Annotated in this window: 51 protein-coding genes and 3 tRNA genes (1 of these 54 running past the window's edge); 24 read left to right on the top strand and 30 right to left on the bottom strand. The window is 44.8% G+C overall.

Annotation, left to right across the window (positions count from 1 at the left end):
• The 6 genes from B5G04_RS18010 to B5G04_RS17985 all read left to right on the top strand — a co-directional run.
• Positions 1–667, top strand: partial view of an amidohydrolase gene (locus B5G04_RS18010; protein WP_087246937.1) — the 3' portion only. It extends 110 nt beyond the left edge of the window; 667 of the gene's 777 nt are visible here — the last part of the coding sequence; its start codon lies off the left edge, out of view; its stop codon occupies positions 665–667.
• Between the two features lie 163 nt (positions 668–830).
• Complete coding sequence (locus B5G04_RS18005) at positions 831–2,450, top strand: indolepyruvate ferredoxin oxidoreductase subunit alpha (RefSeq protein WP_087398246.1); 1,620 nt, start codon at positions 831–833, stop codon at positions 2,448–2,450.
• On the top strand, positions 2,447–3,043 hold the full coding sequence (locus B5G04_RS18000; protein ID WP_022039889.1) for an indolepyruvate oxidoreductase subunit beta: 597 nt from the start codon (positions 2,447–2,449) through the stop codon (positions 3,041–3,043). Before B5G04_RS18005 ends, B5G04_RS18000 begins: the two co-directional genes overlap by 4 nt.
• A 138-nt stretch (positions 3,044–3,181) precedes the next feature.
• The gene (locus tag B5G04_RS17995; protein WP_087246933.1) at positions 3,182–4,510 is read left to right on the top strand and encodes a pyridoxal phosphate-dependent aminotransferase; all 1,329 of its coding nucleotides are present in this window, start codon (positions 3,182–3,184) and stop codon (positions 4,508–4,510) included.
• Between the two features lie 69 nt (positions 4,511–4,579).
• Positions 4,580–5,881, top strand: a complete 1,302-nt coding sequence (locus B5G04_RS17990; RefSeq protein ID WP_022039891.1) for a phenylacetate--CoA ligase — start codon at positions 4,580–4,582, stop codon at positions 5,879–5,881.
• A 64-nt stretch (positions 5,882–5,945) separates the two neighbouring features.
• On the top strand, positions 5,946–6,353 hold the full coding sequence (locus B5G04_RS17985; RefSeq protein WP_022039892.1) for an amino acid-binding ACT domain protein: 408 nt from the start codon (positions 5,946–5,948) through the stop codon (positions 6,351–6,353).
• A gap of 194 nt (positions 6,354–6,547) precedes the next feature.
• Here B5G04_RS17985 and B5G04_RS17980 read toward each other — a convergent pair whose 3' ends face one another.
• Both B5G04_RS17980 and B5G04_RS17975 read right to left on the bottom strand, forming a co-directional pair.
• Positions 6,548–6,844 (bottom strand): chaperone modulator CbpM, encoded by a 297-nt coding sequence (locus tag B5G04_RS17980; protein WP_022039893.1) that lies wholly within the window; start codon positions 6,842–6,844, stop codon positions 6,548–6,550.
• Positions 6,845–6,969: 125 nt separating this feature from the next.
• On the bottom strand, positions 6,970–7,902 hold the full coding sequence (locus tag B5G04_RS17975) for a J domain-containing protein (RefSeq protein ID WP_087398245.1): 933 nt from the start codon (positions 7,900–7,902) through the stop codon (positions 6,970–6,972).
• A 131-nt stretch (positions 7,903–8,033) separates the two neighbouring features.
• On the opposite strand from B5G04_RS17975, the gene B5G04_RS17970 reads away from it, so the two are divergent.
• The 9 genes from B5G04_RS17970 to B5G04_RS17930 all read left to right on the top strand — a co-directional run bounded on the left by B5G04_RS17970 (position 8,034) and on the right by B5G04_RS17930 (position 17,684).
• Positions 8,034–9,740 (top strand): bifunctional metallophosphatase/5'-nucleotidase, encoded by a 1,707-nt coding sequence (locus B5G04_RS17970; RefSeq protein ID WP_239414151.1) that lies wholly within the window; start codon positions 8,034–8,036, stop codon positions 9,738–9,740.
• A gap of 201 nt (positions 9,741–9,941) precedes the next feature.
• Complete coding sequence (locus B5G04_RS17960; protein WP_239414150.1) at positions 9,942–11,324, top strand: AAA family ATPase; 1,383 nt, start codon at positions 9,942–9,944, stop codon at positions 11,322–11,324.
• A complete protein-coding gene (locus B5G04_RS17955; RefSeq protein WP_087398242.1) occupies positions 11,321–12,649 on the top strand; it encodes a hypothetical protein in 1,329 nt (442 codons plus the stop codon). Before B5G04_RS17960 ends, B5G04_RS17955 begins: the two co-directional genes overlap by 4 nt.
• A gap of 119 nt (positions 12,650–12,768) precedes the next feature.
• Positions 12,769–13,614, top strand: a complete 846-nt coding sequence (locus B5G04_RS17950) for a metallophosphoesterase (protein ID WP_087398241.1) — start codon at positions 12,769–12,771, stop codon at positions 13,612–13,614.
• Positions 13,615–13,871: 257 nt separating this feature from the next.
• Positions 13,872–14,048 carry a hypothetical protein gene (locus tag B5G04_RS20075; RefSeq protein WP_158100137.1) on the top strand — a complete coding sequence of 59 codons (177 nt, stop codon included), beginning with the start codon at positions 13,872–13,874 and terminating at the stop codon, positions 14,046–14,048.
• Positions 14,049–14,091: 43 nt separating this feature from the next.
• Positions 14,092–14,493, top strand: coding sequence for a hypothetical protein (locus B5G04_RS17945; RefSeq protein ID WP_087246929.1), 402 nt, complete (start codon positions 14,092–14,094; stop codon positions 14,491–14,493).
• Positions 14,490–15,785, top strand: coding sequence for a DUF3440 domain-containing protein (locus tag B5G04_RS17940; RefSeq protein WP_087213046.1), 1,296 nt, complete (start codon positions 14,490–14,492; stop codon positions 15,783–15,785). The genes B5G04_RS17945 and B5G04_RS17940 overlap by 4 nt, the downstream gene beginning before the upstream one ends.
• Positions 15,782–16,393, top strand: a complete 612-nt coding sequence (locus B5G04_RS17935; protein WP_022039899.1) for a ParB/RepB/Spo0J family partition protein — start codon at positions 15,782–15,784, stop codon at positions 16,391–16,393. Before B5G04_RS17940 ends, B5G04_RS17935 begins: the two co-directional genes overlap by 4 nt.
• Before the next feature lie 208 nt (positions 16,394–16,601).
• Entirely contained in the window at positions 16,602–17,684 is a 1,083-nt protein-coding gene (locus B5G04_RS17930) for an IS110 family transposase (RefSeq protein WP_087398240.1), read from the top strand.
• A 378-nt stretch (positions 17,685–18,062) separates the two neighbouring features.
• Here the strand turns inward: B5G04_RS17930 and B5G04_RS20070 are convergent, their stop codons facing one another.
• From B5G04_RS20070 to B5G04_RS17915, 4 genes are all read right to left on the bottom strand, one after another.
• A complete protein-coding gene (locus tag B5G04_RS20070) occupies positions 18,063–18,242 on the bottom strand; it encodes a hypothetical protein (RefSeq protein ID WP_158100136.1) in 180 nt (59 codons plus the stop codon).
• Between the two features lie 30 nt (positions 18,243–18,272).
• Entirely contained in the window at positions 18,273–19,049 is a 777-nt protein-coding gene (locus B5G04_RS17925) for an MBL fold metallo-hydrolase (RefSeq protein ID WP_022039900.1), read from the bottom strand.
• Positions 19,050–19,155: 106 nt separating this feature from the next.
• The gene (gene murB / locus B5G04_RS17920) at positions 19,156–20,166 is read right to left on the bottom strand and encodes a UDP-N-acetylmuramate dehydrogenase (protein ID WP_087246925.1); all 1,011 of its coding nucleotides are present in this window, start codon (positions 20,164–20,166) and stop codon (positions 19,156–19,158) included.
• A 26-nt stretch (positions 20,167–20,192) separates the two neighbouring features.
• Positions 20,193–21,056, bottom strand: a complete 864-nt coding sequence (locus B5G04_RS17915) for a DUF4348 domain-containing protein (RefSeq protein ID WP_022039903.1) — start codon at positions 21,054–21,056, stop codon at positions 20,193–20,195.
• Between the two features lie 156 nt (positions 21,057–21,212).
• Here B5G04_RS17915 and pheS point away from each other — a divergent pair, with 156 nt between their 5' ends.
• Together pheS and B5G04_RS17905 are read left to right on the top strand one after the other, a co-directional pair.
• Positions 21,213–22,247 carry a phenylalanine--tRNA ligase subunit alpha gene (gene pheS / locus B5G04_RS17910; RefSeq protein WP_022039904.1) on the top strand — a complete coding sequence of 345 codons (1,035 nt, stop codon included), beginning with the start codon at positions 21,213–21,215 and terminating at the stop codon, positions 22,245–22,247.
• 116 nt (positions 22,248–22,363) lie between these two features.
• Positions 22,364–23,563 (top strand): MFS transporter, encoded by a 1,200-nt coding sequence (locus tag B5G04_RS17905; protein ID WP_087398239.1) that lies wholly within the window; start codon positions 22,364–22,366, stop codon positions 23,561–23,563.
• 290 nt (positions 23,564–23,853) lie between these two features.
• Here the strand turns inward: B5G04_RS17905 and B5G04_RS17900 are convergent, their stop codons facing one another.
• From B5G04_RS17900 to B5G04_RS17890, 3 genes are all read right to left on the bottom strand, one after another.
• Positions 23,854–24,987: a hypothetical protein gene (locus tag B5G04_RS17900; RefSeq protein ID WP_239414149.1), complete on the bottom strand. Its 1,134-nt coding sequence runs from the start codon at positions 24,985–24,987 to the stop codon at positions 23,854–23,856.
• 116 nt (positions 24,988–25,103) lie between these two features.
• A tRNA-His gene (locus B5G04_RS17895) sits at positions 25,104–25,177 on the bottom strand.
• A gap of 50 nt (positions 25,178–25,227) precedes the next feature.
• Positions 25,228–25,301 (bottom strand) — tRNA-His (locus tag B5G04_RS17890).
• 364 nt (positions 25,302–25,665) lie between these two features.
• On the opposite strand from B5G04_RS17890, the gene folD reads away from it, so the two are divergent.
• Positions 25,666–26,547: a bifunctional methylenetetrahydrofolate dehydrogenase/methenyltetrahydrofolate cyclohydrolase FolD gene (gene folD, locus B5G04_RS17885; protein ID WP_022039908.1), complete on the top strand. Its 882-nt coding sequence runs from the start codon at positions 25,666–25,668 to the stop codon at positions 26,545–26,547.
• Between the two features lie 97 nt (positions 26,548–26,644).
• Here folD and B5G04_RS17880 read toward each other — a convergent pair whose 3' ends face one another.
• Together B5G04_RS17880 and mtaB are read right to left on the bottom strand one after the other, a co-directional pair.
• On the bottom strand, positions 26,645–27,664 hold the full coding sequence (locus tag B5G04_RS17880; RefSeq protein WP_204247035.1) for a glycosyltransferase family 2 protein: 1,020 nt from the start codon (positions 27,662–27,664) through the stop codon (positions 26,645–26,647).
• Positions 27,665–27,985: 321 nt separating this feature from the next.
• Positions 27,986–29,314 carry a tRNA (N(6)-L-threonylcarbamoyladenosine(37)-C(2))-methylthiotransferase MtaB gene (gene mtaB / locus B5G04_RS17875; protein ID WP_087398252.1) on the bottom strand — a complete coding sequence of 443 codons (1,329 nt, stop codon included), beginning with the start codon at positions 29,312–29,314 and terminating at the stop codon, positions 27,986–27,988.
• A gap of 245 nt (positions 29,315–29,559) precedes the next feature.
• Between mtaB and B5G04_RS17870 the strand changes: the two genes are divergently transcribed.
• The 4 genes from B5G04_RS17870 to B5G04_RS17855 all read left to right on the top strand — a co-directional run bounded on the left by B5G04_RS17870 (position 29,560) and on the right by B5G04_RS17855 (position 33,234).
• A complete protein-coding gene (locus B5G04_RS17870) occupies positions 29,560–29,757 on the top strand; it encodes a hypothetical protein (RefSeq protein ID WP_022039911.1) in 198 nt (65 codons plus the stop codon).
• Between the two features lie 293 nt (positions 29,758–30,050).
• Positions 30,051–30,944 (top strand): 4-hydroxy-tetrahydrodipicolinate synthase, encoded by an 894-nt coding sequence (gene dapA, locus B5G04_RS17865; RefSeq protein ID WP_087212173.1) that lies wholly within the window; start codon positions 30,051–30,053, stop codon positions 30,942–30,944.
• 449 nt (positions 30,945–31,393) lie between these two features.
• The gene (locus B5G04_RS17860; protein WP_087247090.1) at positions 31,394–32,692 is read left to right on the top strand and encodes a phenylacetate--CoA ligase; all 1,299 of its coding nucleotides are present in this window, start codon (positions 31,394–31,396) and stop codon (positions 32,690–32,692) included.
• Between the two features lie 113 nt (positions 32,693–32,805).
• On the top strand, positions 32,806–33,234 hold the full coding sequence (locus tag B5G04_RS17855) for an acetohydroxyacid synthase small subunit (protein ID WP_022039915.1): 429 nt from the start codon (positions 32,806–32,808) through the stop codon (positions 33,232–33,234).
• 80 nt (positions 33,235–33,314) lie between these two features.
• Here the strand turns inward: B5G04_RS17855 and B5G04_RS17850 are convergent, their stop codons facing one another.
• Positions 33,315–33,704, bottom strand: a complete 390-nt coding sequence (locus B5G04_RS17850) for a GtrA family protein (RefSeq protein WP_022039916.1) — start codon at positions 33,702–33,704, stop codon at positions 33,315–33,317.
• A gap of 43 nt (positions 33,705–33,747) precedes the next feature.
• Positions 33,748–35,505 carry an aspartate--tRNA ligase gene (gene aspS, locus B5G04_RS17845; protein WP_022039917.1) on the bottom strand — a complete coding sequence of 586 codons (1,758 nt, stop codon included), beginning with the start codon at positions 35,503–35,505 and terminating at the stop codon, positions 33,748–33,750.
• 107 nt (positions 35,506–35,612) lie between these two features.
• On the opposite strand from aspS, the gene B5G04_RS17840 reads away from it, so the two are divergent.
• Positions 35,613–36,983 carry an MATE family efflux transporter gene (locus tag B5G04_RS17840; protein ID WP_087398251.1) on the top strand — a complete coding sequence of 457 codons (1,371 nt, stop codon included), beginning with the start codon at positions 35,613–35,615 and terminating at the stop codon, positions 36,981–36,983.
• On the opposite strand, the gene B5G04_RS17835 is transcribed toward B5G04_RS17840, so the two are convergent.
• From B5G04_RS17835 to B5G04_RS17785, 12 genes are all read right to left on the bottom strand, one after another.
• On the bottom strand, positions 36,935–37,672 hold the full coding sequence (locus tag B5G04_RS17835; protein ID WP_087212170.1) for a murein L,D-transpeptidase catalytic domain family protein: 738 nt from the start codon (positions 37,670–37,672) through the stop codon (positions 36,935–36,937). The two genes, B5G04_RS17840 and B5G04_RS17835, sit on opposite strands and share 49 nt — an antisense overlap.
• A 108-nt stretch (positions 37,673–37,780) precedes the next feature.
• Complete coding sequence (locus tag B5G04_RS17830; protein ID WP_087398250.1) at positions 37,781–38,806, bottom strand: L,D-transpeptidase family protein; 1,026 nt, start codon at positions 38,804–38,806, stop codon at positions 37,781–37,783.
• Positions 38,807–38,961: 155 nt separating this feature from the next.
• Positions 38,962–39,132: a hypothetical protein gene (locus B5G04_RS20065; protein WP_158100135.1), complete on the bottom strand. Its 171-nt coding sequence runs from the start codon at positions 39,130–39,132 to the stop codon at positions 38,962–38,964.
• Positions 39,133–39,233: 101 nt separating this feature from the next.
• Entirely contained in the window at positions 39,234–40,250 is a 1,017-nt protein-coding gene (locus B5G04_RS17825) for a porin (RefSeq protein WP_087398237.1), read from the bottom strand.
• 331 nt (positions 40,251–40,581) lie between these two features.
• Entirely contained in the window at positions 40,582–40,836 is a 255-nt protein-coding gene (locus tag B5G04_RS17820; protein ID WP_204247034.1) for a hypothetical protein, read from the bottom strand.
• 163 nt (positions 40,837–40,999) lie between these two features.
• Positions 41,000–43,330 carry a TonB-dependent receptor gene (locus B5G04_RS17815; RefSeq protein ID WP_087398236.1) on the bottom strand — a complete coding sequence of 777 codons (2,331 nt, stop codon included), beginning with the start codon at positions 43,328–43,330 and terminating at the stop codon, positions 41,000–41,002.
• Between the two features lie 317 nt (positions 43,331–43,647).
• Positions 43,648–44,865 (bottom strand): transglutaminase-like domain-containing protein, encoded by a 1,218-nt coding sequence (locus tag B5G04_RS17810; RefSeq protein ID WP_235300635.1) that lies wholly within the window; start codon positions 44,863–44,865, stop codon positions 43,648–43,650.
• 86 nt (positions 44,866–44,951) lie between these two features.
• A complete protein-coding gene (locus B5G04_RS17805) occupies positions 44,952–46,163 on the bottom strand; it encodes a hypothetical protein (protein WP_239414148.1) in 1,212 nt (403 codons plus the stop codon).
• Between the two features lie 170 nt (positions 46,164–46,333).
• Positions 46,334–47,392 (bottom strand): hypothetical protein, encoded by a 1,059-nt coding sequence (locus tag B5G04_RS17800; protein ID WP_143270488.1) that lies wholly within the window; start codon positions 47,390–47,392, stop codon positions 46,334–46,336.
• Positions 47,393–47,706: 314 nt separating this feature from the next.
• A complete protein-coding gene (locus tag B5G04_RS17795) occupies positions 47,707–49,467 on the bottom strand; it encodes a hypothetical protein (RefSeq protein ID WP_087398235.1) in 1,761 nt (586 codons plus the stop codon).
• Positions 49,468–49,753: 286 nt separating this feature from the next.
• The gene (locus B5G04_RS17790; protein ID WP_087213434.1) at positions 49,754–50,347 is read right to left on the bottom strand and encodes a YigZ family protein; all 594 of its coding nucleotides are present in this window, start codon (positions 50,345–50,347) and stop codon (positions 49,754–49,756) included.
• Between the two features lie 21 nt (positions 50,348–50,368).
• On the bottom strand, positions 50,369–51,298 hold the full coding sequence (locus B5G04_RS17785; protein WP_087398234.1) for an EamA family transporter: 930 nt from the start codon (positions 51,296–51,298) through the stop codon (positions 50,369–50,371).
• Positions 51,299–51,538: 240 nt separating this feature from the next.
• Here B5G04_RS17785 and B5G04_RS20060 point away from each other — a divergent pair, with 240 nt between their 5' ends.
• Positions 51,539–51,709 (top strand): hypothetical protein, encoded by a 171-nt coding sequence (locus tag B5G04_RS20060; RefSeq protein ID WP_158100134.1) that lies wholly within the window; start codon positions 51,539–51,541, stop codon positions 51,707–51,709.
• Between the two features lie 153 nt (positions 51,710–51,862).
• Here B5G04_RS20060 and B5G04_RS17780 read toward each other — a convergent pair whose 3' ends face one another.
• From B5G04_RS17780 to B5G04_RS17760, 5 genes are all read right to left on the bottom strand, one after another.
• Complete coding sequence (locus B5G04_RS17780) at positions 51,863–53,110, bottom strand: DUF1015 domain-containing protein (protein WP_013616293.1); 1,248 nt, start codon at positions 53,108–53,110, stop codon at positions 51,863–51,865.
• Between the two features lie 153 nt (positions 53,111–53,263).
• On the bottom strand, positions 53,264–54,184 hold the full coding sequence (locus B5G04_RS17775) for an NAD(P)-dependent oxidoreductase (RefSeq protein WP_013616292.1): 921 nt from the start codon (positions 54,182–54,184) through the stop codon (positions 53,264–53,266).
• Between the two features lie 178 nt (positions 54,185–54,362).
• On the bottom strand, positions 54,363–55,433 hold the full coding sequence (gene serC, locus B5G04_RS17770) for a 3-phosphoserine/phosphohydroxythreonine transaminase (RefSeq protein WP_022039085.1): 1,071 nt from the start codon (positions 55,431–55,433) through the stop codon (positions 54,363–54,365).
• Between the two features lie 254 nt (positions 55,434–55,687).
• Entirely contained in the window at positions 55,688–57,004 is a 1,317-nt protein-coding gene (locus B5G04_RS17765; RefSeq protein WP_087398233.1) for a DEAD/DEAH box helicase, read from the bottom strand.
• Positions 57,005–57,238: 234 nt separating this feature from the next.
• Positions 57,239–57,311: transfer RNA gene (locus tag B5G04_RS17760), tRNA-Gly, on the bottom strand.
• Positions 57,312–57,671 lie beyond the last annotated feature (360 nt).

The following is a 57,671-nucleotide window of genomic DNA, read 5'->3' as shown; positions in this document are numbered from 1 at the left end:
GCCCGAAATGTTTTCGACCGGTTTTTGTACGCAGCCTGAGGGAGTGGCAGAGACGGAATGCGAATCACTTCGATGGATGGAGCAACAAGCAAGGAAACGCGAATGCGCTATTGCCGGAAGCATAGCAACCGAAGAAGACGGTAAATATTACAATCGTTTTTATTTTGTATACCCTGATGGGCAGGTATGCTGGTACGACAAAAAGCATTTGTTCACATACGGGGGCGAAGATAAGCATTATACGCCTGGCAATAAACGTGTGATTGTTCCGTTTCGGGGCGTACGCTTCCTGTTGGAAGTCTGCTATGACCTGCGTTTTCCTGTCTGGTCGCGCAATCGGGGCGATTACGATGCCATCCTTTATGTGGCAAGCTGGCCGACACCACGCGTGGAAGCATGGAAAATGTTGCTCCGTGCCCGTGCCATTGAGAATCAGTGCTATGTAATAGCCGTGAACCGTGTGGGTAAGGACCCTACATGTGAATATTGTGGGGGAAGTGCTGTAATAGACCCTTACGGACACACACTAGCTGCCTGCAAGGACGAGTGTGAGGAAGGAACTGAAGCCATCGTGGATATGGACAGTTTGGAAGTTTTCCGCAAAAAGTTTCCCGTACTGGACGATGCCGACGGATTTTCTTTGTCTTTTTCCACTACAGATTATTAATTGATTAAAATGAAAAAATTCATCACGAAAACACGAAATCCAGTTAATGATTAATGTCAATGTGTGGATAACTAATCACAGAGAATAGCCTCATTGCTGTTATCATTTTTTATTATTACATTTTGGATTCATGTTATTCGATGGTGAACCAATAAACACATTTATGGAAAATAGCGAAAAATTTTTATTATTGGGTGACCAGGCAATAGCTTTGGGAGCCATCCATGCAGGGATTTCAGGGGTATATGCCTATCCGGGAACTCCCTCAACCGAGATTACGGAATACATACAAGATTCGTCTCTGGCAAAAGCCAGAGGATTACACAGTACCTGGTGTACTAACGAGAAGACTGCAATGGAAGCGGCTTTAGGAGTTTCGTATGTGGGCAAGCGTGCATTGGTATGCATGAAACACGTGGGCATGAACGTATGTGCCGATGCTTTTGTTAATTCTGCCATCACGGGAGTGAACGGCGGTATCGTAGTTGTAGCGGCAGACGATCCTTCAATGCACTCATCGCAGAACGAACAAGACTCTCGTTTTTATGGCAAGTTTGCAATGGTACCTGTCTTAGAACCTTCATCGCAACAAGAGGCATACGATATGATGGCATATGCCTACGAACTTTCGGAACGGGAAAAACTTCCTGTACTGATGCGTATTGTAACTCGTTTGGCACACTCACGTGCAGCGGTGCAAGTGAAAAGTTCATTTCTTGATGTGACTTGTACGGGAAGGGAATCAGTACCTTCCGATTGGGTATTGCTGCCAGGTAATGCTCGCCGGCGCTATCTGGAAGTAATTGCCGCCCAACCCCAACTGCTTCAGTTAGCGGAAACTTCTCCTTTCAATAAAACCGTATCACGCGAAGGAAAGGCTGAACGGGGCATTGTAGCATGCGGCATCGGTTATAACTATGTGATGGAAAATTATCCCGAAGGATGTCCGTTCCCGATGGTAAAGGTATCGCAATACCCGCTCCCGATGAAACAGATAGCCGACCTGGCAGAGTCGTGTAAGGAAATACTAGTGGTGGAAGACGGCCAGCCTTTTGTAGAAGAACAATTGAAAGGTTTGCTTCCTTCTCCCTACGTAGTGAAAGGACGTCTGAGCGGAGACTTGCCACGCACCGGAGAATTAACCCCTGATAGTGTGAAGATAGCATTAGGCATTGCCAGCATAGAGGTGTATGCTCCTGCGCAACATTTAGTACCGCGTCCACCTGCCTTGTGTGTTGGATGCGGCCATCGTGACGTATATGATGCATTAAACCGTGTGGCTGCCGAATATCCAGGTGCGAAAATCTTTGGTGACATCGGATGCTATACGCTGGGAGCGCTTCCTCCGTTCCGTGCATTAAATAGTTGCGTGGATATGGGTGCGTCCATCACAATGGCGAAAGGTGCGGCAGATGCCGGACAATTCCCTGCCATTGCGATTATCGGAGACTCTACATTTACTCATTCAGGAATGACCGGTCTGTTAGATGCAGTGAACGACAAAGCAAACATCACCGTAGTGATTTCGGATAATCTTACCACAGCCATGACCGGCGGACAGGACTCGGCAGGCACCAACAAATTTGAAGCCATCTGCCTGGGGCTGGGCGTAGAGCCAGAGCACGTACGCGTGGTAGTTCCTCTGCCTAAGAATATGGATGAAATTACCCGCATCATCCGCGAAGAAATCGAGTATCGGGGTGTATCGGTTATTATTCCGCGACGTGAGTGCATACAGACATTAAACCGTAAGTTGAAAAAGAAAAGAGCAGAAAAGAAATGAAAACAGACATTATACTTTCAGGAGTTGGTGGACAAGGTATCTTGTCCATTGCTACCATCATTGGAGAAGCCGCCACCCGTATGGGGTTGGCATTAAAACAAGCCGAAGTACACGGGATGAGTCAGCGTGGGGGCGATGTGCAGTCGAACCTCCGTCTCTCGGACAAACCTATTGCGTCCGATCTTATCCCTTTAGGAACAGCAGATATGATTCTTTCGCTTGAGCCGATGGAAGCGTTGCGTTATCTACCTTTTTTGGCTAAAGACGGATGGATTATTACTTCGTCTGCTCCGTTCAAGAACATCTCTAACTATCCAGATGAGCAAGCCTTGACAGATGAACTGAAAGCACAGCCCCACGTAGTGTCACTCGATGTGGAACAATTGGCGAAAGAAAACCAAATGCCAAAGTCTGCAAATGTAATTTTACTGGGAGCTGCATCGGCATTCCTCAAGATTCTCGACCCTGCCACGTTACGCGAAAGCGTGGGACGGATATTCGCCTCGAAAGGAGAAGAAGTCGTGCAAATGAATTACCGTGCTTTCGACATCGGTCACAACTATGTGAAAAAGCTTGGATTTGTGAAGGAATAATAATGCAGGTCCATACTGATTTTCGCAGATTATTGCGATTCATTTATATTACTGTTTCAAGTGTCCATCGTCAATTGAAATAATCGATTAATCTGCGAAAATCAATATTTTCAAATTGTAAATTATTATATATATTATATGAGCAGTATATTTAATAAGGAATTGGTTGCAGAAGTGGCACGCGAGTTGAAAGTCGCCGACTTGCAAAATGCCACTATCGGCGATGTGTTGCTTGTAGCATCCCGTTTAGAAGAACTGACGGGCATTCCGTTTATCCGTATGGATCAAGGTTCTCCCGGACTCCCGGCAAACAAGGTAGGTATTGAGGCTGAGAAGAAAGCTCTTGATGCGGGATTGGGAGCACAATATCCTGCAGCAGCCGGTGTTCCCGAACTGAAGGAAGCAGCATCCCGTTTCGTAAAAGCATTTATTGATATTGATATCTCTCCTCGCGCATGCATACCTACTACAGGCTCGGTAGCAGCATCATTTGGAGCATTCATTGCTTGTACCCAGCGTATTCCAGGTAAAGATAAAGTGCTTTTCATCGACCCTGGTTTCCCTATCCAGAAGTCGCAACTCCGCATACTGGGCGTAAAATGGGAATATTTTGACATCCACGATTTTCGGGGAAATCCGCTTCGGACCAAACTGGAGAGTTATCTAGAGAAAGGAGATATAGCGGCGATAGTTTATTCTAATCCGAATAACCCTGCATGGATATGTCTGGAGGAAGAGGAATTGAAAATCATCGGCGAACTTGCCACCCGCTATGATGCTGTGGTAATGGAGGACCAGGCTTATTTCTGTATGGATTTCCGCCACCCGTATGGTCATCCGTACCAAGCTCCGTTCGTGCCTACCGTGGCACGCTATACCGACAATTACATCCTGATGCTTTCTGCCTCGAAAATATTCAGCTATGCCGGTCAGCGTATAGCCTTGGCTTGCATATCCGACAAGCTTTTCGACCGTCAGTATCCAGCGTTGGCAGAGCGGTATGAAAACTTGGGAGTATTTGGTCCCACTTTAATCGCTTCCATTCTTTATATGATTACTTCGGGATGTACTGCTACTACCCAATACGGAATGGCAGAGATGCTTAACCGCTCGGTTTCGGGTGAAATCAATTTCGTAGAAGATGTACGCGAATACGAGCGTCGTGCCCGTCGGATGAAGCAGATATTCACAGAAAACGGTTTTACCATTGTGTACGATAGAGATGTGACCCAACAAGTGGGCGACGGTTTTTTCTTCACATTAGGTTATCCGGGTATGACTGGAGGAGAACTTCTTTTAGAATTGATGTATTACGGAGTGAGTAGCATTTCACTCTCTACTACCGGAAGCGAGCAGCAAGGTGTTCGTGCTTGTACCTCGCGGATGTGCGAAGAACTTTATCCGGTGTTGGAAGAACGGATGAAAGCGTTTCATGAGGACCATAACATAATGAATAATAAACAATGAAAATTGTAATTGATAGCAATGAGCCATGCTCAGCCTTAAATTATTAACCATTAATTATTAACAGATTAAATGATTTGGAATCCCAATAAAGAATGTATGCCTCGCGAACAGTTACGTGAGCTGCAAGGCAAACGGTTGCAAAAGCTTGTTGCCTACGTTTATCATAATGTGCCGTTCTATCGGCATAAGATGCAAGAAATGGATTTGATGCCTGAAGACATCAGGAGTATTGATGATATCGTGAAGCTTCCCTTCACCACTAAGCAAGACCTGCGTGACAACTATCCTTATGGACTGATGGCAGCACCGAAATCGGAAGTAGTGCGAGTACATGCCTCATCGGGAACAACTGGAAATCCAACCATCGTGGGCTACACACGCAAAGACCTTGCGATATGGTCGGAGGTGATGTCGCGTTGCCTTTCGGCATATGGCGTGACACGTGAAGATACTTTCTCTGTGAGTTATGGGTATGGATTATTTACAGGAGGTTTAGGAGCGCACTACGGAGTAGAAAACCTAGGTGCCACAGTAATACCAGCTTCGACTGGCAACACAGAAAAACACGTGCGACTTATTCGAGATTTAAAAATTACGGGCATTGCCTGTACCCCATCGTATGCTCTCTACCTAGCAGAAACAGTAGACAAGATGGGCATTAATAAAAATGATTTAAGCCTGCGTATCGGAGCATTCGGAGCTGAACCGTGGACAGAGCATATGCGGCAGGAAATACAGGAACGACTAGGGCTGAAAGGATATAACCTGTATGGCTTGAGCGAGATTATGGGACCGGGTGTGTCATGCGAGTGCGAGGCACAGCATGGATCGCATATCCACGAAGACCATTTTTATCCTGAAATCATTGACCCTGTTACCTTGGAGCCTCTCCCTATTGGAGAACAAGGTGAATTGGTATTCACCACACTTACCAAAGAGGGGATGCCTTTACTACGTTACCGCACCAAAGACCTTACTTCGCTGATGCCCGGCGAATGCGCTTGTGGGCGTACCAGCGTACGTATGACTCCCATTATGGGGCGGAGCGATGACATGCTGATTATCCGTGGTATCAATGTCTTTCCTTCACAAGTGGAAAGTGTGATATTGAGCATGAAGGAGTTCGAACCACGATATATGCTTGTAGTAGACCGGGTAAACAATCTCGACACCTTACAAGTACAGGTGGAAGTTCGACGTGATTACTTTAACGACGATATCGGCGGTATGCTAGCTTTGAGAAAACAGTTGGCAGACAAGTTGAAGAGTGTGCTTTCCATCAGTGCTGACGTGAAATTAATGGAACCAAACAGCATTCAACGCAGCCAGGGCAAATCACAACGTGTAATAGATAAACGGGTATTGGTGTAAAAATTTGTTCCAGATAGTTTTACAGGACATATTTAGAGTTTAGTCAACTTAAAATAAAAAACTTATGACAATTAAACAATTATCAGTCTTCTTAGAAAACAAAACCGGACGAATCAACGAAGTAGTACGTATCTTGGGGACGAACGGTATCAATATGCATGCTTTCAGTATGGCGGAGACAACAGATTTCGGCATTCTCCGCTTAATAGTGTCTGATGTAGACAAAGCAGTAGAAGTACTTCGCTCACATGATTTTGCCGTGATTTCCACAGATGTCGTTTGTTTAAGTTGTGTCAATGAACCAGGTGCATTGGCAGTCATTTTGGAATACCTGGCACAAGAACAGATTTTTATCGAGTACATGTATGCCTTCGCCCAAAACGACCGGGCGAACGTGGTCATCAAGCCTAACGACCTGAAGCATTGCCTGGAAGTGCTTCAAGCCCACCAATGCGATGTATTGACCTTTTGACAATTTATTCACTAATTTTCTGTTTTACAGTGATGACTTTTACATTCCACCATCTGTAGGAACAAGGTCTTGCCCACTTATACGTTATTCACGTTTATGCTTCCAAGCAGGCAACTCCTGTTCTTACAGAAGGTTGGTGAAAAGAGCCTTACAAACAAAAAATTGCTTTCAACCGGAAACTTGTATCCGATTTGTCAATTGCCTATTGTATAGAAATGCAATTCATTTTCCAGTTTGCGCACGCGCTCTTGCAGGTCTTCTATCCGCCGGAGCAGGTGTCGGATGGCATCAATGCCTTCGATGTTAATCGACAAGTCGTAATACAGATGGGTGTAACGCTCCAGTTCGCCCAATTGGGAAGCCGGGAAATAACCGGTATTTCCGATAATTTCTACATCTATCAGTCCGCCTTCGCCTAACATCAGTACGAAATCCGGCTCGATGTCGCACCGTTCGCAATAATCGTTTATGATAATCAAATCGTTTTGCATAATCTTTGAGTTTTTAAGTTGTTGAGTTTGAAACACAGATTTTCGTGGATTAACGCGGATTAAAACAAATGATTAAGAACAATAATCTGCGATAATCCGCATTAATCTGCGTTTCAATAAAAGCATCACGCTCCTTTTTGCAACTCCCGGAAGAGGTCTTTCTGATGTTCCGTGAGCGAAGTCGGGATAGTTATATGATACGTTACCAGCAGGTCGCCAAAACTGCCTTCTTGCTTGTAGACCGGAAAGCCTTTGCCCTTCAGGCGCACCATCGCGCCGTTTTGCGTGCCGGGACGCACCTTCAGTTTCACTTGCCCGTCGAGCGTGTTCACCGTGACCTCGCCGCCCAACACAGCCGTGTAAAGGTCGATGGTGACATCGGTATACAGGTCGTTGTCTTTCCGCTTGAATACAGGGTCATCGCCCACTACGAACGTGATGTACAAGTCGCCGTCCGGACCTCCGTTGGCACCTTTCCCGCCATGGCCTTTCAGCTTGATGACCTGCCCGTCCGCCACGCCTGCAGGCACCGTGATACGCAAGGTTTCTCCGCCCACGGTAAAAGTCTGCTTATGCGTCGCCGCCGCCTCACGCAACGTAAGGTGCAGCTCCGCTTCGATATCCTGCCCTCGGAAGGCTCCTCTTCCCCGCCGGCCACTTGTACCTCCACGGTGCCCGAACAGTTCTTCGAAGAAATCGGAGAAGCCTCCGGCATTTCCGCCAAATCCGCCGGTAAAATGCTGCCCGTCGGTAGAATACCAGTATTCCGTTCCGCCGGCGGCATCTCCCTGACGTGCCTGATAAGCCCTCTGCTGTGCTTCGAACTCATCGGCATGCTTCCAGTTCTCCCCGTAAGCGTCGTATTTCTTTCGCTTCTCGGGGTCGCTCAATACCTCGTTGGCCTCGTTTATCGCCTGAAACTTTTCCTTCGCGCTCGGGTCGTTCGGGTTCAGGTCCGGGTGATACTTGCGTGCCAGCTTACGGTATGCTTTCTTGATGTCGTCTTGAGTTGCCGTTTTGTCAACTCCCAAAATGCTGTAATAGTCTATGTAAGCCATATAGTCAGTTGTTTTTTTACGCGAAAAGGAACAAAATATATGCCAATGACATTATTTTAACTATCTTTGCACTAACCGACAATTTGTCACATCACATAAAAACCAAACTTATGCATATCCGAAACTATCTTATGGCGTTGCTCGGCGCCGGAAGCATGCTGGGCGTACAGGCATCGAACACCGAAGAAATTACCATCAAACTGCTGGAGACAAGCGACGTACATGGGGCTTATTTCCCCTACGACTTTATCAACCGGCGCCCACAGAAGGGCAGTCTGGCACGGATTTCCACCTTCGTGGACGCCCAGCGCAAGCAATACGGCGACAACGTACTGCTTTTCGATAACGGAGACATCCTGCAAGGACAGCCCGTAGCCTATTACTACAACTACATTGACACGACCTCGACCCACGTATGCGCCGCAATGCTCAACTACCTGAAATACGACGCAGGCAATATGGGGAACCACGACATCGAGACAGGACATGCTGTATACGACCGCTGGGCGAAGCAATGCCGCTTTCCGATGCTGGGCGCCAACATCATCGACCGGCACACGGGCGAGCCTTACTTCCCTCCATACCGCGTGTTCGAACGCAACGGCGTGCGCATCGCCGTGCTGGGGCTTATCACACCCGCCATCCCCTCGTGGCTGCCCGAAACGATGTGGAGCGGACTGCGCTTCGAGGATATGGAAACATGCGCGCGCCGATGGGCAGGCATTATCGCCGCCAAAGAGCATCCCGATGTACTGGTAGGGCTGTTTCATGCCGGACCGGAAGGGAACCTGCTGGATAATGTAGTAGAAAACGGCTCGGAAGCGGTGGCACGCAACGTGCCGGGCTTCGACATTGTATTCATGGGGCACGACCACCGCCGCCTGTGCAAGAAGATATGCAACGCGGAAGGCGACTCGGTATTGCTCATCAATCCTGCCAATGCCGCCCGCACCATAGCCGACGTAACCCTGAAAGTGACGCGCCAAGACGGCCGCATCCTGAAGAAAACGGTTGAAGGCAAGCTGAGCGATGTGTCCTCCCTTCCCGTCGACGAAGACTTCATGCAGGCGTTCGACCCGCAATACCAAGCCACGCTCGGTTTCGTGTCGCGCAAGATAGGAAGCATCCGGCAAACCATCTCCACGAAAGACGCCTATTTCGGCTCTTCGGCATTCATCGACCTGCTCCACCAGCTCCAGCTCGACATTACAGGAGCCGACATCTCGTTCTGCGCCCCGCTCTCGTTTGATGCTGAAATCAAGGCGGGCGACATCTACATGAGCGACATGTTCAACCTCTACAAGTACGAAAACCTGCTCTACACGATGCGCCTTACCGGACGCGAAATCAAAGGTTTCCTCGAGATGTCGTATGCCATTTGGACCAACCGGATGCAATCACCCGACGACCACCTGCTCCTGCTCAACGACAAAGACGAAGGCTTCGGCCGCCTGAAGAACCCAAGCTTCAACTTCGATTCGGCGGCAGGCATCCTTTACACGGTAGATGTCACCAAGCCCGAAGGCGAGAAAATCACCATCACGAGCTTAGCAGACGGCACACCGTTCGACCTTGACCGCACCTACACCGTAGCCGTCAACTCGTACCGAGGCAACGGAGGAGGTGACTTGCTGACCCGAGGGGCAGGCATCCCAAAAGAAGAACTCCCCCGGCGCATCGTCTTTTCTACCGACAAAGACCTGCGCTATTACCTGATGAAACGCATCGAAGAGGTCGGGACACTCGACCCGCATCCCTTGAACCACTGGCGTTTCATCCCCGATGAGTGGGCAAAACCTGCCGCCGAACGCGACAGGCAGCTGCTCTTCAACAAATGATTGACAACTATTAAAAATATATGTTGTTTTTTGCTCCAAGCCGTTTTGTTGGATACAAAAATAGCAATATGACCAAGCATACAGAAAATCATGGAATTGGTACACAAACTAATGAATATTTTCGTAGGAACAGATTATATAAAGTATCAGAGGATGAGTTTTTGAGAAAGCAATTCAAGAATTTCAGCAAATCATACAAATATGGGGACAACAGATAAATACAGTGAATACATTGCTTTATTGGAAGCAAACAAAAATCTTATTCTAACCGGTGCGCCGGGCACAGGGAAAACTTACTTGTCACGTGAGATTGCTACAGCTATGGGAGCGGAATGGGAATTCGTGCAGTTTCATCCGTCGTATGACTATACTGATTTTGTGGAAGGGTTAAGGCCTACTCCTCCCGATAGCAAAGGCAATATAGGATTTGAACGGAAAGACGGGGTGTTTAAGGAGTTTTGCAAGAGGGCGATGTATAAATATTCTCAACCAATCAACCAAGTGGAGGTATTTAAAGTAAACGACCAGACCTATGAAAAAGAAGAATTTAAAACCTCATATGCTCAGAATTTATCCCCGACTATGATTGAAAAGGTAATGGAATGGGTAAAAACACAAAATGGTGCAACTTTTACTTCTAACAGAAGCAATACCACTTTTACACTTGTTATATTAGATGATAAACTAAATGTAAGAATACCCAAAGGTGGAATTAAGTATGTGAATCCTGAAGGCGTAAAACGGTATCTGGCAACAGGGGAATATAATAAGCAACATCAAACGTATGAGCCTTCAGTTGGAGAATACATAAAAAAGAATTGTCCTTTCTTAAGCAACAATAAAGTATTGAATGATACTCGTGAAGTTCAAACTTTAAAAACAGAACATTTTAATCATCCCGATGTTTTACCGCTAACTCAAACTGTACAACCTCAACCAATAGCTTCCTCTCAACCGACCAATGATACTAAAGAAGCCTCAAAGCCTTTCGTTTTCATCATCGATGAAATAAACCGAGGCGAAATCTCCAAGATATTCGGAGAACTATTCTTTAGCATAGACCCTGGCTATCGAGGCGAAAGCGGACGGGTAAAGACCCAATATCAAAACATGATAACCGACAAGAATGACCCGTTCTATGAAGGCTTTTATGTTCCGGAAAACGTCTATATCATCGGAACGATGAACGATATTGACCGAAGCGTGGAAAGTATGGACTTCGCCATGCGCCGCCGCTTTGCATGGAAAGAAATAAAAGCAAACGAGAATACCGGTATGCTGGATAGTTTTGGAGGATTGAAAAATGAAATTATAAGCAAGATGAATCGGCTGAACAATGCCATTTGGAACGAAGAAACCAACGAAGGCATTGAAGGACTTAGTGCGGCTTATCACATCGGAGGTGCCTACTTCAAGAAATTGGAACTATATGACTATGAAAATAATCTGCCGGAAGCCTATCGGCAATTATGGGAAAACCATTTGCGAGGCGTGCTTTTCGAATACCTGAGAGGTTCATTCAATGCGGCTGATAACCTGAAAAAGTTGGAAGAGGTTTATTATTCGAAAGGCAGATACGAATGATGGAGTGGAAAGACAATAGCGAACATCTTCTGACGGAGAATGTGGAAAGGCTGTTGCCTTTTGCCAACACTCCGATTTCTTCCTTGGTGGATGACAAAGGAAAGCCTTTGCTCGTTTTTCCTTTATCCTTTCAGGAGTGTGAAGACTGTATAGGCAAGCAACACCTGTTTGACATTGCGCCCAAAGGGAAGAGTTATGTGGTGAAAACAGGAAACTTAGCTGGATTCATAGGTCTGAATGATATGTACATAACCATCCGTTCACGGTTCGGGACGGAGAACGGTGATGACTATTTCCTGCATTATATGTTGAAAAAAGTCTTATCCGTCAATCTGTTTAATCTGAAGCATACGGCTACAGACGAACAGGTATTTGATTTCCTGCTACATCTGTTTCCTTATTTCCTGAATAAAGCGTTGGTGCAAGGTCTTTATAAGGAATATCGGCGAAACGAATACAACGACTGCAACCTGAGAGGCACGATTGACATCAGCCGGCATATCAGGTGCAACATGCCCTTTAACGGACGTGTGGCATATCGCACGAGGGAGTTCAGTTATGACAATCATGTGACCCAACTGATACGCCATACGGTGGAATATATCCGTACCAAACGGTTGGGCGAAATGGTTTTGCACACAAACGTAGATACGCAAGAGAATGTTTCCCAAATCGTTTCGGCCACCTCAACGTATCAGAGGCAAGACAGGCTACAGGTTATCAAAAGCAATTTGAGACCTGTTGTCCACCCCTACTATACACAATATGTACCTTTACAGGAACTTTGCTTGAAAATACTAAGCCATGAGCGATTAAGATACGGACAAGACAAGGATGAAATTTATGGCATTTTGTTCGATGTGTCATGGCTTTGGGAAGAATATTTAAACACATTGCTCACTCCTTTAGGGTTCAAGCATCCTGATAACAGGCAGAATGCCGGAGGTGTCTGGTTGGGATATAGTCTGATAGAGAATAAAAAAAGAAACGCTTTTTTGCGTTATCCTGATTTTTATGACAAAGAAAGAAGCATCATCTTGGATGCCAAATACAAGAGCCAGATTGATTATGTTGCCGATGTAAACCAAGTCATTACCTACCTGTATCGGATGAAAGGGCGTATCGGTATGTTTGTCCAGCCAACACCTGATGAAAATGAACCAAAATCATATAGCTTGCGAGGATATGGTGAAGATGGCGATGCCCGTCTGATTGAATACCCGTTTCAGATTCCGGCAAGCGTTTCAAGCTTCGAGGATTTTGAAAGAAAGATAAGGCTTTCTGAAACAGCGTTAAAAGAGCAAATAGAAATTTTGCATCCATAAGAGTCACCCGAACAAGCCAAGCGATGCAGATTGCGACTATTAGAATGAATTCCAACCATAAAAAGACTCCGGCATCCAATCTTTTACTACCTTTACACACGCAAAAACAATAAACCGATATGTACAAATACAAACTGATATGGATAATCACCGCTTGTCTGGCTCTCACCTCGTGCGCCACCGCTTCCTTCTCGAAATACAAAGGAGTGGGGCGCATCAAGCGGTATGAGATTTACAGCGAGCAAGTGCCCGACTCTTTCAACGGGTTCCGCATCGCTTTTGCTTCCGACTTCCATTACGAAAGCCGGTTTGACGCCAAGCGCCTGCATGGAGCCATCCGTGCCTTGCAAGCGGCAGATGCAGATGTCCTCTTATTGGGAGGAGACTATCGCGGACGGGAAGGAGGAGATATGGAAGAACTGTTCTCGGCACTGGCACAGGTAAAGACACGTTTCGGCACATACGCCGTCATGGGCAACCACGAACGGGGAGAAAGCGATACGTTGGTGCGCCGCGCCATGGCACATACGGGAGTGCGTCTGCTGGAACATAAAACGGATACCTTATGGAAAGGAAACGAATACATCCTGATATGCGGTATCCGCAATCCGTTCGACCTGAAACGGAACGGCGTATCGCCTACCCTTGCGCTTCGTGCGGAAGACTTTGTGGTAATGCTGGTACATACCCCCGATTATGTGGAAGACACGGACGTATCGAACACCGACCTTGCCTTGGCAGGACATACGCATGGCGGACAAGTCAGCCTGTTCCGCCGGTGGAGTCCTGCACACTTCTCCAAATACGGGAACCGCTTCCTCACGGGACTGAAGCACAACAGCCAGGGCATCCCCCTCATCATCACCAACGGGCTGGGCACCTCGCGGAAAGACATTCGCCTCTTCACGCCCAGCGAAGTGGTAGTAGTAGAACTCAAACAACAATTCCCCAAGCCATCAAAATAATTGGAGTTTCTGATTGGGTCATATTATCAATCCAGATAGCATCTTTTTATAGTTTCCATATCAAAACCGTACGTTCTCCATATCGAAAACATACGGTTTCCATATGGAGAACGTACGGTTTTGATATGGAGAACGTAAAAAGAAGACAGTCAGAAACAGAAACTGAATCTTTCAATCATACATTTATTCGTATCTGCTGAACAAACGTAGAAACAGTTTCTTCCAGGTTTTAGAAGCTGTTTTGAATTTATCGTGCGATGATTTGGGATGAGTTTTTGAGGCATTTTCGCTTCTGTGATGAGGAAGATAGCGGGCTATCTGACGAAGAACAGGAGCGAAAAGGACCAAAAAATCGCCCAAAGCACACACGGAAACGGATACATCAAGCCAAGAAAAACTTTTTGGAGAAATTCAAAACAGCTTCTTATTTTTAACCGATGATTTCGTATATTTGCAGAACATTCAAAACATTCACGTATGACACACATCATTCAATTAGAAGGAACTGATAAACAATTATACCCATTGATCGGACCGCTTGTAATGAATCCTGATGTACTCCGATACAACAACCGATACCCTTTCAAAACCGGGAAAAAATTCCGTTGGTACATTGCCGTCAACAAACAAAATGAAGCCATCGGTTTTATTCCGATTGAAAATAAAGCGAGCGAATGCCTCATTAATAATTATTACGCACAAAAGGAAGGGCATGATAAAATCCTGACCGACTTATTACAAACCGTATGTGCCGACTATACAGGCGATACACCCCATCTGACCGCACTGGTACAGACTGTGCATAAAGAATTGTTCATCAGACTAGGTTTCAGCACCATCAAGGAATGGAAGCTTTACATAAAAATGGAAAGAAAATGAAAGAGACAACAGCTAAAAATGTCTACCAGCTGGCACAAGAACGGCTTGACATTATTTTCAAGGAATTTGACAATGTATATGTATCCTTTTCGGGTGGAAAAGACAGTGGGGTCTTGCTGAACATGTGTATCGATTATATCCGAAGTCATAAGCTGAACCGCAAGCTGGGAGTTTACTTCATGGACTATGAAGTGCAATACAAAATGACTATCGACTATGTAGAACGTATCTTTGAAGCAAATAAAGACATTCTAGATGTATACCGCATCTGCGTCCCATTCCGGGTAGCTACCAGCACATCAATGTACCAATCCTACTGGCGCCCTTGGGAAGAAGACAAAAAAGACATCTGGGTACGCCCCATGCCCAATGATGCCACTACCGCAGACAATTTTCCAGGATTCAAGCCAGAAATGTGGGATTACGACTTTCAACTTTACTTTGCCAGTTGGCTTCATGAAAAAAAGAAAGCCATACGCACCTGTTGCCTGGTAGGAATCCGCACACAAGAGAGTTTCAACCGCTGGCGATGCATCTACCAGACTCCTAAAATGTTATTATACCACCGCTATATCTGGACTTGCAAAATTAACAATGACATCTACAACGCTTATCCACTCTATGATTGGCGCACCTCCGATGTATGGGTAGCCAATGCAAAATTCGGCTGGGACTACAATCATCTGTATGATTTATACTACAAAGCAGGAGTCAGTATCGAACGTATGCGCGTAGCCAGTCCGTTTATCGGAGAAGCCATCGAAAGCCTGTCTCTTTATAAAGCAATCGACCCCGACATGTGGGGACGTATGATAGGCCGTGTGAACGGAGTCAATTTTGCCGGTATCTATGGTTCTACCCATGCTACCGCCCGCAACAAAATCAAACTTCCCAAAGGCTACACATGGAAATCATTTATGTTTTTCCTCCTATCCACCCTTCCCGAAGAAACAAGGAACGGCTACCTGCGCCGCTTAGATGTCAGCATTAAATTCTGGCGGAACAAAGGAGGATGTTTGAGCGATGAAGTCATCCAAAAACTGATTGATGCCAAAATACCTATAGAAATCGTGGACAAAAGCAACTACAAAACCCATAAACATCCTGTACGTATGGAATATCAGGAAGATATCGACATTCCCGAGTTCCGCGAAATCCCTACTTACAAACGAATGTGTATTTGCATCTTACGAAATGACCATGCCTGCAAATACATGGGATTCTCGCCCAACAAGGAAGAAATCAGCAAGAAAAACCAAATAATGGAAAATTACAAACATATCTGGAGATGAGAAAGAAAAAAGAACAACTTGAGGAACCTATCCCCCAAAACTATAAAAGTCCGGTATACAATGTCATTGCCGTACCAGTAGAAAAAGTACATGCCAACGATTACAATCCGAACAAAGTGGCACCGCCTGAAATGAAATTGCTCGAATTGTCTATTTGGGAAGATGGCTTTACCATGCCTTGTGTGTGTTACTACGACCATGAAAAAGATGAGTATATACTGGTAGACGGTTTTCACCGATATAGTGTATTAAAAAAATCAAAACGCATATACGAACGTGAGAAAGGTATGCTTCCGGTAGTAATAATCGATAAAGACCTGTCAAACCGTATCGGTTCTACCATCCGACACAACCGCGCACGGGGAACACACGATGTAGACCTTATGTCGCACATCGTATCCGAATTGGACAAAGCTGGCATGAGCGACCAATGGATAATGAAAAACATCGGGATGGACCGCGATGAACTGCTCCGCCTGAAACAGATATCCGGACTTGCCGAACTTTTTATCGATAAAAACTTTACGATTCCACCAGCTAAGCCCACTTATCTGCCCGACCCTGAAAATACAGAAGAAAATGCTGTAAAGAGCGAAATCGAAAAATAAATGCCAAGAAGAGGAATAGAGGAAAGTCTAGGAAAAAACGTTCCACGTATAGGAAACTGCCTTATAAAGCTATTAAGCAGCTTGTGATTTTCTTTGACTTTCTCTTCCTTAGTTCCTATGTTTGTAATGTGCTAGCAAAATAGCATAAAGCCAAGAGAATTATTAAATTTGTAAATGAAAGAAATAACTTAATAAAACCTATGACTTTATGCGTAAACAAAGTAACACATTAAATTTTGAAGGACAAAATATTTATGTAGGAATTGATGTGCATCTGAAGAGTTGGACAGTAAGTATTCTGAGCGGGCATCTCCACCACAAGACATTCGTTCAGCCCCCGAGTCCGGAAGCCCTGTCCTCTTATCTTCACGCGCATTTTCCCAACGGGAATTATCTGTCAGCCTATGAAGCGGGTTTCAGTGGCTTTTGGGCGCATTATAAATTGGTTGAAATGGGAATACAGAATATAGTGGTTAATCCGGCGGATGTCTCCACCAGCCAGAAGGAACGTCTTCAGAAGACGGATGCGGTGGACAGCAGGAAAATAGCCAGGTCTCTGCGTAACAATGAACTGACAGCCATCCATGTCCCTTGCAGGGAGACATTGGAGGTCCGTACCCTTTTGCGCAGCCGTGACGCCCTTGTCCGTGACCTGGCAAGAATGAAACAGCGCGTCAAGGCATTCCTGTATTATTATGGGATTGACTATCCTGAAGAATTCCAGCACAGCGGCACCCACTGGTCACGCGCTTTCATGAACTGGCTGCGTAACGGCATCCGCATGGATACGGAGGAAGGGGGTGCCGGTCTTTCCCTTTTGCTGGATTCCGTAGAGTCACAGCGCAGGCTTCTTCTGGAAGCGACACGGAAGCTGAGGGCGCTTTCCCGTTCAGACGGATATGCCACCGACTACGGACTGCTGCGTTCCGTCCCGGGCATAGGCATGATAACGGCTTTGTCTTTACTCGCCGAACTGGAAGATATACGGCGTTTCGCCAATTCGGACAGGCTTGCGGGGTATATCGGCCTTGTCCCCACTTCCCACTCCACGGGTGAGAAAGACAATAAGGGGGAGATGACCTTCCGGGGGCAAATGCAGTTAAGAAGCAAACTGATAGAATGCGCATGGTTCGCAGCCCGGATTGACCCGGCCTTGAACATGGCTTTTTCAAAGCTGACACGGCGGATGGAGCCTAACAAGGCCATTGTGCGGATAGCCCGAAAACTGTTGAACCGGATCTTTTATGTCTTGAAATATAAAAGGAGATATAAGAATGAGACAGTTGAATGACACGATGGACAACAACTATATGAATGACCGCTGACAGTTTCTTGCAGCCATCAGGTCTGCTTTCTTTAGAATGCGGCATTTTACTTTAATAGGACTGAAAAGGAACATGTGACCGGGAACTTCCCGGTTCACTGATAGAAGGTTGTCCATATAATAAGTTCCGGCAAGGAAAACGGCAGGTTTTCTTAGCCATGTAGCGATATCCGTAACACAAAGGGACAGGACCGATGTCCCATCCCTCAACAATGTTACGGCGTAACGCAGGGAGTCTATTGCTGGCAAGTTGCTCCTCAGCAGAGCTTGCGTCCTCTTCAACTCCTTGATTACAAAGCTAATGAAAACCTTTAATAAAATAAAAAAATTCTCTGGATATTTGGATTACAACATAGAAGAAGCTGTTTTGAATTTCTCCAAAAAGTTTTTCTTGGCTTGATGTATCCGTTTTCGTGTGTGCTTTGGGCGATTTTTTGGTCCTTTCCGCTCCTGTTCTTTGTCAGATAGCCCGCTATCTTCCTCATCACAGAAGCGAAAATGCCTCAAAAACTCATCCCAAATCATCGCACGATAAATTCAAAACAGCTTCTTATTTTATAATCGGACTACTTCACCATCGAAAGCCAGATGCACACAAGGCGGAAGTTTTCTCTCAACCTCGGCATGCAGGCCTAACTGATGGCTGATGTGGATAAAATAGGTTTCACGCGCCTGTATACGTCCTGCCTGGTTCAACGCCTCTGCCAAAGACTGGTGTGTAGGATGAGGCTGGATGCGCAAGGCATTCATAAACAGACAATCCACCCCATTCACGTATGCATACGACTCATCAGGCAAATAAGACATATCAGTAATCCATGCCATTTTGCCAATACGAAAACCCAATATAGGAAGCCGGCCGTGCATCACACGAAAAGGCACAACCTCGACCGAATGACCTGCATCGTTTGTGACCTGAAAAGGCACGTATGGCTCGATTTTCGTCAGTGGAATACGGGGAACACCCGGATAAGGATGCTCGTCGAAACAATAAGGAATACGTTTTACCAAACGGTCTGCCGTATAAGCCTCGGCATATACCGGCACATCCCGAAACTTGCAAAACGGACGTAAATCGTCCAGTCCGCCCACGTGATCGTAATGTTCGTGAGTAATCAATACACCATCTATGGGATGAAAATCAGGCAAACGAAGGGCTTGCTCCCGAAAGTCAGGTCCACAATCTATTAAGATACGAACCCCTTCTGTTTCTACCAGTGCCGAACAGCGCAATCGGTTATCACGCGAGTCTGCACTCGTACAGACCGGGCACGTACACCCAACCTGCGGCACACCTGTGGAAGTACCGCTTCCCAATACCGTTATCTTCATATACTAATGAGTTTGTGAGTTTGTAAGTTTGTGAGTTTGTGAGTCAAAACGTTTAAGAGTTTAAAACTTAAAAACTTAAGAACTTAAAAACTTAAGAACTTAAGAACTAAATATAATTCACTTCGGGCACAATCACGATGCCGAACTTTTCTTTTACCGAATCCGCCACATCCTCTGCCAAGCGGCGGACCTCTTCACCCGTAGCTCCCCCTAAATTCACCAATACCAATGCCTGCTTATCGTGCACGCCTACTTTCCCTCGCTTTTTACCTTTCCATCCACACCTGTCTATCAGCCATCCGGCAGGCACTTTCACCTTCCCTTCTCCAGCCGGATAATGAGGCATATCAGGATATGACACACGCAACGCTTCGTACTGAGCCAACGGAATCACCGGATTCATAAAGAAACTTCCCGCATTCCCCACCTCCACCGGGTCGGGCAATTTGGCTTTCCGGATGCGGATTATCACGGCACGCAACGTCTCGAGCGTAAGCTCCTCATGGGCTTTCTCCAGTTCGGCACGGATATTCCCGTAATCCAAATGCCACACCGGCTTCTTGCTTAACCTGAAAAAGACCTTAGTCACGATATAGCATCCTTTCATCTCTCGCTTAAAAACGCTTTGGCGATAGGCATAACGGCATTCGGCATTCGAGAAGCGGCGATGTTCACCCGTGGCTATGCATAATGTATCCACCTTTGTTATCAAGTCCTTCACTTCGACTCCGTATGCGCCGATATTCTGCACAGCCGAAGCCCCCACTTCTCCAGGTATTAACGAAAGGTTTTCGGCTCCATACCAGCCATGGGAAACGGCATATGCCACAAATTCGTCCCACACGACACCCGAACCGACACACACTTCTACCTCCTCCTCATTCTCACGTACCACACGGATACCTTGAATGGCAGAATGAAGTACCGTACCGGAGAAATCATCCAAAAAGAGCAGGTTACTCCCGCTTCCGACAGGCAAAAGTGGCAAAGGAGTATTCTTTTGCCTCAGAAACGCACAAAGTTCTTCTTCCGATTCGTATTCTACAAACCGTTTGGCATGTACATCCATACCAAACGTATTATGAGACAACAAGGAATAATTTCGTAAATCTTTCATTCTCTTTGTTTTTATTGAAGAAGCTGTCAATCGCTCAAATCCTCAAACTGTTTCAACCTCCATTCTCCACCCCGACGCTTGAAGTACAATGTATTGCTGAATCCATTTCCGAACCCTTTAAATTCAATGATTTTCGTATCTGTATCAGGCAATGACTCTTGTCCATAATGCACATTGGTCAACCGTTCCTTCAACAAAGGCGGACGAAACGAGAACCATTGCCCTTCATCAAGTGTAGTTTCCAGAATCTGAAATTCATCTTCCGGATCAACCGTCACAAACGACAACGGATTGGCAAGTCTTTCAGCCTGAAAAACCGAATCGTTGGCAAAACGATAATAAAAATCGAAGAAGTCTTCCTTTCCCTCTTCCGCCTGTGCCAGTTTCTCCTGATTGATTGCTTCCAGAAACCAAGTCTCACTGACACGCTGGAAGTAATAACGTTTCACCTTCCGTTCTTTCAAATAAATCCAATCCACTTGCACACTCCGTACAGCCGTATCTTTCTCCAATTCCATTTCCTCTTCCTTATCAAAAAGTACGGTATACACCAAATCACGGCTGAACAAAGGATCATACTTCCACTCATCTTTCGCTATACGTGCCACATTCTTCCCTTTGTAAAAAGAAAGAGGAAACATCACACGCGAATGTTGGAAACGTTCATTCGAAGCAAAGTTGTAGAAAAAGTCAGCAAAACTCTCATCGGCTGTAGCCGGAATCACTTCCGGACGGACAGGAGCCGTGTCAATCACCATCGTGTCGGGCGCAGCAGACAACGAATCTATCTCACTCGTCAGCGTCTCAAAAGGATCTATCTTTTTCTTTCCACCTCCGCAGGAGGTTGTTGCCAATACAAGCAAACAACATCCGAATACAATTTTTTTCATATTTAGTGCTTCTGAAAAATCAAGCGCAAAATTACTTCTTTTTTTCTTTTATCGGATAAAAGACCTGTAGTTTTCTTTTTTGTCGGAAGAAAAAGACAATAATTCAGTTTAAATCCTTACCTTTGCGCTAAAAATAAGAAAACTAAAGAATAGGTTATGATAACGAAAATAGAAGAATTACTTCAAGAAGTAGATCAGCTGAACGCCCAGAACACAGAAGAACTGGAAGCGCTCCGCATCAAGTACCTGAGCAAAAAGGGAATCATCAATGCCTTGATGGCAGACTTCCGGAATGTGCCCGCCGAACAGAAGAAACAAGTGGGCATGAAACTGAACGAACTGAAAACCCGTACACAAGAACGCATAGCCGCCCTGAAAGAGACATTCGAGAACCAGGATGCCGACATGTCGGGCATTGACCTGACCCGTACGGCCTATCCCATCGGACTGGGCACACGCCATCCGCTGAACATCGTGCGCAACCAGATCATTGATATCTTCAGCCGTCTGGGATTCACCATTGCCGACGGTCCGGAAGTGGAAGACGACCTACACGTATTCACAAAGATGAATTTCGCTCCCGACCATCCGGCACGCGACATGCAGGATACCTTCTTCGTAGAGACCAATCCGGACGATGTGACCAAGAACATCATCCTGCGCACGCATACCAGTAGCGTACAGGCACGCACCATGGAAGTGACCCAACCTCCTATCCGTGTCATCTGCCCGGGACGTGTGTACCGCAACGAAGCCATCAGCTACCGTGCCCATTGCTTCTTCCATCAGGTAGAAGGACTGTATGTAGACAAGAACGTATCGTTCACCGATCTGAAACAGGTCTTGCTGCAATTTGCCCAAGAAATGTTCGGACCTGAAACCAAAATCCGTCTGCGTCCTTCCTACTTCCCGTTCACCGAACCCAGTGCCGAAATGGATATCAGTTGCCACATCTGTGGTGGAGAAGGATGCCCGTTCTGCAAATATACCGGCTGGGTGGAAATTTTGGGATGCGGCATGGTAGACCCTGCTGTGCTCGACGCTTGCGGCATCGACAGCAAAGTTTATTCAGGCTATGCCTTCGGCATGGGCGTAGAACGCATTGCCAACCTGAAATACAAGGTAAAGGACTTGCGCATGTTCTCGGAAAACGACACCCGCTTCCTTGAAGAATTCGAAGCGGCAAACTAAATAAACAGTTAATAATTAATAGTTAATAATTAATAGTTAAGAGTAGGAACATCTGCTGACCCCTATTAATTATTAATTGTTAACTATTAATTAACCTCACCCTAACACTTCTGTTTATGGAAAAGCAACGGCTTATTACCCCAAGTTATTGTTGCATCCTTGCCGCCAATTTCCTTCTCTACTTCGGCTTTTGGCTCTTGGTTCCGGTGCTTCCCTTTTATCTTTTGGAAATTTTCCATGCTTCGAATGCCACTATCGGCATTGTCTTGTCGTGTTATACTGTATCTTCACTTTGCATCCGCCCGTTTTCGGGATACTTGCTTGATACTTTCGCACGCAAGCCCTTATACCTGTTTGCCTATTTTGTTTTCACATTGATTTTCGCCGGCTACATCTTTGCCGGCGCACTGGTCATGTTTATCATCTACCGCATCATCCACGGCATTTCGTTCGGGATGGTGACCGTAGGAGGAAATACCGTAGTCATCGACATCATGCCTTCATCACGAAGAGGGGAAGGCTTGGGCTATTACGGACTGGCTAACAACCTCGCCATGTCTGTCGGACCGATGTTCGGATTGTTCCTTCATAGCGCAGGTACATCTTACATCGCCATTTTTTCTTATGGACTCGGTTCATGCATCTTGGGCTTTATCGCAGCCAGCCTGGTAAAGACCCCTTATAAACCGCCGGTCAAACGCGAACCGATATCGCTCGACCGCTTTATCTTATTGAAAGGGCTTCCCGCCGGACTCAGCCTGCTTCTGCTTTCCATCCCTTACGGCATGACGACCAATTACGTGGCAATGTATGCCCGGCAAATCGGCATCACCGCCGAAACCGGATTCTTCTTTACCCTGATGGCTGTAGGCATGGCTATCAGCCGCATGTTCAGCGGACGGCTGGTCGACAAAGGGAAAATCACGCAAGTCATCAATGCCGGACTGTATCTGGTATGCCTCTGCTATTTTGCCCTGACCGCTTGCGGCTGGCTGATAGAGTGGAACTATGCTTTCACAACGAGCCTATTCTTTTCAGTCGCCTTGCTTTTGGGCATTGGATTCGGCACCATGTTTCCTGCCTACAATACGTTATTCGTAAACCTGGCTCCCAACAACCAGCGTGCGACCGCCACCAGTACTTACCTTACTTCGTGGGATGTAGGGCTTGGAATCGGCATGCTGCTGGGCGGATACATTGCCGAAATCGCTTCGTTCAGAGACGCATACCTGTTCGGAGCCATACTTACAATCGTATCCATGACCTATTTTCACTTGAAAGCAGGTCCCCATTTTCAACGTCACCGGTTGAGATAAAATCGAATAAACGGAAAGACAAGCTGTACAGAAAATCAGCACACGATAAATTCAAAACGGTTTCTTAGAGCCTGTTTAAATTTTGCTCAGGTTAATTTTGCGAATTGTTTTCGAGGATGTTTTTCTGATTTTATGAGGAGGATAGCGGGCTATCTGACGAATAAAATCGGGAAAACAGACCGGAAACAAACGCAAAAGAACCTGATAGAATATTACTTTATTGGAAAATTTAAACAGGCTCTTACTCTTCTCGCAACATTATTTGCGCATCGTATAAAAAGAAAATCATTTTAATTCTTATACGTGAAAACAATGATATGCGAATACTTGTTGCCGACTTTTGTCACCTGCGCAGAAAAAATGAATGAGCGGAACAAATCGACATGCTGCATCACAAATTTGGGCAAATAAAATCCGCCAACCTGCAACATATCCCCTCCTTTCAACTTATCCATATCCGCCACAAAAATAAAAGAGGCATCACGCGAAAGATTCGATACACATTCTTCGAATAAAGTATGTTGTGGAATGCTTATCATACGCGATATACACGAATCCACCTTTTCTTGTCCCGACAACACCAGCAAGCCATCTTCAGAAACTGAATCCATTTGATACAGCCGGTCTGTGACACGAAACCGGCATGAATCCGGCAATACCATCGAACCACTCAAATAAAACACCTCACTGTTTAAATGGATATCAAAACTGCTCCAGCAACTCGCACAATCCCTTACCAGGAAAGGCAGTGAAGGAGCATGCCCGTACAATGTAATAAAATTGACAGCCTTTCCTTCGTAACATTCCATAAACACAGCATCCTCACGCAACGAAACATCATCTTTACGGGCATCAATCACTTGCTCTATCAAGCTTTTCTGATAACTAAGGATGCAAAAACCCTTGCCACAATAAGCAGCTATAAAATCACCGTTTTCGAGTGCATAGATATCTATATCGCTACCTCGATACGACTCTTTCTTAGGCACAAACCTTCTCCCTTGGCGCTGCATCATCCGCTGTAAAAACTCTCTTCCCGAACCGTGGGTACGGAAATACATTACGACATTACGCGCCGACATTGGTGCATGAAAACTGATCATCATTCTTTCAATGCCATTGCTCAGCCGATGTACCGTACTGTCTGCATTCGGAAATACGGCATTAAGTACCATCGGGAACAAACCACTCTGCCGCAATGTATCCAATTGCAAACCATAAGTGGTTTGTGGAAATTCATTAGCCAAGAAGTCAGGATTATCAGTTTCAAGCAAGCCAACACTCTCCAATGGCACAAAAGACAACAAATCGACATCCTTGCCCTTATCAGCCACACTGAGTTGGACAAAGCTATAAACTCCTACTGCTATGCAGAAAAGAACAATAGAAACGATAACACCTACCTTACCGACCATATTATTCATATTTTTTTGCAAATATAGGCAATTAATTAAAAAAGTACAAATCCAATAGGGAATATTTAAAAAAGAAAAAGCAGTGAATATACATTTAGATACTCACTGCCTGATACCCAAGTGTGGGTGACTAGTGGGACTCGAACCCACGACATTCAGAACCACAATCTGACGCTCTAACCAACTGAACTATAGTCACCATGTTGGTATAAAATGTAATGAATTACTTCGAAGAGGTTTTTAAGTGAGGGTGACTAGTGGGACTCGAACCCACGACATTCAGAACCACAATCTGACGCTCTAACCAACTGAACTATAGTCACCATGTTGATTACCTCTCAAAAGCGAGTGCAAAGGTAAACATTAATTTTGAATCTGCAAACTTTTCCAATGTTTTTTTATTCGGGAACAGACAAAAACACAGAAAACACAGAACAAACGCATTTAAATCATGCAGATTACCCTCAGTGACGGAGAGAATTATCCGATATTGGAAAAGATTATCTTCTACAGCGTAGCATTTATTCCTTCCGACACTGATTTCACAAATTCTTTCAGGCATTTCATTTTACCGCTACGGATGCTGGGTTAATAAAGCATAAAGAAACAAATATACTAGATGATATGAATGGAAAATATTAATTTTGTTAGAGCATTAATATATTAAACAATTTAAACAGAAGAAATATGACATTGATTGATGGAAAAGCTATTTCTGAACAGATTAAACAAGAAATTGCAGCAGAAGTAGCAGACATTGTTGCCCATGGAGGAAAACGTCCGCATCTGGCTGCCATTTTAGTGGGTCACGATGGTGGAAGTGAGACCTACGTGGCATCAAAAGTAAAAGCATGTGAAGTATGCGGTTTCAAGTCCACATTGATCCGCTACGAAGACAACGTGACCGAAGAAGAACTACTGGCAAAAGTCTGTGAGTTAAACGACGATGAAGACATCGATGGTTTTATTGTCCAGTTGCCTTTGCCCAAACACATATCCGAACAGAAGGTAATCGAAACGATAGACTACCGCAAAGACGTAGACGGCTTTCACCCCATTAATGTAGGACGCATGTCTATCGGACTCCCCTGCTATATTTCAGCCACTCCCAACGGAATCATGGAATTATTCAGACGGTACCACATCGAAACACAAGGAAAGAAATGTGTCGTACTGGGAAGAAGCAACATTGTAGGCAAACCGATGGCGATGCTGATGATGCAAAAAAATTATCCGGGCGATGCCACAGTGACCGTTTGTCATAGCCACAGTGCAGACCTTGTAAAAGAATGCCAAGAAGCAGACATCATCATAGCCGCCATGGGACAACCCAACTTCGTAAAAGCAAATATGGTAAAAGAAGGAGCGGTTATTATTGACGTAGGCACTACCCGCGTTCCAGATGCAACAAAAAAATCAGGATTCAAACTGACTGGAGACGTAAAATTCGATGAGGTAGCTCCTAAATGCTCCTTCATCACACCTGTGCCAGGAGGTGTAGGCCCCATGACTATCGTTTCATTGATGCGGAACACCCTGCTGGCTGGGAAAAAAGCTATTTACAAATAAAAAAACTGTTTTGAGGGTGTATCAAAACAGGACTTAGTTTTCATTTTGATAGCCGTTCTTTATCTTGATATACCCTCAATAAACATTCTATAAAGAGTTATCCTATCAACTCTTCATACGTTCTCTTCCTTCTTCCCTGTACTCGCCACAGCAGACTGAAACGATATCGCTCCCCAATATCAGTATTGACTGATTTCTGCAAATTCTCTTTGCGGTCCGTTTCAAACTGAGGTCGCATGGCCACATAGTCACAACGTGCTTTCAACACAGCACGTGCTTCCCCTACTTTCCCACGCAAAGCAAAGAAACCAGCTGCCAGATAGTCCAATATCAGCCGGACACGCATTACACGCTTCAACTCCTTAGCTGGCAAATTTTTATAAAGCATCAGCAAGTTGTTTCGAAAATTCAAATAAGTTTTCTTCGGGTCACTTGTCTTTAAAGTAGCCCCTCCTACATGATATACTTCACATAGCGGCAAACAGACAATACGATACCCCCGGCTACGCAACCGCCAACAAAAATCTATTTCTTCCATATGGGCAAAAAAGCGTTCGTCCAGACCTCCCACTTCCCAATATACATTCCGCCGGACAAACAACGCCGCCCCTGTAGCCCAGAATATCGGTATATTATAATCATACTGTCCACGGTCTTCCTCTATCTCATCCAGCACCCGTCCCCTACAGAACGGATAACCATACCGGTCGATAAATCCACCTGCCGCCCCAGCGTATTCGAAATTAGTCTTTACCCGCCAGCTCAAGATTTTAGGCTGGCAGGCTGCCACTTGCGGATGTTCGTCCATATATTTCACCATAGGCTCCAACCAGCCTTTCCCCACTTCTACATCATTGTTCAACAACACCACGTATTCTGCATCTATCTGCTTTAATGCCTTGTTATACCCACCCGCATAGCCATAATTCAGATCCAGCCTCATCAAGCAAGCCTCAGGAAACTCATTTTCCACAACCGCACATGAATCATCTGTCGATGCATTGTCGGCTACATACACTTTCACACCTTCTCCCTGTGAATAGGTCAATACAGAAGGCAAGAATTTGCGGAGCATCTCTGCACCGTTCCAATTCAAAATGACAACAGCTACATTTATCTTACTCATACATTCTTATTCCTTATAAGATTAACAACAAACACGTGCCAGGGAAACACAAATACCGACTCTATTTAGAAGCTGTTTTGAATTTCTCCAAAAAGTTTTTCTTGGCTTGATGTATCCGTTTTCGTGTGTGCTTTGGGCGATAAATCCAAAACAGCTTCTTACAAATATACAATTTTATTGCAAAACAACAAGCGGCCAATGAGCTGAAATTACAATAAAACTTCTACAGGATCGGTTCCCATTTGTCCACCGGCACCAATAGAATGCAACAAGTCTTATTTTCACTGCTCCGGAAATGTTAAAACATCCAAATCAATCCAACTTTCCACACAAGATTCCTTTTAATGCTGTCCCATCGGCATTCATTTCACCCAGCTGTACACGCACTAAATTATTGCCCAAGCCTTCTTTATTTTCCAGTTCTACCCGTATATAGTTCGGTGTAAAGCCATGCATTCGTGCTCCCGCCTTAGCATGTTCCATCAAGACAACAGCTTCCTGACCGATATGTCTTTCATAAAAGGCTGTTGTTTTTTCGTCCGACAGAGCAAGCAGACGCTGGCTTCGTGCATGCTTATCTTCCGGAGAGACTACATAATCTATCTTTAAGGCTTGCGTACCCGGACGTTCCGAATAACTGAATACATGCAACTGGGTTATATCCAGTCCCTCAATAAACTGATAGGTACGCTCAAAATAGCCGGGTGTCTCCCCACGCGTCCCCACAATCACATCCACACCGATAAACGCATCAGGCATATACGATTTGATCGTTTGCACCTTCGAAGCAAACAGCTTCGTGTCGTAGCGCCGGCGCATCAATTTTAACACTTCATCGCATCCCGATTGTAATGGAATATGAAAATGAGGCATAAACCGTTTCGATTGAGCTACAAACGCAATAATCTCATCGGTCAACAAGTTTGGTTCAATCGAAGAGATCCGGTACCGTTCGATTCCCTCCACCTCATCCAGTGCCTGCACCAGCTCAAGGAATGTCTCACCGGTGCTTTTACCAAAATCACCGATATTGACTCCCGTCAATACTATTTCCTTACCACCTTCTGCTGCAACCTGTCGTGCCTGTTCCCGCAAATCAGCAATTTTACCATTCCGGCTTCTTCCACGTGCAAAAGGAATCGTACAATACGAGCAAAAATAATCACATCCGTCCTGTACTTTCAGGAAATAACGGGTACGGTCTCCCCTTGAACAAGAAGGCACAAATGTATGTATATCTTGCTGAGGTGAAGTCACTGCTTCGCCATGAGCACGCTTTTCCAGCCCACCCAAGTATTTCATCAAATCTCCTTTCTGCTCGGCACCCAATACCAAGTCTACCCCTTCAATGCCCGCCACTTGTTCCGGTTTCAGCTGTGCATAACATCCTGTCACCACGATGAAAGCTCCCGGATGCTCTTTCACCATCCGATGAATCGCCTGCCTGCACTTTTTATCAGCGACCTCAGTCACCGAACAGGTGTTGATTACGCATATATCCGCCTTTTCTCCTTTCTGCACTGTCTGTACGCCTGCTTCTTTCAGCATCTTTCCTATTGTAGATGTTTCGGCAAAATTCAACTTGCATCCCAAGGTGCAATAGGCCGCTTTCTTATTGCGAAAAATAGAATTATCTGTCATATATATAATAAGGTGTATAATTAATCCTGATTCAGGGAATGCAAAGTTACACATTATTTTGCAGACCATCGCTAACCGGCATCAGAGAATCGCATTTTTACACTTTGTACGTTCAGATTCCTTTACCAAACATATTTTTTTCAAAAAAAAACCGGTTTTCATGAACAACCTATTAAAAAACTCTATATCTTTGCAGCGTTTTAAGAAGACAACATAAGTATTACAGATTTAAAAAAGCAAAGAAAATGAAAAAATTAGTATTTTTGTTCGTAGCATTTGCTGCTGTTTCTTTTGCATCTTGCGGAAACAAAGCAGCTAACACTGAAAGCACTGTAGATTCTTCAGCAACAGTTGAAACTGTAGAAGAAGCTGCTCCGGTAATGGATTCTACAGCAGTTGATTCAACAGCTGCCGCTGCTACTGATTCAGTAGTTGCTGAATAATCCAATCTCGAACAATTAGAGAGAATTGAAAAGTCTGTAAGCTCAGCCTACAGACTTTTTTTATAACCTTTCCCCTACCCCGTCAGCAAACCGGCACCGCGAAGTGTAGCAAGTAACTGGAATGGCAGATGAAGCATATCTTCGTTTGTGAAAACGAACGAATTCTTTAAATCAATTTTAAATTGCATGGGTCGGTTGACTTTACAACGTTAAATAATTAAGGACATATTTGTTTTAAAAAAAAAAATATTCGTATTTTTGTGAAGCTAATAGATCACGTTTATATTTTGATTATGATACGAAGAAAGTTGAGAGGAATGGGGGTGGCATTAGTCACTCCTTTTAATGAAGACGGAAGTGTGGATTATGATGCACTTATTAAGTTGGTGGAATATCAGATCCAAAATGGCACAGACTTCTTATGTGTACTGGGAACCACAGCAGAAACCCCAACACTGACGGCTGACGAAAAGAAAAAGATAAAACAAACTGTCATAGAACGAGTAAACGGAAGAGTTCCCATTCTGTTAGGCGTGAGCAGTAACTGTACCCAAACTGTAGTTGACACGTTGAAAAATGATGATATGACAGGAGTAGATGCCGTACTCGTTGCCGTACCTTACTATAATAAGCCGTCACAAGAAGGGATTTACCAACATTACAAAGCCATCGCACAAGCTACTAAATTGCCGGTGGTACTTTATAACGTACCTGGACGCACGGGTGTAAATATGACAGCTGAAACGACATTGCGCCTGGCACGTGATTTCGAAAACATCGTAGCCATTAAAGAAGCCTCGGGCAACATTACACAAATGGATGACATCATAAAAAACAAACCAACTAATTTCGATGTTATTTCAGGCGATGACGGCATTACCTTTCCTCTGATTACATTGGGAGCCGTAGGAGTCATTTCAGTCATAGGAAATGCATTTCCACGAGAATTCAGCCGTATGACCCGTCTGGCACTAGCCGGTGATTATCCTAGCGCATTGGCTATCCATCACCAGTTTACTGAATTGTTTAAGCTACTCTTTGTTGACGGTAACCCGGCAGGAGTGAAGGCCATGCTTAGCATGATGGGGATGATAAAGAACCGCCTGCGCCTTCCTTTGGTACCTACCCGCATCACTACGTTTGAAAAAATGCGTTGCATTTTGAACGAACTGAAAATAAAGTGCTGATGAAAGTTCAAAATAATTAACCAGCCTGTAAAAACAATGAAAAATCTTATACTTCCTAATGAAACTTCAATCTCTTAAACCTCAGAGAGCAAAGGATTCAAAGAAAACAAAATCTGTCCCAGTCAAGTCTCAACATAAAATATAAAGCACTTAAGTATAAGATTTTTCTACCATGTTTATAACGGCACCAATCAAAAAGGAAAACAATTAATGAATGTCCGCAAACAGTCAATGCATACCCCTGAAAAATGAATATATACTGCATCAGCTTATGAATATATACTGCATCGGCTTATGAATATATACTGCATCAGCAAAGGCAGTACTACCGCATTTTCAACTCAGCGAATTGGCTGATTGCGGACATTCATAAAACAATTAAAGATGACATCTCAGAATGTTCACACTAAATACATTACATCTCAGAAAAAACTATGAAACACGAACAAATGTACTTGCATCCGGAACTGGAAACAATGACTCGCCCGGAGATAGAACGGCTTCAAATGGAGAGGCTGCAACAAACATTGCAACGCTGCATGCGCTCTCCTTTCTATAAACAACGCTTCACCGAGAACGGCCTCAGACCGGAAGACATACGCTCGCTGGACGATTTACAGAAAATACCTTTTACCACCAAGCAAGACTTGCGTGACCATTACCCATTCGGACTTTCGGCTGTTCCGCTGGAAGAAGTGGTACGCCTGCACTCGTCCAGTGGCACAACGGGCACACCTACCGTCATCCTGCATACCCAACACGACCTGGATGAATGGGCAAATGCCGTAGCACGCTGCCTTTACATGGTAGGATTACGCAAAGGTGACATTTTCCAAAATTCATCGGGCTACGGAATGTTCACCGGTGGACTGGGATTCCAATATGGTGCCGAACGGCTTGGAATGCTCACCGTACCTGCAGCAGCTGGAAACACCAAGCGGCAAATCAAGTTTATCACCGACTTCGGCACTACCGCGCTACACGCCATTCCCAGCTATGCCGGACGACTTTATGAGGTAATGGAAGAGATGGGCATTGACCCGCACCGCGATACAAAGCTCCGTACCTTGATTATCGGAGCTGAACCACATTCGGACGAACAACGCCGGCGCATCGAGGACATGTTAGGCGTAAAGGCATACAACTCTTTCGGAATGTCTGAAATGTGTGGTCCGGGAGTGGCATTCGAGTGTCCCGAACAGAATGGTCTGCACATTTGGGAAGACTATTACATCGTGGAAATCGTAAATCCGGAAACACTGGAACCGGTACCTGAAGGTGAGATAGGCGAACTGGTGCTGACTACCATCAACCGCGAAGCAATGCCCCTCCTGCGCTACCGCACACGTGACTTGACACGCATCTTGCCAGGTGACTGTCCTTGCGGACGTCACCACAAACGACTGGACCGCATGAAAGGCCGGAGCGATGACATGATAATCTTGAAGGGTGTGAACATCTTCCCTATACAGATAGAAAACATTCTGATGCAATTTAAGGAACTGGGTAACGAATACCTCATCACGCTGACCAATCTGGAAGCGAATGACGAAATGACCGTAGAAGTAGAACTGAACGACTTTACCGATGACTATGGTTTCCTGCAAAGACTAACCAAGGAAATCACCCGCCAGTTGAAAGACGAAATATTGATAACTCCGCGCGTCAAACTCGTACCTAAAGGCAGCCTGCCCCAGCAGGAAGGTAAAGCCATACGCGTGAAAGACTTAAGAAAAACATTGATATAATACCAACACAAGGCATCAGCTGATAAGGTGACAAAGCTTTAAACAGCCTTGAATATTCAGAGTTTTGCCAACCTCGTCAGAGCTTGTTCTTGTAAACCTAAAAAGCATAAAATATGACCATCCACCAGTTATCTGTATTTGTAGAAAACAAGTCGGGCACATTGCTTCAGGTGCTCGAACTACTGAAAGAAGCGAATATCCAACTTATCGCTTCCACCATTTCCGACACAGTAGAATATGGTATCTACCGAATCATCTGTTCCGAACCGATGCGCGCTTACGAAACATTGAAACAGGCAGGCATCTCAGCAAATCTTTCGGACGTGTTCGCCATCATGCTCGATAACCAACCGGGACGTGCAGCCGATGCCATTCGAAGCTTCAGCCAGGCAGGGATAGGTATTTCCTACCTCTATTCATTCCTACTTTCGGGCAAAGGCATCCTGGTATTCCGGACTGACAGCCCGGAAGAAACCCGTAAAGTCATACTCGATAAAGGACTGAATTACATCGAAGAACAGCACCTGCTGAAAATGGCATAATGTTTTTAATGAATATCCGCAAACATCCCTTGCAGTAGCATATCGCATACGCCACTGCAAGGGATGTTTGCGAAATGACATCAGCGGAAAGTAATGTGACGGTTGGTGATAAAGTTGACCGCACCGTAGATGAAAAGTCCCAGGAACTGAGCCAGATACTCATTGCAGTAAAACAACTCCACCAACATCAGCAGGAAAAGGAACTGCATGCTGTAGGCCAGCAGGAAGGCACCGGCAAAGAACAACACCTGATGCCAGATGCTGTTCTTCTTATTGCCAGGCTCAAGAGGGAATATCCAATATTTACACCAAATAAAGTTGTGAATCTGCGCCACGACATAAGCAATGATATTCGCCGTGATGTAACTTTCACCCTCGATATGCATCAGCAGCCATACCACAAACGCAGTAATCAAAGCATTGAGCGTGCCTACGATAGCAAAACGGATGACGCGTACAGATTCTTTCATTCAACTTCTTTTAAGAGATAACGATGACCAGTGCCTCTTTGGGTCAGTCTTCTTTCACTACTTGCAGATGTAATTCGTCCAGCTGCTTCTGGTCAAGATAGCCTGGAGCATCCAACATTACGTCACGACCGGAATTGTTCTTTGGGAATGCAATACAGTCGCGGATGCTGTCAAGACCGGCAAAGAGCGATACCCAACGGTCGAGACCATATGCCAATCCGCCATGAGGAGGTGCACCGAACTTAAAGGCGTTCATCAGGAAGCCGAACTGCTCTTGCGCCTTTTCCTGTGTGAATCCCAGAATTTCGAACATTTTCTCCTGAAGCGCTGAATCGTGGATACGAATAGAACCACCCCCTACTTCTACGCCGTTGACCACCATATCATAAGCATCGGCACGCACGGCAGCCGGGTCTGTATCCAGCAAAGGAATGTCTTCGTCTTTAGGATGGGTAAACGGATGGTGCATTGCCATCAGGCGACCTTCTTCCTCACTCCATTCAAACATCGGGAAATCTACCACCCACAAGCAGGCAAACTTATTCTTATCGCGCAAGCCCAGCTGGTTACCCATCTCCAAGCGCAATTCGCAAAGCTGTTTGCGAGTTTTCATCGCATCGTCACCACTCAATATCAATATCAAATCACCCGGTTTGGCACCGAAAGCCTCTTTCATCTGCTGAAGCACATCTTGAGCATAGAATTTATCGACACTTGATTTCACGTTACCATCGGCTTCCACGCGGGCATAGACCATACCTTTCGCACCGATTTGCGGACGCTTCACAAACTCGGTCAACTGATCAAGTTGTTTGCGAGTGTAATGCGCCGCCCCCTCAGCACAGATACCGCCGATATACGCTGCATTGTCGAATACTGAGAAGCCATAACCTTTCAATATATCCATCAGTTCGACAAACTTCATGCCGAAACGCAAGTCGGGCTTGTCGCTACCATAATACTTCATTGCATCGGCCCACGGCATACGCTGGAACGACTCAGTCAGTTCCACACCACGCAATTCCTTGAACAGATGCTTTGCCATCCCTTCAAACATCTGGATGATGTCTTCCTGTTCCACAAAACTCATCTCACAGTCAATCTGTGTGAACTCAGGCTGACGGTCAGCACGAAGGTCTTCATCGCGAAAACATTTCACAATCTGGAAATAACGGTCGAACCCCGACACCATCAGTAGCTGCTTCAACGTCTGCGGAGACTGAGGCAAGGCATAAAACTGTCCCGGATTCATGCGTGAAGGCACCACAAAATCGCGCGCACCTTCGGGTGTAGACCCAATAAGCATCGGAGTTTCCACTTCGAGGAAACCTTTACTATCCAAATAACGGCGCACTTCCATTGTCATCCGGTGGCGCAACTCCAGATTCTTGCGCACGGCAGTACGACGCAAATCCAGGTAGCGGTATTTCATCCGGAGGTCATCGCCGCCGTCTGTATTATCTTCAATCGTAAACGGAGGGGTCTGTGCCACATTCAGCACATTCAATTCCGACACGATGATTTCGATTTCACCAGTAGGAAGGTTGGCATTCTTGCTGGAACGCTCGCTCACCACGCCCATTACCTGAACAACGAATTCACGTCCCAAGTGATTGGCTCGCTCGCACAGTTCTGCATTCACTTCTGTATTAAACACCAATTGGGTGATGCCATATCGGTCACGAAGATCCACAAAGGTCATCCCTCCCATCTTACGCGTACGCTGCACCCAGCCGGCGAGCGTCACGTTTTTGCCTGCATCGGCGAGTCTCAGCTCACCACAAGTATGACTTCTGAACATATCATATAAGGTTTATAAATCCAAGTTTGACTATAAATTTAGGCAAAGGTAGTATATGTTTTTGATTTATGCAATATCTTTGCGGCAGCAAACGTAAAGACAAAGCCATGAACATACAGGACCATACTTCAGCGGGCGACCTGACAAAAGGTAGCATCACGGGCACAATGCTGCGTTTCGCTATCCCGATGATGTTGGGAAACCTGCTTCAACAATGCTACAACATAGCCGACACACTCATCGTTGGACACTTCCTAGGTGCCGATGCACTGGCAGCGGTAGGGTCGGCTTATTCGCTGATGGTGTTCATTACCTCCATCTTTATCGGGCTTTGTATGGGTACAGGAGCCGTATTCTCTCTGCAATATGGAGCAAAAGATTACGAGGGAATGAAACGAAGCCTGGTCTCATCACTCCTTCTGACAGGCGGTATTACTCTCATCATCAACACGCTGTCACTGATATTCATCCATCCTATTATCCGCTGGCTGCAAACTCCTGCCGAAATCACTGGAATGATGCATGACTACCTGTTGGTGATATTCATCGGTATCTTCAGCACATTCCTTTATAATTATTATGCTTTCCTGCTCCGTGCCTTAGGCAATTCCATCGTACCACTTGCTTTCCTGGGTATATCAGTGGTACTCAACATTGTACTTGACCTGGTGTTCATCGCAATCTTCCACTGGGGCGTGACAGGAGCAGCAGTAGCCACCGTCATCTCACAAATCGTATCGGGTGTAGGACTTTGCCTGTATACCCTCTACCGCTTCCCAATATTCCGGCTAAAATGGAAACATATCCGCATCAACAGACAATCCATCCGTGAGATAGCCACTTATTCCTCACTTACATGCATGCAACAATCGGTGATGAACTTTGGCATTCTGATGGTGCAAGGGTTAGTCAACAGTTTCGGTACCGCCGTAATGGCAGCCTTTGCCATCGCTGTCAAAATTGATACCTTTGCTTATATGCCTGTACAGGACTTCGGGAATGCTTTTTCCACCTTTATTGCCCAAAACTTCGGTGCTAAGAAATTCGAACGGATAAAAAAAGGAATACACAATACGCTATGGTTCATCACCGGCTTTTGCCTATGTATCTCTGCAGCGGTCTTTGTCTTTGCACGTCCTTTGATGCAACTTTTTATCGATGCTAAAGAAACCGAAATCATCGCCATTGGGGTAGAATACTTACGTGTGGAAGGCAGTTTTTACGTAGGTATCGGATACCTTTTCATGCTCTACGGACTTTTCCGTGCCATCCGCATGCCAGGCATGTCAGTAGTGCTCACCGTCTTTTCGCTCGGTACCCGCGTCGCATTAGCTTACGGACTGGCCTCTATTCCTTCTATTGGCGTACATGGCATCTGGTGGTCCATTCCCATCGGCTGGGCACTGGCTGACCTCTTCGGATGGTGGTATTACCGCAAGGCCGCTTCCAGACTGATACCTGCCTCTTCTCTATCCTGACCCTCCGCGTGCAAGATTGAGCTTTGCGCCAGATAGCTGGGTTTGGCGGCATAGATATACATCACACTACCACCCTTAATGGCGTCAATGATAGGACGGCATAACTTCTGAGGGACAGCAGGACAACCGAAACTCCTTCCCAAACGCCCACCATTACGAATGACAGAAGGATTGGCATACGCAGCCCCGTGCATCACGATTGCACGCTGACGGGCACGATCGTTGATACCTTTTTCCAATCCTTCCAGCAACAGCGAATAACCATTTCTGCCCTGATACGTTGATTCAGTTAAATAAAACCCCAACGAACTTTTGTGTGAACCGTCTTCGTTTGAGAACGAAGTAGCATAGATGTTCCCACTGTTCTTCCCATGTGCCACCACCGAAGAGAACAGCATTTTTTTCTGCTTCATGTCGAACACGTACAAACGTTCCTGCGTAGAAGGCTTCGAAAAGTCGATAAGGGTCAGCACCTCCCGTTTCCGCTGTCCGATACGGTAATAACCCGTCACTGCCTGACGGAAAGCAATATAGTTCACCCGTCCTTCCAAGTCCATCTCGTGATACAACTGGAGGCAACGATCCACAATCTTCACTTGTGGAGCATCTTTCTTTTCTTCCGACCGACAAAGCACAGAGCTACATACGGAAGCTACCATCATCAAAATAATCAAGAAAATACGCAGCATGAAATCAATTTAGAATACGGCTGCAAAGTTACAAAATAAATAATTTTCCCACCACAGATTACACGGATTTCTCAAAATAATATTTCCACAATGCTTCTGTATTTCCAACTACTCAATAATTACTACAAGCGTAGCCTCGGTTGGCAGATAATCGAAAATGAACTTAGCATGCGAAGTAGCATTGCGCACACACATATGTGAACGGGGAATCGTACCTAGTGACCAACTGTATTCTACCATCCGGGTTTGTGGAACATTAACCGGCACGCCATGCAAATAGGCACCGTTCGTAAATCTAGATGCATATGGAGCATACCCTCCTACACCGGAACCACCGTCTTTCAAAAACACCATCCGCTCTTTCTTTTCTTGCAACAAAAACATTCCTAGTGGGGTTTCCTGTGCATATGGTGGACGGTGCATACCTGTCGTTGCCGGATTCATACTTCGAATGGTCCATTGCCCTTCTCCTGTCCGCTCCAGTGTAGTGATGTTCTGATCGAGCCGGTCGACGAATACCGCATGGTGGAACTTTATGCCCGCAGGAAGCTGTCTGACGTATCGCGACGGAACAAGCCATTCACTTTCCGCCGTCACAGGAACGATACGCAAGAAACTACCTTCCCGGTCCTTCAGATAAGCCAGTGAACCATCGCGCCCGTATCGAACAGGCATTAACGAGTCATTCGGCTCATAGAAAGGTATTGACTGATAACGCTCCACACCACATGTGTCTGCCACCCTCCCATATACGTTCCGCACATACCGATGTACCAAAGCTGCTTCTCCATTACGATTCTTATAGTTTCGAAGCACAACCCAATCCACCTCATCACGTTGCATATTTTCTATGAATGCCAAACATTTGCGAATGATTTCCCACTTAAAGCTACGCACCGTATCACCATAGGGATAGATATCTTCCAGTGTATGCTGATCGTAAAGTAAATCTTTTGTCAAAAGAATATCCGAAGCATCCAATTGCCTGGAAGCGCCTAAAGCTTCTCTTTGCGAAACCATGTCCGAAATGATTTCCAGCTTATCAGACACCGAAAAAGTCTGCACCTGCTGTTTCTCACATCCCAAAAGCAGCAGACACATCACACACGCGACCAGTAAAACCTCTCTCTTCATAGCAGGCAGGTTAAGGTTTATACAAAGATAAGCATTTTTTCCCATTTTCAAAATTAGTTGTCAAGATAATAACAAACGAACCACGTATTTTGTTCCTTTTATTCCTTACATCCTTATCCCGACACAAGAAAGATACCCAAGCTTCCTACCAGCAACTAAGAAGCTGTTTTGAATTTCTCCAAAAAGTTTTTCTTGGCTTGATGTATCTGTTTTCGTGTGTGCTTTGGGCGATTTTTGGGTCCTTTTCGCTCCTGTTCTTCGTCAGATAGCCCGCTATCTTCCTCATCACAGAAGCGAAAATGCCTCAAAAACTCATCCCAAATCATCGCACGATAAATTCAAAACAGCTTCTAATAAAAAAACGCCGCCCCAGGTGTAACCACTACAACCAGGACGGCTTCAAACAAATGTTTATAAAAGCAAATTATCAGAAGCGAACCATCATTTCTACTACCAATTTATCTTGTTCCGACTCCAATGCCAACGAGTTGTCATCGTAAAAATATTTCTCATAGTTCAAGCGGAGATCGGCTTGGAAAGGCTTACCAAAACTAAACGTCAAACCGCCAGTAACACGCTTGCGCTCGTGGTCGGTGATGATGTAATCTATCCCATCCTCATCCAATTCATCGCTGTTGTTGCCCATATAGTCGAAACGTGCCAGAAAAGACACTTTCTTTATCAAGCTTTTTTCTTTCTTGATGAAATAATCGTAATTGATGAAAGCATCCACTGCCCACACACTCTCGAACAAAGAGTGAGCATAATCCTTATACATTGCTTCTACCTCGAAATGCCAGTTATTCCAGTCATAATAAGTGCCAAGGTCGTACATGTAGATGTTGCGGTCGAACGGGCGAATGCGCTGCGTACTTAACGTCAGATTATACCCTTTGAAAGGCTGCATCTCCAGTTTTGCTGAATAAGACAAAGCTTTGTGCCACCCTTTCTGTTCGGTCAATCCTGAACCACTGAACAAACCAGCTTCCAACGAAAAGGGAAAACCTTCTTTCATACTATATTTCAACGTGGCACCCGCATCGCGCAGACTACCCATCTGCTTGGCAATGAACGAGCGGTTAGCAAAATACTGCAAGTGAGGAGAACGGTGCGCATCAATGGTAAAAGGCACACGCATTTGCCCGATGGTGACATCAAAACCTTTAAATGGAGTAACCCTTGCATAGGCATCCAACATCTTGATAACCCCCTCGTCGCAAAGGTCGATTTCAGCCTTATAACTCACGATAGGGAGCAGTCTGCCAGTCGCGCTGACACGTGCGTTACGCACTTGGAAACGTTGCTCATTGGTCGTAGTCTGATATTCGTACTTTCCACGCACTGTACCGTGAATCTCGGGAACCGCATCTTTCCAACTAAAATCTTGAGCACCGACAGATGCTACAGAGAGCGCCAACAACAGCGCAGAGAGATATTTTTTCATTTGTCTCTTCATTTTTAACTTGTGCAAAGGTAAAGGACAAAGGTAAACTATTTATGTCAAACATATTACAAACATGTTACATTTTATTAAGAGCCTGTTTTAAAATGTGCTCGGACTTAGAGCCTGTTTAAATTTTCCAATAAAGTAATATTCTATCAGGTTCTTTTGCGTTTGTTTCCGGTCTGTTTTCCCGATTTTATTCGTCAGATAGCCCGCTATCCTCCTCATAAAATCAGAAAAACATCCTCGAAAACAATTCGCAAAATTAACCTGAGCAAAATTTAAACAGGCTCTTAGAGCCTGTCGTTTAAATATATGTTTAAAGATTGTGTTACATAACAATACCAGTTTCCCGGTCTACATTGTTCGTGACCTTGGTTCCTGCATGGTGTTTCTTTCCCACACTGAAATCCCATGACAGAGTGAGCAGGAACATGTTCCCGTTATCCTTTATGAAGGACCAAGTTTCTTTCCGTACCTCATTGCTCAGCAATTTCGTGCCACCGCTCCATCCTTTGGACTTAAAGGGATAAAGCATACCGGCACCCACATTGAAGTGCTTGATAGGATATGAACATGGAAGCATACAGTTTCCAATATAACTGCCTTTTCGGTAAGATTATTAATCTTCAGGCTGTAAGATTATTAATCTTACAAGCGCAAGATTATTAATCTTACACCAGATGAAGCTATCACAATTTGCGATTTATTTTTTCCACCACATTATTGCTTGTTATTGTTACGATGATTTACATACGGTTCTTCTGGCTGTCTCCGGCTCCTGTTCCTTTGTACTTGCTCTTGGCTGCATTAAACTTATATCGTAAAGTTATGCTGATATTTCTACGGGCTTCCATTTTGATTGTCATCAGACGGTTGCCACTGTAAACAGTTGATTTTGCCTGATAGGAATTGAAAAGGTCATAGGCTTTCAGCTGAACCGAAAGGCGGTCTTTAAGGAAACTCTTATAAAGACTGATGTTGGCATACCAGCACCCTTCTTCGACCTTTGTATTTTCGTTGTCACCCGGAGTGTCGAACCCCAAATCTACATCGAGACTGATACCAAGAGGCAGCTTGAAATTGTTGTTCCAGGCAAAGCTCAATATCGGATTATTGAAGTTTTCTGTTCCATTGGATGTTTCCACTTTATACCATTGCTGGAGCAGAAGGAAATTGAACTGGGGAGACCATAATCCGATTGTTGGAGACAATGTCAGAGTGGTATATAACTTGTCACTGTTATACATGTTGTAGAAGGAATGTAACGAAACGGTCGGATTGTCTTCCGAATATGCCCTGCTCAACTGTATAATGGCATCTTCGCCGTGTATGTATCGTGAATTGAGGTATATCCACTTGTATGACACATTCAACGTAAGACGGTTTATCAGTGACGGTCTCAGCAGCGGGTTACCTCCTTCGTAGGTATATCGGTTGCCGTACATGATGTCACTTCTCAGCATCCAGTATGAAGGACGGTAGATACTGCCGGTGTAGGTCAATTGTGTCTGTACTTTACCAATCGGAAGATTCAAGGATACGGATGGGAATACGTTGTCGTATGTCCTGCTTTGCTCGTCCATATACTTGCCATCCTCGTAATAGTCGGAAGACAAATGCTCGTACCGTACACCTAACTGTGCCTGAAGTTTGCCGAAGCTGCGGGCATATTCCAGAAATGCCGAAGTAGAGTTTTCCTTGATGTTGCTGTTATTGTTATCCAGGATTCCTTCCACATTCATGTACGCATTATTCCGGTCCGTATAGGTGTATTCCCCGCCAAAAGAGAGGTTTCCTCCCCATAGTGGATGACCAAAAATCAGTTTGGTAGCATAAAGGGTATTGTCTGTCAGATTTTTGGTGGTGACAGTCTGTTTCTCTAAGGAACCTCCCGCTGGAGTGAACTGCTCCAGCATCTCCTGTGGATTCTTCGTATCCGACCAGAAACCGTCCGCATTGAAGTCGATATTCCAGTCTCCTACACGTCCGTTATAATAGACATTGAGAGTATGTCTGGTATCCTGTGTATTTCTCCAGCCCGTAGTGTGGCTCTCCTCATAAAGAACATCATCCTGATATACCTGGGTATTCATCGGATCTACCGTTTCATGTCGTTCTGGTGTCCGGTCATAATCATAGCGTGCACCCAGTGAGTGATTCTCGTTAAACTGATAATTCAGCGATAGCATGGCCGAAACATCTTTCATGTCATATTGTGTGCAGAGATATGAATCCTGTATCCATGTCTTATCCAACAGCGTTTTCTGTGTTATGGTCTTGCGGTCTTCCGTGTATCCTTTCTTGCCATACAGCATACCCGAAAGGTCAAAGCCTCCTTTTCGGTAATTGAAGTTGTACTGGTCAAGTACATTCCAACCGTAGCCGTAGCCTGTATAAAAACGGTTGTTGAAACCGAATCCTTCTCCTTGTGGTTTTTTGGTCTGAATTCGGATAACCGCATTAACCGTCGCATCATAGCGCGAGCCGGGATTGTTCACCACTTCCACGCTCTTGATGTTGTCGGATGCAAGTTGGTCGAGTTCGGATTTGTCCCGTACTTTACGTCCGTTGATATATATTTCAGGAGTTCCGGCACCAAACACTTTAATATCCCCCTCATTGGCTGATACGCCAGGTATTTTGTTTAACAGGTCGTTTCCTGTTCCTGCGTTTTCAAGGATGCTACCCGCAACTGTAGTCACCATGGCATCCCCTTTTACGCGTGTTTTAGGTAAGTCTGCTTTTACCACAACCTCACCCAATTGTTGTGCATCCGATACGAGCTGCACGATACCAATATTTGCCGGAGATACCGGCTTACAAACTGTTTTATATCCTATGGAGGATATTTTCACTATCTGGTTTTGCGATGTTGCATCCAGAGTGAATGTTCCGTCCTCACCACTGATAGTTCCATTTACAAACGCTGAATCCGGAAGAGACAATAATACGACGTTTGCATACGGTAACGGTTGGTTCTGTTCGTCTACTAGCTTCCCACTGACGGTCTGTGCCGACAAACCGAAAGAAGATGCCAAAGTGCATAGTAGCAGTAGTGTTTTCCTAAGTGTTTTCATGCTGTATGTATTATTTTGTATTTCTGTTGTAAGTTCTTCACCGACAAAGATAGAATGAATTATCGGAACAAAAATGAAAAACGTCTCTACAAGCCGGCTTATAGCATATACTTATATTCATCTGATTTTCTGATCATTACTATTATATCCACAAATTATCATCTCTACAATTGCATTTTCAATACTCTGCCAGCCATCGGTCCAACGTCATATCTTCTGCAAAACATTCTGAAAGGAAGACTCAACAACTCTCTGAAAGAATTTGTAGCCAGGAGAAATCATGTAATTGAGTTACTTGACAAATGTGATACCTCTTACTAGGGAACCTGCCAAAAGTACCGGTCGTCGTTGACAGAAAAGTTCCCCGGGTTCCGTTGGTCGCTGTCGCAGCCGGTGGGTTGCAGAAAGATGTAGTTGATAAGGTTCTCTCGGTCGCTTTCCGTATTGAACCCGTAGCGCGTCCAACTTTCCAGATAAAACAGGTTCTTGGCCATGTACTCGTACAGATAGTCTTCCGTCGTGGTCTTCTTTTCATTGTTCCAGTTGGCCTCTTCGTTCACCCGGACAGGCTGGCCGCTCCTGAGACGTACGCGCACTTCCTGCACGCTCAGCAGGTTACCCTGTTCGTCGGTCACCCAGGCGTTGTTCGTAGGGTCTATCCAAAGCCACTTGCCGAGGGTGGACGAATAGACGGCGTTAATGACGTGGCAATCGTTGATGTACGTCTTTGGCATGCAGGTGATGACGCGCGACGGAATACCCATCGACAGGTAACACTCGTTCAGCACCGTAGCCAGTCCGCGGCAGTTCAGACCTCGGCTGCCGTCCTTGCAGGCCTCAGCAAAGTTGATGGAGTTGTTTCCACCCTTCGGATTACCGTTCTGCCCGTCGTGGCGTATCTTGTTGTGGATATAGGTCAAGATGCGTTTGATGGTGCCCAGTTCGTCGCCCGCCACGGCCACGCTGTCCAGCCGGAAATAGTCACGGACGCGCTTCAGGTCGGGCTCGTCGGCCTGCGCATAGACAATCCGGGGCAGGCTGTCTACCGACTGCGTGCGGGTGTATTCCGGCGCATTCTGCAGAATATAAAGATAATCGGTGGTTTCTTTCAGACGCTTCAGGGCGGGTTGTAGTTCAGGTGCGTCCAGAATGTCTTTCAGGTCTTCGTCGTTGGTTATCCTGTTGTAGCTTACTTCAATCTTTCCGCTGTCCAGTGCTTTGAGCAGGCTGCTGGCAGCTTCTTGTTTTTTCCCTTGTATTGCCTGGATGCTGGCCATGTTATAGTAGCTGGAGTATTTGAAGTAAGCATAACCTTCGGCCAGTTGCGTCGCGTGTGCGTCGTATAAGTCGATAATCTTCTGGCAGAGGGCTTCGGCGGCCGGATAATCTTTCCCAGTATATGCGTCGAAGAGTAGCGTATTCAGCGAGTCGGCTGAGGCCAAGAACTTCCGTTCGGCATCGGTTTGTGCCGACAAGCTTGTGAAGCAGACTAAACTTAATAGTAAAATCAGCAAGTGTCCTTTCAGTCTTTTCATTGTGTGTTCTGCTTAAAAAGTAGTTGTCAATAGGATTGCTTGGACTATAAATGTAGGGCTAATAATTCAATACCACTACATTATTGTCAAAGATTCTTCTCCAGTACTTCCTGAATGATTTCCTTCACTTCCTCTTTGCTTTTGATGGCAGCTGGATGGGCATGAAAAACATTGTATTCTTCTATGGCAGCCTCCATGGGTATTTCTGCACCGGGTTGTGTTGCCTGGAAAAATAGGGTCAGGCGGCGTTTGATTTCAGGTTCAAACTCTTTGGTTATAAGTCCTTCAATACCCCATGCAGCCATATGGTCATAGAGGGGTGCATAGTAGATAAGCCCATCTGCCACATCTTGCCAACACTTATTCTTTGCACTGGTCGTAGTACCTCCGACGTGACCGTTGTAAGCCGTTTCTCCGTAAGGTGTGTTTTTCAAATCAATGGCGAACGGGCGACATTTCAACAATTCAAAGGCTGCATCCCAATGTCCTTCGCCCGTCATCGGGAAATTACTGCCATCAAACAGGTTGTAATCAAACCAATTCAGTACCACGATTTTGACTCGTTCTTCTCCAAAGATTTTCTTCATCCACCAACCCTGTGCTCCATAAACAGTATTGCTCTTTTTGAGAATAAATGAATCGTTTATAGCATGAGGCTGATTGGTTATCACCAAGGCCTTGCGTTTACCGTTCAAGGGTGTCTGGCGGGCATACATTTCCGAAATATGGGTAGCCATTAAACTGTCGCGATCGTTCAATCCAGGAGATTTCCAAAATCTTTTGTAGTCTTCTACAGTACGGATTTCATCCCATAAGAACTCGCAATCGGTAAGTCCGAGTTTGATTTTCCTTGGAGAGGTACGATTTATTTCATATATACCTTTCAGGAACTTCACACGGTTGTATTTCTCCCAAATCGGATAGAAGGTCTCCGACTTTCTATAGTAGGCATACAGGCTGTCCATGAAAGCCGCCTCCGTTGGATAACAGCCTTGCAGCAGGCGGTTTACATCATCATTCATGTTGTACGAGCCGACTTCGGTATAAACATATCCTATCTGTTCGGCAAAACGAGGATCGGCCAGGATGTCGTGAATCAGGTCGTATTGTACCGTATCACGGTGGTCGCGCTCACCCAGCACGACTATATCCGATTTCTCAAACTGCTTGAATATGTATTCTTTGGGAGACATTCCCTTTTCAGCTGCGCATGTACGCAACGCCTCGATAGAGGGTGTCTGTGCCTTTAATGCAATGGCTGTAAAAGCACTGAAAATAAAAAACAATAACTTCCTCATATATAAAATTATTTATTCAAAGTCATTCCTGAATTTAAGATAATACTTACATACGGCTCTTTTGGTTGTCACCTGCTCCTGTTCCTTTATACTTGCTCTTGGCAGTATTGAATTTATAGCGGACTGTTACCGCAAAATTTTATCTGCATCTGATAATTTTTGAATAGATATTATTGCATCAATCCACCCTCAATAAAAAAAACGACTTCATTCAATCGTTGTTTGTTGTTTTCTTCGTCTTTAAAAACAGCTGGTATGTTTAACACTTTATCCTGGATCAGATTATCCATTAAATACCACATAACTTCATGATACAAAATCACCATTGCTGTATTTTCATCATTTATATCATATTGAGTTGCGATATTGCCACAGTTGTCTTTAAGTTCTGACGAAATGGAATTAACAAGTTTATCAATAATTTGATGAAAACTATCTTGCTGTTTTTTTATGATAGGAAATAGAATGTCTCCGCTTTGGTTTGTCAAGCCGTATGGAATGAGTTTAGAGATAAGTTGCGGATTGTTTATTTTCCCATATTTGGATATTTCATCAGCGCTATCATCCATCGTTTTACTGCTTGGTGAAACCTCACTGTTGAGATAGGTTAATATCAAATTCATATCACCGAAACCATTTGTACCGAATTTAAGGTCTTTGCGTGGCTCATATAAAACCCAGTAACAACCGCTCCAACCAGCATGGTTGTTTATATCATCAAATAAAACCAGCTTTGTCCACATCCTACCGTCCAAAAGATAAGAAAAGACCAATGAAAGAGCATTATTTTCAAACCCCATGTCTTTAATTGTATGTACAAGAGAAACAAAGTCATTCTTAGTTTTTGAATACATAGACTTCGCAATCTCCTTACTAATATTTCTTAAAGATGTAGTCTGTTCTTTATCGAGAATAGGAATTGTGCATTTCCATTTTCCTTCTATTTTATTAATCAGTCCTCCTACTTCCAACAATAATAATTGGCTGTCAGAACATTTTATCCCCATATCAAGAAGTTCTCTTTGGGTATGTGGAGTACGTAAATTATACATTATTTCCCAATTATTATCAGTAAGGACATAATCTTCAGGTTGATGTCCACTAACAGCAACGAATTGGGTAGCTTCCCACTCTTTATAAGGGCGAACATCAGTTTGAGCTTTAATAGTCGAAAAAGCACATGATATAAATAAGGAAATAAAAATAGAAAATATTAATCTATTAGTCATAAGAATATTAATTTATAATTATATATTATTTAAGTTGTTCTCGTTAATCAATTTTCCGCTAACTGTCTGTGCGGATAAACTGACAGGTAGTATGATTCCTGTCAGCACAAACAAAAATACTTTAATAAATCTCATTGTCTATTACTCTTATTGTTTACGATTATCTATTCCGACCACAAAGTTAGTATATACAAATTTAAAGTGTATAAAAAGTATATCTACATTTTAATCTGAATGAAAATCCATGTATTACACTAATATACAATGATTTATCATATATTTTATGTCAAACCCAAAATCTACATTTTCATTTTTCAGAACTCTGCCACCCATCTGTCGAGTGTCATTTCATCCGGAAGACCGTCTTGCAGCGTATCGCTCAGATGCTTCTTCAGGCGGAACTTTTTCTGAGATACGGAAGTCGTATTCACACCGAAGATCTCCGACATCTGTGCGTTGTTGAAACGTAGTTTTATCAGCATACAGAGGTGTAGCTCCTGCTTCGTAAGAGTTGGGCATACACCCTGAAGGCGGCTCACGAAATTGCTGTATGTACTTTCGCACATTTGTTCCAGAGTCTCCCATTCACCGGCCTCCAGAACACGGCATTTTTCTCTCAGTTCCTTCACCAGTCTGTCGGTGTCCACCACATAGTCGGTAAGCACACGTTCCCTCTGCTTCAGGTAGAGATTTTCTTCCGATAGGTTGCGGAACTTATCTGCCTCACGTCTGGCCTTATCCAGTTTGGAAGAATAGTCGTTAATATGATGTTGAAGAGAGTTTATCTTTTCAGACAGCCTGCTGTTCTCAACCTGAAGGCTGTCTATCTGTTCACGGTATTCATGCAGTTCTTCAGAGTTCATTTCCTGACCGGACAGCTGTTCCTTCAGTTCCTCCATATAGCGGTTGTTCTGCATGAGCCGTGTCTCGTATTCGTGCAGTTGAAGCATGTAGTACTGTAGCTGTTCCGACTGTTTGCGGATGGTAGTTTCCTTTCTCACAAGCCGTTTCTGATAGAGGTAAGCTACGACAGCTATAGCCACTATCAGGCATATCGTGATGATGAACATCATACGCTGTGCATCCGCTTTCTCCAGTTTCAGACGCTGCTGTTCAGTGATGAGTTTCTGGTGGTCGTACTTCTCCTTATAGGCGATGATTTCCTTGCCTTTATCAATAGCTATGATAGAATCGTTGTAAAAAAGAAGGGAATCGCAATAGGTTTTCAGGTATTTACGGTATTTGGGAATATCCCCCAATTTATATAGGTATTGGTATGCAGACACCTTAGTATAAATGTTATCAGTTTTTAAAGCTTTATTTAAAAAGAAATAAGCTGAATCCATTTGCCCCAAAAGGTAGTAGTCCTTTCCCATCAATGAAGCTCGCTGGTATGTAATTGGAAAGCTTTTTATAATCTCTAAAGACTTTTTGATATCACCTTTATGCATATATACTAAGGCTATTTCGCTCTGTATGTCATAATAATAACTTTCAAGATCAAGTTCTAAAGTCAGCTCACTACATTTATGATATGTATCTATTGCCTTCGACAATGAATCTGAAATGCAATAACATCTGGCCAGATATTTAAGAGAAGCTAACTGATAACGCTTGTTGGAATCTTTCACAGCATAATCGTATGCCTTCCTGCTGGCTTCCAAAGCATAATCAGCAAAATCACGATATAAATATAACCTACATAATGAGATCATGACCAGATAACCCGTTTTGTAGTCATCCGTTTTTTCCACTTCTGTTTTACCCTCCAGATAATACTGCATGGCTTCCTCTATATTCCTTAATTCATAATTTATATCACCCATATAAAGTGCCGACATTGCTTTTCTACGAGCATTATCTGTCGGTTTATAATAATCGTATGCAATCCTCACAAGTGAATCTGAATGGATTTTCATCATCTGTTTGTACTGCGCCTGAGTAACCAACAGACACCACAGCGCATGGTTCTCCTTATCAGTTTGTGACGAAGGAATCTCCATACTTTCCAATAGATGCAATGCACTGTCCGGATGGTCGAACATTACCTTTTCCGCTTGTTCAAGTTCCGGCATCAGTTTGTTTGTTGTTTTATTTCCGTTGCATCCTGAAATTATCAAAATAGAATATAATATTATAATTGCGTATATTATTTGTCTCATATAATCATTATTTTCGATGCAAAAGTATAAAAATATTGCTTTCAGCTATGTTCCTAAGGTTATTTATCGAGTGTTTTCCCGCCTTTGATAAGCAACCGTCCCCGTTTGCCTGTGCGAACGCCGTCGTACGAATACCACAAGGCGGCATCATTACATTCCCGGAAACAATTCGCAAATAAACCTGAGCAAAATTTAAACCTTACACAAAGCGCAACGTTTCCACCTTTTCCAACCGCGCACGCAAACGCGGCATTTCCGACTTACGGATGCGCAGACGCATGAAACAATCCATATCATAGGATTGGCTCACAATCTCAGGCAGATTTTCTTTCACAACCCGCATCACATCGTTCATAAAAGGATATTCAAAAGCGATGCCCACTTCTTCGTCAACCGTCTTTTCTACCACTTCGGCTTCCTCCAAAGCCAGTGAAGCAGCCGTACGGTATGCTACTATCAGCCCGCTTGTACCTAACTTGATACCCCCAAAATAGCGCACCACAATCACCAGCACATCGGTCAGCTCTTTCGAATTGATTTGCCCCAATATCGGTTTTCCGGCTGTACCCGAAGGCTCTCCGTTATCATTGGCACGGAAATTCTTCCGCTCCGCCCCTAACATGTAAGCATAACACACATGGCGGGCATCGTAATATTTCTTCTGGTAAATATCCAGCTGTTCTTTCACCGCTTCAAGGGTACGCACAGGAAGGGCAACGGCGATAAACTTGCTCCGCTTCTCCGTATAAACAGCTTCCGAAGGTCCGGTTATGGTTCTATAGGTATCGTCCACGTGTCCTCCTGCCTTTTTCGGTTAACGTTGCGGGAAATGATGATTACGGTGAATCACCCGTACCTGAAGCTGGCGAATCAACGACTTGCCCAGAATGATAAGTGTCACGGCTATCAGTATCAGCACAATTCCCAATATAATGCGGGGAGTAAGCCGTTCGCCGAACACCAACACCCCGCAACAGATAGCGGTCAGCGGTTCTAATGCACCTAATATGGCGGCTGGGGTCGAACCGATATAATGAATGGACTTTGTCATTGCCACCAATGAAATAACGGTCGGGAACAAGGCAAGGCATACCGGATTTATCCATAATACCGGCTGGCTGACTACATCCAGTTGGGTGCAGAATTTCAAGCGTATCACATAGACGCTCAAGCCAGACAACAAGACATAGAATGTCAGCTTGGCGATAGGCATATCCTTCAATACCGAACGGTTTACACCTATTATATACAGAGCATACGTGAGCGAGGATATAAAGACCAGCGTCACGCCCGTCAGGCTTAAAGTCTGCCCGCCTTCGCCTTGATAAAGCAACGAGATGCCCGTAAACGCCAATGCGATAGAAATCATTGTTATCGGGGAAACTTTTTCTTTAAAGAATACCGCCATCAGAATGGCCACCAGCACCGGATAGACAAACAGGATGGTGGAGGCAATCCCCGCATCCATATAATTATAAGACAAGAACAAAGTAAGCGACGAGAAGGAAAAGAGCAGTCCCATGATTACCAACGGCAACACTTCGCACCGGCGCAATGCAAACGACTGCTTCTGCACCAACATCATCACGCCAAGCATGACCAGCCCAAAGGCATACCGGTAAAACAACACAGAATCCGCCCCCATGCCATCGGCATAAAGAGGCAAGGCGAACAAGGGATTCAACCCATAACTGGCAGCTGCTATAGCTCCATACGCAAACCCTTTGAATGTAACACGCTCCATAAATCCAATCCGTTTTTCAAAACCGGGTGCAAAGATAGGAGTTTTTAAATGAAGAATGAAGAATGAAGAACAAAGAATTTTTGCGTTTTTACAATTCTTCATTTATGGGATAGGAGTTAGAGGGAGTTAGCCTTGCTTCTGAAACCGACATCAGAAACACAGATTTTCGCGGATTATTTTAATTTACTATTTTTCGATTTACGAAGTACGATTTAGAAACTGTTTTGAATTTATCGTGCGATGATTTGGGATGAGTTTTTGTGGCATTTCCGCTTCTGTGATGAGGAAGATAGCGGGCTATCTGACGAAGAACAGGAGCGGAAAGGACCAAAAAATCGCCCAAAGCACACACGAAAACGGATACATCAAGACGAGAAAAACTTTTTGAAGAAATTCAAAACAGTTTCTTAATGCTCAAATAGTAGATAGTAAATTGTCAAATCGTAAATTAAAATAATTTGAATATCCGCATTTCACCCAATTGCCCCTACATGGGATGTTTGCGGATATTCAATTAAAATAATCTGCGTGAATCTGCGTTTCTGAAATAACTCCCTCTAACTCCTATTCCAGCTTATGAACAACAAGCCCCGAACGCAACTTAGGCTCGAACCAGGTGGTTTTGGGCGGCATAATGTTGCCCGTATCGGCAATGTCCATCAACTGCTTCATCGATACCGGATACAACGCCAGCGCCATTTGCATCTCGCCGCTATCCACCCGCTTCTTCAGCTCTCCCAATCCACGGATGCCGCCTACGAAATCAATGCGCTTGTCCGAGCGCAAATCCTTAATGCCTAATATCTCATCCAGAATCAATCTGGAAGAAATCGTCACATCCAGCACGCCTATCGGGTCAGTATCATCATACGTATCCGGCTTCGCGGTCAGGCTATACCATTTGCCCCCTACATAAAGCGAAAAGTTGTGCAAAGCCTGCGGCTTATAGATTTCCGCCCCCTTCTCCTCCACCTCAAAATGCTTTCTCAAGGCTTCGATGAAAGCTTGTGGAGTCAATCCGTTCAAATCCTTCACAACCCGGTTATAGTCAATAATGGTCAACTGATTGGCGGGGAAACATACTGCCATGAAGTAATTGTATTCTTCATCCCCTTTGTGGTTCGGATTCTGCCGGGCTTTCTCCGCCCCCACCAGTGCAGCCGCCGCACTCCGGTGATGCCCGTCGGCAATATACATGGCAGGAATCTTTTCAAATGCACGCGTGATGGCTTCGATGTCCTCCTCCGCGTCTATTACCCAAAATGTGTGGCCGAATCCGTCTCCCGGCGCGATGAAATCGTATTCAGGCTTCCGTTCCACATATTTCTTCACAATCGCATCCAGTTCCGCGTTTTCCGGATAAGCGAAGAAAACCGGTTCGATATTCGCATTATTCACCCGTACATGCTTCATGCGGTCTTCTTCCTTATCGCGGCGGGTCAGTTCGTGCTTCTTGATGTTCCCGTTCATGTAGTCGGGCACGTACGCACCTACCACCAATCCATATTGGGTCTTCCCGTCCATCGTCTGGGCATAGACGTAATAGCACGCCTTTTCATCCTGCACCAGCCAGCCTTTCTCTTGGAACATCCGGAAATTCTCTGCCGCTTTTTCATATACGCGCGGGTCATGCTCATCCGTTCCTTCGGGAAAGTCTATCTCAGGCTTGATAATGTGATACAGCGATTTCTCATTGCCCGCGGCTTCTGCCCGCGCCTCTTCCGAATTAAGCACGTCATAGGGGCGCGAAGCCACTTCCTCCACCAACTCTTTCGGCGGACGTATGCCTTTAAAGGGTCTTATCTTTACCATAGTATTCAGTTGATAATTAATAATTAATAATTAATAATTATATCATACGCGGTATGGATTTTGCTACGCCGGATTTGTAATCCGAAAGAACAAAACAATCACAGTGCCGCATAGTCAATTATTAACTATTAATTATTAATTGTTAATTGATAGTTACTTATTCACCCGGAACTTCTCACATCCGTCTTTCAAAAAGCCGACAATCTGTTTTGCGGCTGCTATGCCCGCGTTGATATTGGCTTCGGCGGTCTGTGCGCCCATCTTCTTCGGAGTAGAGAAATAACGTCCGGGGAATTGCTCGGCAAATTCGGCATGATGGACCGGCATGATATCCGTCACATACTTCAAGTCAGGACGGTCGTTCATCAAACGAAGCAAGTCTGCCTCGTTAATGACTTCCTTACGTGCCGTATTCACCAGCAGCCCGTTCTTCGGCATACGGTTCACCAAATCATAATTGATGGAATTCTTCGTTTCAGCAGTAGCCGGGATGTGAAGCGAAACCACGTTACAGGTTTCGTACAAGGCTTCGGCGGAATCTACCGGAACGATTCCGTCACCCTCCATCACTTCTTTGGGGCAATAAGCATCGTAAGCATAAATCTCCATGCCGATACCCTTAGCGATACGGGCCACATTGCGTCCCACATTTCCGTAGGCATGAATACCCAGTTTCTTGCCTTTCAACTCCGTACCGGATTTGCCATCATAAAAATTGCGGACAGCCATTATCATCATTCCGAAAGCCAGCTCTGCCACCGCATTCGAGTTCTGCCCCGGCGTATTCATTACGCATACGCCATGAGCCGTAGCCGCTTCAAGGTCTACATTGTCATATCCCGCTCCGGCACGTACTACAATCTTCAGTTCCTTGGCAGCATCCAACACTTCATTGTCTATCACGTCGCTCCGGATAATCAAAGCATTTGCGTCTTTCACCGCATCCAGCAATTGCGCCTTATCGGTATATTTCTCCAACAGGGCCAATTCATAACCAGCTCCTTCTATTTCTTTACGGATACCGTCTACCGCTACCTTAGCAAACGGTTTCTCTGTTGCAACCAATATTTTCATAGAAATCCAATGTTAAATTAATAAATTAGAGGGAGTTAAAAGAAGTTAGAGGGAGTTAGATGCCAATACCTTTTACAATTTTCAGAGGCAAGAGTATTGACCTTTAACTCCTTGAACGAAGTGATAACTCCTGTGAAACATAACTACCTTTAACTCCCGTGAAACATAACTGAGCAAATCAATGCATCTTCTCGAACTCCTGCATGCAGTCAATCAATGCCTGTACGCTTTCCACAGGCAGTGCATTGTAGCATGAAGCACGGAATCCTCCGACCGAACGGTGACCCTTAATGCCTACCATACCTTTTTCGGTGGCAAACTTCAAGAAATCAGCTTCCAGTTCTTTATATTCGTCAGCCATCACAAAACAAATGTTCATATACGAACGGTCTTCGGGAGCCGTCACCGTGCCACGGAACAACTTGTTGCGGTCAATCTCGGCATACAGCATGTCCGAACGCAACTTGGCACGGCGCTGCATTTCCTCTACCCCGCCTTGCGCCTTCAGCCAACGCAAGGTCTGCAAAGCCGCATAAATAGGCACTACAGGAGGTGTATTGAACATAGAGCCCTTCTCGATATGGGTCTGGTAATTCAGCATGGTCGGAATGTGACGCGAAACTTTCCCTACCGCATCATTCTTCACGATAACAAAAGTCACGCCTGCAGGAGCTAGGTTCTTTTGCGCGCCGCCATAAATACAGATATACTTCGATACGTCAATCGGACGTGAAAAGATATCAGACGACATATCTGCCACCAACGGCACGTTCACTTCCGGATCGGCATGCAACTCTGTACCATAGATGGTATTGTTAGTCGTGATGTGAAAATAGTCTACGTCAGCAGGTACATCATACCCTTTCGGAATGAAAGTGTAGTTGGCATCTGCCGAAGAAGCCACCTCAATCACCTCACCGAAAGCCTTAGCCTCCTTCATCGCTTTCTTTGCCCAAGTACCTGTATTGAGATAAGCGGCTTTCTTTTCCAAGAAATTGTAGGGTACCATGCAGAACTCCAGGCTCGCACCACCCCCTAGGAACAATACCGAATAGCCGTCAGGGATATTCAAAAGTTCTTTAAACAATGCCACAGCTTCGTCCACCACCGGTTGGAAGTCTTTAGCGCGGTGACTGATTTCCATCAACGAAAGCCCTGAACCGTTAAAGTCCAGAATTGCCTGAGCTGTTTTCTCGATTACTTCGCGAGGCAAAATAGAAGGTCCCGCATTAAAATTATGTTTTTTCATTTGGCAGTTTGTTTAGGTTAGACAATATCATTAAATTCTTTTGTTGCGAATATAGTGATAATTTTTAGACTCCCAAAAGATTTCCTTATATTTTTATGCCGGGACCACCTTTTTTCTTACAAAATAAGAACTGAATCGCGATTTTGATTACATATTGACACATCTCAATCCCCCTATGATTTACATCCGTCCTGCAATCATAGCATTTTGTACGTAACTGAGAAGTTCACTGAGATATTTCTGACACAAAGTTATTATTTTGCCAATTCTATCAAAGCTTTTACCCCTTTTATCTTTTCATTTTGTATAAGATTTAATGTTTGTTTGCATTTATTGCGTGCAATGGCAGCGTAGGCATGACGTTCCTTCACGTCCACCTTGCCGATGTCATCACGCCCAAGGTTAGCCTTCTTCGACAAAAAGCCCACAATATCCACCTTGTTGACCTTGTCCTTTTTCCCTTTCCCGATATACAAGGTCACGAAGCGAGGCAGCGCAGGTTCGGGCAATCGTTGAGGGAACTCAAACATTTCCATCTCCCCGTCCAAGTATCCGGGCAACTGCTCCTCACTATAAAGGATGACATAAGCATTGCCTTCAGCTTCCCAACGTGCTGTGCGTCCGTTGCGGTGTACAAAACCGTCAGCGGAAACAGGCAGATGATAATGCACCACATTACGGATTTCGGGAATGTCAAGCCCACGTGCCGCCAGATCGGTCGACACCAATACCGGACAACTACCGTTACGGAACTTATAAAGCGCCCGCTCACGCTCTTCCTGTTCCATTCCTCCGTGATACACCTCGGCATACACCTTCATTCCACGCAGGTACGTCCCTATTCGCTCCGCACTCTCACGATGGTTGCAAAACACCAGCGTTGACTCATCACCCAAGCAACAGAGCAGCTTGTACAATGTCTCCAGCTTATCTTTCACAGGCGACTCCACCTTATATATATGCAGGCGCGAACCTATACCAGCATGTAGGAAATCCAACTTATGCATACGGTTCATTCCAGCAAAGCGGGGAATTTCCTCGGCATCCGTAGCTGATAACAAAAGGCGCCGCTCTACGCATGGCAACTGCCCGAGCACAGAAGCCATCTCTTCCTGGAAGCCAAACTCCAAACACTTGTCGAACTCATCGATAACCAGCATCCGTACCGTTGAGGCATCAAAGTTCGCCTTCTGTAAATGGTCATTCATGCGTCCCGGCGTACCGATGATAACTGAAGGCAACAAGCTGTTCATCGTCCGGTGTTCGTCCATCGCCGGACGGCCACCATAACAGCTCATCACCTTGAAAGGAGTACCCATCTGCCTAAACACCTGCTCAATTTGCAGAGCCAATTCACGCGAAGGTACCAGCACTACTGCCTGCACTCCCTTCACACCGGATTTAAGAAAAGAAACCAACGGCAACAAATAGGCCAGCGTCTTACCTGAGCCTGTCGGCGAAAGCAAGACCAAATCGCCTCCTTCACCGAAAGCCTGTAGGGATGCACGCTGCATCTCATTCAACACCTTTATACCCATCCGTTCCAGTATTTCATCCATATTTTTTATCATTATATTACTCAAGTATTATATTACGAATTTTTACGATTCAAATAATAACCACAAAAGATTCAGGCACTGTTTTTAAGATAAATGCATCAAAAGTATACATTCAGAGTAAAAGATGTTCAAAAATATATACTGCATCGGCAGAGACAGTGCCCGTTCAACCAGGCATTCTTTCAGAAATATTACTACATAAAAAACCTTGATGGCCATTTGTTTAGCCACCAAGGATCTTTTAAGAGCGGTAAGCGGGACTCGAACCCGTGACCCTCAGCTTGGGAAGCTGATGCTCTACCAACTGAGCTACTACCGCATTACCTTTATTTCGGGTGCAAAAATAGAATTTTATTGTGAAATAGCCAAACGAAATCACATCAAATATTTATTTTTTAATCAAAATATGCAATATACGCAATTACCCCCAATAACAGGCACTTTCCAAATGAAGATATCTTACTTTGCCGTTCCAATTATCTTCGTAAGCTGTCGCAATTAACTGGAATGGCTTATGAAGTATATCATCTTTTTGAAAGCATATTAATTAAACGGAGCGGACATTCACATTTAGAGCCTGTCGTTTAAATTTTCCAATAAAGTAAGAAGCTGTTTTGAATTTATCGTGCGATGATTTGGGATGAGTTTTTGAGGCATTTTTGCTTCTGTGATGAGGAAG

The organism is Bacteroides sp. An51A (assembly GCF_002161565.1).
Taxonomy (GTDB): Bacteria; Bacteroidota; Bacteroidia; order Bacteroidales; family Bacteroidaceae; genus Phocaeicola; species Phocaeicola intestinalis.
Note: the sequence above shows the minus strand (reverse complement) of the source record. Positions and strands in the feature narration are given on the sequence as shown.

Bases quoted from the DNA above. Each gene is read 5' to 3' on its own strand.
- B5G04_RS17860 (WP_087247090.1), top strand. From the start codon at position 31,394: ATGTACTTGCATCCGGAACTGGAAACAATGACTCGCCCGGAGATAGAA.
- B5G04_RS17805 (WP_239414148.1), bottom strand. From the start codon at position 46,163: ATGAGGAAGTTATTGTTTTTTATTTTCAGTGCTTTTACAGCCATTGCA.
- pheS (WP_022039904.1), top strand. From the start codon at position 21,213: ATGATAACGAAAATAGAAGAATTACTTCAAGAAGTAGATCAGCTGAAC.
- B5G04_RS17970 (WP_239414151.1), top strand. From the start codon at position 8,034: ATGGCGTTGCTCGGCGCCGGAAGCATGCTGGGCGTACAGGCATCGAAC.
- B5G04_RS17855 (WP_022039915.1), top strand. From the start codon at position 32,806: ATGACCATCCACCAGTTATCTGTATTTGTAGAAAACAAGTCGGGCACA.
- mtaB (WP_087398252.1), bottom strand. From the start codon at position 29,314: ATGACAGATAATTCTATTTTTCGCAATAAGAAAGCGGCCTATTGCACC.
- B5G04_RS17830 (WP_087398250.1), bottom strand. From the start codon at position 38,806: ATGAAGAGAGAGGTTTTACTGGTCGCGTGTGTGATGTGTCTGCTGCTT.
- B5G04_RS17820 (WP_204247034.1), bottom strand. From the start codon at position 40,836: ATGCTTCCATGTTCATATCCTATCAAGCACTTCAATGTGGGTGCCGGT.
- B5G04_RS17980 (WP_022039893.1), bottom strand. From the start codon at position 6,844: ATGCAAAACGATTTGATTATCATAAACGATTATTGCGAACGGTGCGAC.
- B5G04_RS17850 (WP_022039916.1), bottom strand. From the start codon at position 33,704: ATGAAAGAATCTGTACGCGTCATCCGTTTTGCTATCGTAGGCACGCTC.
- B5G04_RS17815 (WP_087398236.1), bottom strand. From the start codon at position 43,330: ATGAAAACACTTAGGAAAACACTACTGCTACTATGCACTTTGGCATCT.
- B5G04_RS17795 (WP_087398235.1), bottom strand. From the start codon at position 49,467: ATGCCGGAACTTGAACAAGCGGAAAAGGTAATGTTCGACCATCCGGAC.
- B5G04_RS18000 (WP_022039889.1), top strand. From the start codon at position 2,447: ATGAAAACAGACATTATACTTTCAGGAGTTGGTGGACAAGGTATCTTG.
- B5G04_RS17765 (WP_087398233.1), bottom strand. From the start codon at position 57,004: ATGATAAAAAATATGGATGAAATACTGGAACGGATGGGTATAAAGGTG.
- B5G04_RS20075 (WP_158100137.1), top strand. From the start codon at position 13,872: ATGATTTGGGATGAGTTTTTGAGGCATTTTCGCTTCTGTGATGAGGAA.
- B5G04_RS17940 (WP_087213046.1), top strand. From the start codon at position 14,490: ATGAAAGAGACAACAGCTAAAAATGTCTACCAGCTGGCACAAGAACGG.
- B5G04_RS17925 (WP_022039900.1), bottom strand. From the start codon at position 19,049: ATGAAGATAACGGTATTGGGAAGCGGTACTTCCACAGGTGTGCCGCAG.
- B5G04_RS17780 (WP_013616293.1), bottom strand. From the start codon at position 53,110: ATGGTAAAGATAAGACCCTTTAAAGGCATACGTCCGCCGAAAGAGTTG.
- B5G04_RS17975 (WP_087398245.1), bottom strand. From the start codon at position 7,902: ATGGCTTACATAGACTATTACAGCATTTTGGGAGTTGACAAAACGGCA.
- B5G04_RS17955 (WP_087398242.1), top strand. From the start codon at position 11,321: ATGATGGAGTGGAAAGACAATAGCGAACATCTTCTGACGGAGAATGTG.
- B5G04_RS17810 (WP_235300635.1), bottom strand. From the start codon at position 44,865: ATGAAAAGACTGAAAGGACACTTGCTGATTTTACTATTAAGTTTAGTC.
- B5G04_RS20070 (WP_158100136.1), bottom strand. From the start codon at position 18,242: ATGATTTGGGATGAGTTTTTGAGGCATTTTCGCTTCTGTGATGAGGAA.
- B5G04_RS18005 (WP_087398246.1), top strand. From the start codon at position 831: ATGGAAAATAGCGAAAAATTTTTATTATTGGGTGACCAGGCAATAGCT.
- B5G04_RS17930 (WP_087398240.1), top strand. From the start codon at position 16,602: ATGCGTAAACAAAGTAACACATTAAATTTTGAAGGACAAAATATTTAT.
- B5G04_RS17990 (WP_022039891.1), top strand. From the start codon at position 4,580: ATGATTTGGAATCCCAATAAAGAATGTATGCCTCGCGAACAGTTACGT.
- dapA (WP_087212173.1), top strand. From the start codon at position 30,051: ATGATACGAAGAAAGTTGAGAGGAATGGGGGTGGCATTAGTCACTCCT.
- B5G04_RS17950 (WP_087398241.1), top strand. From the start codon at position 12,769: ATGTACAAATACAAACTGATATGGATAATCACCGCTTGTCTGGCTCTC.
- B5G04_RS17985 (WP_022039892.1), top strand. From the start codon at position 5,946: ATGACAATTAAACAATTATCAGTCTTCTTAGAAAACAAAACCGGACGA.
- aspS (WP_022039917.1), bottom strand. From the start codon at position 35,505: ATGTTCAGAAGTCATACTTGTGGTGAGCTGAGACTCGCCGATGCAGGC.
- B5G04_RS17905 (WP_087398239.1), top strand. From the start codon at position 22,364: ATGGAAAAGCAACGGCTTATTACCCCAAGTTATTGTTGCATCCTTGCC.
- B5G04_RS20065 (WP_158100135.1), bottom strand. From the start codon at position 39,132: ATGATTTGGGATGAGTTTTTGAGGCATTTTCGCTTCTGTGATGAGGAA.
- B5G04_RS17870 (WP_022039911.1), top strand. From the start codon at position 29,560: ATGAAAAAATTAGTATTTTTGTTCGTAGCATTTGCTGCTGTTTCTTTT.
- B5G04_RS17835 (WP_087212170.1), bottom strand. From the start codon at position 37,672: ATGCTGCGTATTTTCTTGATTATTTTGATGATGGTAGCTTCCGTATGT.
- B5G04_RS20060 (WP_158100134.1), top strand. From the start codon at position 51,539: ATGATTTGGGATGAGTTTTTGTGGCATTTCCGCTTCTGTGATGAGGAA.
- B5G04_RS17900 (WP_239414149.1), bottom strand. From the start codon at position 24,987: ATGAATAATATGGTCGGTAAGGTAGGTGTTATCGTTTCTATTGTTCTT.
- folD (WP_022039908.1), top strand. From the start codon at position 25,666: ATGACATTGATTGATGGAAAAGCTATTTCTGAACAGATTAAACAAGAA.
- B5G04_RS17840 (WP_087398251.1), top strand. From the start codon at position 35,613: ATGAACATACAGGACCATACTTCAGCGGGCGACCTGACAAAAGGTAGC.
- B5G04_RS17800 (WP_143270488.1), bottom strand. From the start codon at position 47,392: ATGACTAATAGATTAATATTTTCTATTTTTATTTCCTTATTTATATCA.
- B5G04_RS17775 (WP_013616292.1), bottom strand. From the start codon at position 54,184: ATGAAAATATTGGTTGCAACAGAGAAACCGTTTGCTAAGGTAGCGGTA.
- B5G04_RS17785 (WP_087398234.1), bottom strand. From the start codon at position 51,298: ATGGAGCGTGTTACATTCAAAGGGTTTGCGTATGGAGCTATAGCAGCT.
- B5G04_RS17825 (WP_087398237.1), bottom strand. From the start codon at position 40,250: ATGAAAAAATATCTCTCTGCGCTGTTGTTGGCGCTCTCTGTAGCATCT.
- murB (WP_087246925.1), bottom strand. From the start codon at position 20,166: ATGAAAGATTTACGAAATTATTCCTTGTTGTCTCATAATACGTTTGGT.
- B5G04_RS17935 (WP_022039899.1), top strand. From the start codon at position 15,782: ATGAGAAAGAAAAAAGAACAACTTGAGGAACCTATCCCCCAAAACTAT.
- B5G04_RS17945 (WP_087246929.1), top strand. From the start codon at position 14,092: ATGACACACATCATTCAATTAGAAGGAACTGATAAACAATTATACCCA.
- B5G04_RS17960 (WP_239414150.1), top strand. From the start codon at position 9,942: ATGGGGACAACAGATAAATACAGTGAATACATTGCTTTATTGGAAGCA.
- B5G04_RS17915 (WP_022039903.1), bottom strand. From the start codon at position 21,056: ATGAAAAAAATTGTATTCGGATGTTGTTTGCTTGTATTGGCAACAACC.
- serC (WP_022039085.1), bottom strand. From the start codon at position 55,433: ATGAAAAAACATAATTTTAATGCGGGACCTTCTATTTTGCCTCGCGAA.
- B5G04_RS17995 (WP_087246933.1), top strand. From the start codon at position 3,182: ATGAGCAGTATATTTAATAAGGAATTGGTTGCAGAAGTGGCACGCGAG.